General features: G+C 71.7%; 58 protein-coding genes and 1 pseudogene (1 of these 59 only partly in view). 34 read left to right on the forward strand and 25 right to left on the reverse strand.

Annotated features, from left to right (window positions below):
• Positions 1-435 precede the first annotated feature (435 nt).
• A complete protein-coding gene (locus ACZ61C_RS12220) occupies positions 436-603 on the forward strand; it encodes a hypothetical protein (RefSeq protein ID WP_465305812.1) in 168 nt (55 codons plus the stop codon).
• 103 nt (positions 604-706) lie between these two features.
• A complete protein-coding gene (locus ACZ61C_RS12225) occupies positions 707-1,498 on the forward strand; it encodes an IclR family transcriptional regulator (RefSeq protein WP_465305814.1) in 792 nt (263 codons plus the stop codon).
• Here the strand turns inward: ACZ61C_RS12225 and ACZ61C_RS12230 are convergent.
• Together ACZ61C_RS12230 and ACZ61C_RS12235 are read right to left on the reverse strand one after the other, a co-directional pair.
• Complete coding sequence (locus tag ACZ61C_RS12230; RefSeq protein WP_465305816.1) at positions 1,465-2,472, reverse strand: hypothetical protein; 1,008 nt, start codon at positions 2,470-2,472, stop codon at positions 1,465-1,467. The genes ACZ61C_RS12225 and ACZ61C_RS12230 overlap by 34 nt on opposite strands.
• Complete coding sequence (locus ACZ61C_RS12235; RefSeq protein WP_465305818.1) at positions 2,473-3,834, reverse strand: MFS transporter; 1,362 nt, start codon at positions 3,832-3,834, stop codon at positions 2,473-2,475.
• A 147-nt stretch (positions 3,835-3,981) separates the two neighbouring features.
• Between ACZ61C_RS12235 and ACZ61C_RS12240 the strand changes: the two genes are divergently transcribed.
• The 6 genes from ACZ61C_RS12240 to ACZ61C_RS12265 are packed head-to-tail and all read left to right on the forward strand — an operon-like array spanning position 3,982 to position 9,005.
• Positions 3,982-4,872 carry a DUF6282 family protein gene (locus ACZ61C_RS12240; protein ID WP_465305820.1) on the forward strand — a complete coding sequence of 297 codons (891 nt, stop codon included), beginning with the start codon at positions 3,982-3,984 and terminating at the stop codon, positions 4,870-4,872.
• Between the two features lie 12 nt (positions 4,873-4,884).
• Complete coding sequence (locus tag ACZ61C_RS12245; RefSeq protein ID WP_465305822.1) at positions 4,885-5,748, forward strand: cupin domain-containing protein; 864 nt, start codon at positions 4,885-4,887, stop codon at positions 5,746-5,748.
• The gene (locus tag ACZ61C_RS12250) at positions 5,745-6,515 is read left to right on the forward strand and encodes an HpcH/HpaI aldolase family protein (RefSeq protein WP_465305824.1); all 771 of its coding nucleotides are present in this window, start codon (positions 5,745-5,747) and stop codon (positions 6,513-6,515) included. The genes ACZ61C_RS12245 and ACZ61C_RS12250 overlap by 4 nt, the downstream gene beginning before the upstream one ends.
• Complete coding sequence (locus ACZ61C_RS12255) at positions 6,512-7,351, forward strand: LLM class flavin-dependent oxidoreductase (protein ID WP_465305826.1); 840 nt, start codon at positions 6,512-6,514, stop codon at positions 7,349-7,351. The genes ACZ61C_RS12250 and ACZ61C_RS12255 overlap by 4 nt, the downstream gene beginning before the upstream one ends.
• A complete protein-coding gene (gene kce, locus ACZ61C_RS12260) occupies positions 7,351-8,268 on the forward strand; it encodes a 3,5-dioxohexanoate:acetyl-CoA acetone transferase (protein ID WP_465305828.1) in 918 nt (305 codons plus the stop codon). Before ACZ61C_RS12255 ends, kce begins: the two co-directional genes overlap by 1 nt.
• Complete coding sequence (locus ACZ61C_RS12265) at positions 8,265-9,005, forward strand: SDR family NAD(P)-dependent oxidoreductase (protein ID WP_465305830.1); 741 nt, start codon at positions 8,265-8,267, stop codon at positions 9,003-9,005. The genes kce and ACZ61C_RS12265 overlap by 4 nt, the downstream gene beginning before the upstream one ends.
• Positions 9,006-9,357: 352 nt before the next feature.
• Here ACZ61C_RS12265 and ACZ61C_RS12270 read toward each other — a convergent pair whose 3' ends face one another.
• Both ACZ61C_RS12270 and ACZ61C_RS12275 read right to left on the reverse strand, forming a co-directional pair.
• On the reverse strand, positions 9,358-10,518 hold the full coding sequence (locus ACZ61C_RS12270) for an LLM class flavin-dependent oxidoreductase (RefSeq protein ID WP_465305832.1): 1,161 nt from the start codon (positions 10,516-10,518) through the stop codon (positions 9,358-9,360).
• Positions 10,519-10,621: 103 nt separating this feature from the next.
• On the reverse strand, positions 10,622-11,047 hold the full coding sequence (locus ACZ61C_RS12275) for a pyridoxamine 5'-phosphate oxidase family protein (RefSeq protein WP_465305834.1): 426 nt from the start codon (positions 11,045-11,047) through the stop codon (positions 10,622-10,624).
• Positions 11,048-11,179: 132 nt separating this feature from the next.
• Here ACZ61C_RS12275 and ACZ61C_RS12280 point away from each other — a divergent pair, with 132 nt between their 5' ends.
• Positions 11,180-11,449 (forward strand): GlsB/YeaQ/YmgE family stress response membrane protein, encoded by a 270-nt coding sequence (locus ACZ61C_RS12280; protein WP_465305836.1) that lies wholly within the window; start codon positions 11,180-11,182, stop codon positions 11,447-11,449.
• 39 nt (positions 11,450-11,488) lie between these two features.
• Here the strand turns inward: ACZ61C_RS12280 and ACZ61C_RS12285 are convergent, their stop codons facing one another.
• The gene (locus tag ACZ61C_RS12285) at positions 11,489-12,589 is read right to left on the reverse strand and encodes a S1 family peptidase (RefSeq protein WP_465305838.1); all 1,101 of its coding nucleotides are present in this window, start codon (positions 12,587-12,589) and stop codon (positions 11,489-11,491) included.
• A gap of 367 nt (positions 12,590-12,956) precedes the next feature.
• Between ACZ61C_RS12285 and ACZ61C_RS12290 the strand changes: the two genes are divergently transcribed.
• Complete coding sequence (locus ACZ61C_RS12290) at positions 12,957-13,196, forward strand: hypothetical protein (protein WP_465305840.1); 240 nt, start codon at positions 12,957-12,959, stop codon at positions 13,194-13,196.
• 135 nt (positions 13,197-13,331) lie between these two features.
• Entirely contained in the window at positions 13,332-13,739 is a 408-nt protein-coding gene (locus ACZ61C_RS12295) for an ATP-binding protein (protein WP_465305842.1), read from the forward strand.
• A 150-nt stretch (positions 13,740-13,889) separates the two neighbouring features.
• On the opposite strand, the gene ACZ61C_RS12300 is transcribed toward ACZ61C_RS12295, so the two are convergent.
• From ACZ61C_RS12300 to ACZ61C_RS12330, 7 genes are all read right to left on the reverse strand, one after another.
• A complete protein-coding gene (locus ACZ61C_RS12300) occupies positions 13,890-14,276 on the reverse strand; it encodes a hypothetical protein (RefSeq protein WP_465305844.1) in 387 nt (128 codons plus the stop codon).
• Between the two features lie 194 nt (positions 14,277-14,470).
• Positions 14,471-15,502: a potassium channel family protein gene (locus ACZ61C_RS12305; protein WP_465305846.1), complete on the reverse strand. Its 1,032-nt coding sequence runs from the start codon at positions 15,500-15,502 to the stop codon at positions 14,471-14,473.
• A gap of 187 nt (positions 15,503-15,689) precedes the next feature.
• The gene (locus ACZ61C_RS12310; RefSeq protein ID WP_465306992.1) at positions 15,690-16,256 is read right to left on the reverse strand and encodes a hypothetical protein; all 567 of its coding nucleotides are present in this window, start codon (positions 16,254-16,256) and stop codon (positions 15,690-15,692) included.
• 92 nt (positions 16,257-16,348) lie between these two features.
• Positions 16,349-17,476, reverse strand: coding sequence for a hypothetical protein (locus tag ACZ61C_RS12315; protein ID WP_465305848.1), 1,128 nt, complete (start codon positions 17,474-17,476; stop codon positions 16,349-16,351).
• Entirely contained in the window at positions 17,473-17,808 is a 336-nt protein-coding gene (locus tag ACZ61C_RS12320) for a hypothetical protein (RefSeq protein ID WP_465305850.1), read from the reverse strand. Before ACZ61C_RS12320 ends, ACZ61C_RS12315 begins: the two co-directional genes overlap by 4 nt.
• Positions 17,809-17,817: 9 nt before the next feature.
• Positions 17,818-18,315, reverse strand: a complete 498-nt coding sequence (locus tag ACZ61C_RS12325) for a YbaB/EbfC family nucleoid-associated protein (protein WP_465305852.1) — start codon at positions 18,313-18,315, stop codon at positions 17,818-17,820.
• 102 nt (positions 18,316-18,417) lie between these two features.
• Complete coding sequence (locus ACZ61C_RS12330; protein WP_465305854.1) at positions 18,418-18,720, reverse strand: DUF1905 domain-containing protein; 303 nt, start codon at positions 18,718-18,720, stop codon at positions 18,418-18,420.
• Positions 18,721-19,317: 597 nt separating this feature from the next.
• Between ACZ61C_RS12330 and ACZ61C_RS12335 the strand changes: the two genes are divergently transcribed.
• From ACZ61C_RS12335 to ACZ61C_RS12350, 4 genes are all read left to right on the forward strand, one after another.
• Positions 19,318-19,863, forward strand: a complete 546-nt coding sequence (locus ACZ61C_RS12335) for a hypothetical protein (protein WP_465305856.1) — start codon at positions 19,318-19,320, stop codon at positions 19,861-19,863.
• A 1-nt stretch (position 19,864) separates the two neighbouring features.
• Positions 19,865-20,236 (forward strand): hypothetical protein, encoded by a 372-nt coding sequence (locus ACZ61C_RS12340; RefSeq protein ID WP_465305858.1) that lies wholly within the window; start codon positions 19,865-19,867, stop codon positions 20,234-20,236.
• 140 nt (positions 20,237-20,376) lie between these two features.
• Positions 20,377-21,561: a sialidase family protein gene (locus ACZ61C_RS12345; RefSeq protein WP_465305860.1), complete on the forward strand. Its 1,185-nt coding sequence runs from the start codon at positions 20,377-20,379 to the stop codon at positions 21,559-21,561.
• Positions 21,562-21,657: 96 nt separating this feature from the next.
• The gene (locus ACZ61C_RS12350) at positions 21,658-23,625 is read left to right on the forward strand and encodes a TIM-barrel domain-containing protein (RefSeq protein WP_465305862.1); all 1,968 of its coding nucleotides are present in this window, start codon (positions 21,658-21,660) and stop codon (positions 23,623-23,625) included.
• A gap of 84 nt (positions 23,626-23,709) precedes the next feature.
• Here the strand turns inward: ACZ61C_RS12350 and ACZ61C_RS12355 are convergent, their stop codons facing one another.
• Positions 23,710-24,084 carry a type 2 periplasmic-binding domain-containing protein gene (locus tag ACZ61C_RS12355; protein ID WP_465307061.1) on the reverse strand — a complete coding sequence of 125 codons (375 nt, stop codon included), beginning with the start codon at positions 24,082-24,084 and terminating at the stop codon, positions 23,710-23,712.
• A gap of 732 nt (positions 24,085-24,816) precedes the next feature.
• Between ACZ61C_RS12355 and ACZ61C_RS12360 the strand changes: the two genes are divergently transcribed.
• Both ACZ61C_RS12360 and ACZ61C_RS12365 read left to right on the forward strand, forming a co-directional pair.
• Positions 24,817-25,428, forward strand: coding sequence for a hypothetical protein (locus tag ACZ61C_RS12360; protein WP_465305864.1), 612 nt, complete (start codon positions 24,817-24,819; stop codon positions 25,426-25,428).
• A 128-nt stretch (positions 25,429-25,556) separates the two neighbouring features.
• On the forward strand, positions 25,557-25,985 hold the full coding sequence (locus tag ACZ61C_RS12365) for a VOC family protein (protein WP_465305866.1): 429 nt from the start codon (positions 25,557-25,559) through the stop codon (positions 25,983-25,985).
• Here the strand turns inward: ACZ61C_RS12365 and ACZ61C_RS12370 are convergent.
• The 3 genes from ACZ61C_RS12370 to ACZ61C_RS12380 all read right to left on the reverse strand — a co-directional run bounded on the left by ACZ61C_RS12370 (position 25,928) and on the right by ACZ61C_RS12380 (position 28,851).
• Entirely contained in the window at positions 25,928-27,541 is a 1,614-nt protein-coding gene (locus ACZ61C_RS12370) for an alpha/beta fold hydrolase (RefSeq protein WP_465305868.1), read from the reverse strand. The two genes, ACZ61C_RS12365 and ACZ61C_RS12370, sit on opposite strands and share 58 nt — an antisense overlap.
• Positions 27,542-28,243: a TetR/AcrR family transcriptional regulator gene (locus tag ACZ61C_RS12375; RefSeq protein ID WP_465305870.1), complete on the reverse strand. Its 702-nt coding sequence runs from the start codon at positions 28,241-28,243 to the stop codon at positions 27,542-27,544.
• A gap of 95 nt (positions 28,244-28,338) precedes the next feature.
• The gene (locus ACZ61C_RS12380; RefSeq protein WP_465305872.1) at positions 28,339-28,851 is read right to left on the reverse strand and encodes a hypothetical protein; all 513 of its coding nucleotides are present in this window, start codon (positions 28,849-28,851) and stop codon (positions 28,339-28,341) included.
• 86 nt (positions 28,852-28,937) lie between these two features.
• Here ACZ61C_RS12380 and ACZ61C_RS12385 point away from each other — a divergent pair, with 86 nt between their 5' ends.
• The 5 genes from ACZ61C_RS12385 to ACZ61C_RS12405 are packed head-to-tail and all read left to right on the forward strand — an operon-like array spanning position 28,938 to position 34,471.
• Entirely contained in the window at positions 28,938-30,014 is a 1,077-nt protein-coding gene (locus ACZ61C_RS12385; RefSeq protein WP_465305874.1) for a heme/hemin ABC transporter substrate-binding protein, read from the forward strand.
• Entirely contained in the window at positions 30,011-31,045 is a 1,035-nt protein-coding gene (locus ACZ61C_RS12390) for a FecCD family ABC transporter permease (RefSeq protein ID WP_465305876.1), read from the forward strand. Before ACZ61C_RS12385 ends, ACZ61C_RS12390 begins: the two co-directional genes overlap by 4 nt.
• Positions 31,042-31,824 carry a heme ABC transporter ATP-binding protein gene (locus tag ACZ61C_RS12395; protein WP_465305878.1) on the forward strand — a complete coding sequence of 261 codons (783 nt, stop codon included), beginning with the start codon at positions 31,042-31,044 and terminating at the stop codon, positions 31,822-31,824. The genes ACZ61C_RS12390 and ACZ61C_RS12395 overlap by 4 nt, the downstream gene beginning before the upstream one ends.
• Positions 31,824-32,648, forward strand: a complete 825-nt coding sequence (locus ACZ61C_RS12400) for a hypothetical protein (protein ID WP_465305880.1) — start codon at positions 31,824-31,826, stop codon at positions 32,646-32,648. Before ACZ61C_RS12395 ends, ACZ61C_RS12400 begins: the two co-directional genes overlap by 1 nt.
• Positions 32,645-34,471 carry an HtaA domain-containing protein gene (locus tag ACZ61C_RS12405; RefSeq protein WP_465305882.1) on the forward strand — a complete coding sequence of 609 codons (1,827 nt, stop codon included), beginning with the start codon at positions 32,645-32,647 and terminating at the stop codon, positions 34,469-34,471. The genes ACZ61C_RS12400 and ACZ61C_RS12405 overlap by 4 nt, the downstream gene beginning before the upstream one ends.
• Before the next feature lie 43 nt (positions 34,472-34,514).
• Here ACZ61C_RS12405 and ACZ61C_RS12410 read toward each other — a convergent pair whose 3' ends face one another.
• On the reverse strand, positions 34,515-38,198 hold the full coding sequence (locus tag ACZ61C_RS12410; protein WP_465305884.1) for a CARDB domain-containing protein: 3,684 nt from the start codon (positions 38,196-38,198) through the stop codon (positions 34,515-34,517).
• A 203-nt stretch (positions 38,199-38,401) separates the two neighbouring features.
• On the opposite strand from ACZ61C_RS12410, the gene ACZ61C_RS12415 reads away from it, so the two are divergent.
• From ACZ61C_RS12415 to ligA, 3 genes are all read left to right on the forward strand, one after another.
• Positions 38,402-38,890: a beta-class carbonic anhydrase gene (locus tag ACZ61C_RS12415; RefSeq protein WP_465305886.1), complete on the forward strand. Its 489-nt coding sequence runs from the start codon at positions 38,402-38,404 to the stop codon at positions 38,888-38,890.
• Between the two features lie 79 nt (positions 38,891-38,969).
• On the forward strand, positions 38,970-39,362 hold the full coding sequence (locus ACZ61C_RS12420; protein ID WP_465305888.1) for a hypothetical protein: 393 nt from the start codon (positions 38,970-38,972) through the stop codon (positions 39,360-39,362).
• Between the two features lie 55 nt (positions 39,363-39,417).
• Positions 39,418-41,409 carry an NAD-dependent DNA ligase LigA gene (ligA, locus tag ACZ61C_RS12425; protein ID WP_465305890.1) on the forward strand — a complete coding sequence of 664 codons (1,992 nt, stop codon included), beginning with the start codon at positions 39,418-39,420 and terminating at the stop codon, positions 41,407-41,409.
• A gap of 451 nt (positions 41,410-41,860) precedes the next feature.
• Here the strand turns inward: ligA and ACZ61C_RS12430 are convergent, their stop codons facing one another.
• Positions 41,861-42,496, reverse strand: coding sequence for a TetR/AcrR family transcriptional regulator (locus ACZ61C_RS12430; protein ID WP_465305892.1), 636 nt, complete (start codon positions 42,494-42,496; stop codon positions 41,861-41,863).
• A 357-nt stretch (positions 42,497-42,853) separates the two neighbouring features.
• Between ACZ61C_RS12430 and ACZ61C_RS12435 the strand changes: the two genes are divergently transcribed.
• Genes ACZ61C_RS12435 through ACZ61C_RS12445 form a run of 3 tightly spaced genes read left to right on the forward strand, consistent with a single transcriptional unit; the run spans position 42,854 to position 44,846 of the window.
• A complete protein-coding gene (locus ACZ61C_RS12435; RefSeq protein WP_465306994.1) occupies positions 42,854-43,567 on the forward strand; it encodes an SRPBCC family protein in 714 nt (237 codons plus the stop codon).
• Between the two features lie 24 nt (positions 43,568-43,591).
• Complete coding sequence (locus ACZ61C_RS12440) at positions 43,592-43,921, forward strand: hypothetical protein (RefSeq protein ID WP_465305894.1); 330 nt, start codon at positions 43,592-43,594, stop codon at positions 43,919-43,921.
• Between the two features lie 34 nt (positions 43,922-43,955).
• A complete protein-coding gene (locus ACZ61C_RS12445) occupies positions 43,956-44,846 on the forward strand; it encodes a DUF2268 domain-containing putative Zn-dependent protease (protein WP_465305896.1) in 891 nt (296 codons plus the stop codon).
• 18 nt (positions 44,847-44,864) lie between these two features.
• On the opposite strand, the gene ACZ61C_RS12450 is transcribed toward ACZ61C_RS12445, so the two are convergent.
• Entirely contained in the window at positions 44,865-45,161 is a 297-nt protein-coding gene (locus ACZ61C_RS12450; protein WP_465305898.1) for a DUF1540 domain-containing protein, read from the reverse strand.
• Positions 45,162-45,331: 170 nt separating this feature from the next.
• Between ACZ61C_RS12450 and ACZ61C_RS12455 the strand changes: the two genes are divergently transcribed.
• The 3 genes from ACZ61C_RS12455 (at position 45,332) to ACZ61C_RS12465 (ending at position 47,177) form a co-directional block, all read left to right on the forward strand.
• A complete protein-coding gene (locus tag ACZ61C_RS12455) occupies positions 45,332-45,490 on the forward strand; it encodes a hypothetical protein (RefSeq protein ID WP_465305900.1) in 159 nt (52 codons plus the stop codon).
• A 347-nt stretch (positions 45,491-45,837) separates the two neighbouring features.
• On the forward strand, positions 45,838-46,608 hold the full coding sequence (locus ACZ61C_RS12460; protein WP_465305902.1) for a choice-of-anchor P family protein: 771 nt from the start codon (positions 45,838-45,840) through the stop codon (positions 46,606-46,608).
• Positions 46,609-46,619: 11 nt separating this feature from the next.
• Positions 46,620-47,177 carry a class F sortase gene (locus ACZ61C_RS12465; RefSeq protein ID WP_465305904.1) on the forward strand — a complete coding sequence of 186 codons (558 nt, stop codon included), beginning with the start codon at positions 46,620-46,622 and terminating at the stop codon, positions 47,175-47,177.
• Positions 47,178-47,180: 3 nt separating this feature from the next.
• On the opposite strand, the gene ACZ61C_RS12470 is transcribed toward ACZ61C_RS12465, so the two are convergent.
• From ACZ61C_RS12470 to ACZ61C_RS12480, 3 genes are read right to left on the reverse strand one after another with little or no spacing between them, the layout of a single operon-like run.
• Positions 47,181-47,927 carry a succinate dehydrogenase/fumarate reductase iron-sulfur subunit gene (locus ACZ61C_RS12470; protein ID WP_465305906.1) on the reverse strand — a complete coding sequence of 249 codons (747 nt, stop codon included), beginning with the start codon at positions 47,925-47,927 and terminating at the stop codon, positions 47,181-47,183.
• A complete protein-coding gene (locus ACZ61C_RS12475) occupies positions 47,924-49,852 on the reverse strand; it encodes a fumarate reductase/succinate dehydrogenase flavoprotein subunit (RefSeq protein ID WP_465305908.1) in 1,929 nt (642 codons plus the stop codon). Before ACZ61C_RS12475 ends, ACZ61C_RS12470 begins: the two co-directional genes overlap by 4 nt.
• Position 49,853: 1 nt before the next feature.
• Positions 49,854-50,573, reverse strand: coding sequence for a succinate dehydrogenase cytochrome b subunit (locus ACZ61C_RS12480; RefSeq protein WP_465305910.1), 720 nt, complete (start codon positions 50,571-50,573; stop codon positions 49,854-49,856).
• Positions 50,574-50,655: 82 nt separating this feature from the next.
• Between ACZ61C_RS12480 and ACZ61C_RS12485 the strand changes: the two genes are divergently transcribed.
• Complete coding sequence (locus ACZ61C_RS12485; protein ID WP_465305912.1) at positions 50,656-51,630, forward strand: LysR family transcriptional regulator; 975 nt, start codon at positions 50,656-50,658, stop codon at positions 51,628-51,630.
• On the opposite strand, the gene ACZ61C_RS12490 is transcribed toward ACZ61C_RS12485, so the two are convergent.
• Both ACZ61C_RS12490 and ACZ61C_RS12495 read right to left on the reverse strand, forming a co-directional pair.
• The gene (locus ACZ61C_RS12490; RefSeq protein WP_465305914.1) at positions 51,596-51,730 is read right to left on the reverse strand and encodes a hypothetical protein; all 135 of its coding nucleotides are present in this window, start codon (positions 51,728-51,730) and stop codon (positions 51,596-51,598) included. The genes ACZ61C_RS12485 and ACZ61C_RS12490 overlap by 35 nt on opposite strands.
• Before the next feature lie 37 nt (positions 51,731-51,767).
• Positions 51,768-52,433 (reverse strand): annotated as a pseudogene (locus tag ACZ61C_RS12495) (sulfite exporter TauE/SafE family protein); the annotation flags it as partial.
• Here ACZ61C_RS12495 and ACZ61C_RS12500 point away from each other — a divergent pair.
• On the forward strand, positions 52,432-52,626 hold the full coding sequence (locus ACZ61C_RS12500) for a hypothetical protein (RefSeq protein WP_465305916.1): 195 nt from the start codon (positions 52,432-52,434) through the stop codon (positions 52,624-52,626). The pseudogene ACZ61C_RS12495 and the gene ACZ61C_RS12500 sit on opposite strands and share 2 nt — an antisense overlap.
• A 3-nt stretch (positions 52,627-52,629) precedes the next feature.
• Here the strand turns inward: ACZ61C_RS12500 and ACZ61C_RS12505 are convergent, their stop codons facing one another.
• The gene (locus ACZ61C_RS12505; RefSeq protein WP_465305918.1) at positions 52,630-53,493 is read right to left on the reverse strand and encodes a LysR family transcriptional regulator; all 864 of its coding nucleotides are present in this window, start codon (positions 53,491-53,493) and stop codon (positions 52,630-52,632) included.
• 338 nt (positions 53,494-53,831) lie between these two features.
• Between ACZ61C_RS12505 and ACZ61C_RS12510 the strand changes: the two genes are divergently transcribed.
• A protein-coding gene (locus ACZ61C_RS12510) for a ThiF family adenylyltransferase (protein WP_465305920.1) crosses the window boundary here: on the forward strand, positions 53,832-54,729 show its 5' portion. The gene runs 962 nt beyond the window's last position; the window shows 898 of its 1,860 coding nt (coding positions 1-898); its start codon is at positions 53,832-53,834; the stop codon falls past the right edge of the window.

Here is a 54,729-nt window from a genome sequence, read left to right on the forward strand (position 1 = left end):
CGGTAGCCTGACCACATCGGACGAACCGGACAGCACCCAGCACCGAGGCGGGCACCGCGTGCCCGCCTCGGTCTGCTGCTCGCCGTCCTCCTGCTCTTCGGCGGCGCCGCACCCGCGCTCGACGCGGGCACTCCTACGACCGACAGCCGGGCGGCGATCACCGCCCCGCCCACGCACGACCTCATCTCCGGCCGGGGTGCGCCGTTGCGCGTCCCGGCCGTGCCCACGCCGGTCCCGTGGGCCGTCCTCCCGACCGCTCTGGGCTTCGGCCCGGCTTCCCCGGTCTTCCGCGTCGACACGGCCGATCGCCACCTCGCGGCCGACGCGGTCCCGACGTCGCACCCGGCCCGGGCACCGCCGTCCTCAGTGAGCTGATCCCTTACCCGGCGCCGCTTTCCGCGGTGTCGCGCTCACTACTGCCCGAAGGACGGGACCATGTCCGTTGTCGTGTCGACCCTGCTGACCGCCGTCGTCGTGGTGGCCGTCGGCCTGTTCGTGAAGATGCTCCGGGACGACGAGCCGCTGCTCGGCGGGCTCGGACTCTGCCTGCTGGTCGGCCCCGGCGCAATGCTGACGTTCGCGCACGTCGGCCTGGCCGGCTGAGCCACCCGAGGCCGGACAGCGACCGGATCTCCCTCCGGTCCGGTAGCCTGATGTCCGTGTTCACGAAGTGAACAGTGATTCCAGACTTCCGGCGGAGGCCCCCGTGACCAAACCGACGCGGTCCCCGGACACGCGCGGGGACCAGGCGGACATCCAGGCGGTCAGCCGGGTCAGCCAGATCCTGTCGCTGTTCGACCCGGCGACCCCCGAGGTCACCGCGACCCAGGTCGCCGAACGGCTCGGCCTCAACCGCACCACGGCGTACCGGTACTGCACTTCCCTCGTCGCGGCCGGGCTCCTCGAGCGCAGCGCCGAAGGCGGTTACGTGCCCGGCGGCCTGCTGCTGCAGCTCGGCGCGTTCGCCATCGGGCACCGCCGGGTGGTCAACCTCGCGCCGCGGCACATGCAGGCGCTTTCGCGCGCCACGCAGACCAGCGTGGTGCTCAGCCTCTGGGGCCTCACCGGCCCGGTGGTCTCGCGGGTGGAGGAGAACGCCTCGACCATCGTCATCGTGTCCGTGCGGGTCGGCAGCCACCTGCCGCTGGACACCGCGCAGAGCAAGGTCTTCCTCGCCTACCACGCCGACCAGCTGTCGATGGAACGGCTGATCGGCACTCTCTCCGGCACGGCACGCGACGAGCTGCGCGCGGACGTCGACCGGGTGCGCGCGGTCGGCCACTGCTCGGCGATGAGCACGCCCGGAATAGTGGCGGTGGCCGCGCCGGTCTTCGACGAGTACGGCATCTGCGCCACACTGGCCATCGTCGGCCCGGACAACACCCTGTCGATGGCCGACGAGACGCCCGAGCTGCGCGTGGTCGTCAACACCGCGCGCGAGCTCACCGAGGAGCTGGGCGGCCACTACCGCCCGGACGACGTCCAGCGCGCGGTGTAGGGCAGCCAGGCCGGGTTCGGCGGCGGCGGGACGTCCGCGTACTCGCGGGCTCCCGCCAGGGCGCTGCCGACGAAGTCGTCACCGACTCCGGTGACCCCGTCGACCAGCTCCCGGAGCACGGCGGGGCCGCCGATCCACAACGCCGTCACGACTTCGACGGCCCGGGCGCCCGACGCGAGGAACCGCAGCACGTCGGCCGCGGTGCGCGCGCCGTTGGTGCCGATCACGGGCACGTCGAGCTGCTGGAAAGCCTTGCTCACCCAGTAAAGGCTCATCGGCAGGCACCCGGGTGAGCTCCACGCGCCCCACGAGCCCAGCACCGCGCCGCCGTCGAGGTCGGGCAGGAAACCGGGGTACCGGCCGACCAGCCCGACCGCGTCCGCGCCCGCCGACCGGGCCGCGCGGGCCAGCGCGACGACGTCCGAGGCCTGGCCCGGCAGCTTCACGAACAACGGGACGTCGACCGCCCCACGCACGGTCCGCACCGCGTCGTGGACACCGTCCACTTCGGTCAGCTGCCGCACCGCGCGCGCCTCACGGCCGTGCGGCGCCCCGATGTTCAGCTCCACCGCCGGGACCACGGAAGCCAGCGCACGCCCGATCCGCGCGGCCGCGGCGGGGTCGCCGAGGGTGATGCTGCCGACCACCGGGCAGCCCCGCGCCGCGCCGTGGGCGATACCCGCGGCCAGGATCCCGAGCCAGTCGTCCAGGTCCACCTGCGCGAGCCCGGACCGGTTCAGCAGGCCGTCACCCGGGTACGCCCGGCCCAGTGGCCGCACCTGCCGGTCGCCGGAGACGAACGCGTAGTCCGCGATGTCGAGCTGACGGCGGGCCGCGGCGCTTTCGTTCACCGACTTCGCCACGACGGCGCCGGCGCCCGCGTCGACGCAGGCGGCCATGCCGTCGAGGGTCATGGTCAGCTCGGAGGAGCCGACCCACACCGGGTTGGCGGCAACCAGCCCACCCAGCTCCACTTAGGACAGTGCCGGGATCGTGCTGTCGTCGGCCATGTCGACGTCCTTGGTCTCCGGGCCGAGGAACCCGCCGAGGCTGATCAGCGCGCCGGCCAGGACGATCAGCACGGCCGGGGCGAGGTGCGCCGGCATGACCCCGTCGAACCGCTGCAGGTAGAACTGGTAGAACGCGGGGGCGATGAGCGCGAGGCTGTACCCGACGCCGTACCCGGTCGACCGGATGCCCGCCGGGAACCGTTCGGTCAGGTAGGCCGCGATCGGGCCGAACGTGCCGACGGTGAACACGCCGATCAGGACCCCGAAGCCCAGCGCCGCGCCGAAACCGCCGTTCGACGCCATCAGCAGCGTGTAGGAGCCGGCGCCGATCACCAGCACTGCCAGGCCGTAGCCGATGTAGAACCGCCTCCGCCCGATGCGCTGGGAGAGCAGGCCGAACAGCGGGTAGGACAGCGCCGCCGCGGCGTTGATCACGAGCATCGTCAGCGTGACCTCTTTGCTCGACAGCTGCAGGTGCGCCTTCAGCTGCGCGGGGGTCACGGCGGCCTCCATGTTGGTCGCCAGCCACGTGCCGGTCATCAGCACGAACACCTGCGCCAGCGCCCGCGGGTACTTCACCAGCAGCCGGACGAACGGCATCTTGTGCTTCTCGCCGGTCAGCTCGACCGGCGTCTCGTGCACGTTCTTGAGGTAGTAGCGGAACAGCACGGCCGCCAGCGCCGCGCCGACGAAGAACGGGATCCGCCAGCCCCACTGGACGTACGCGCTGTGCAGCCCGGCCGAGGGCAGCAGCTGCAGCATCAGCAGTGTGATCGCGGCGATCACCGCGTACGCGGCGGGCGAGGTCGAGGTGATGATCGACGCGTAGAGCCCGCGCTTGTGCTTCGGGCTCCACTCCATCGCCAGCGGCACCGCGGTCGTGTACTCGCCGCCGAGGAAGATCCCGTCGACGAACCGCAGGGCGATGAGCAGCCCGACCGACCACATGCCGATCGTCTCGTGCCCGGGCAGGCACGCGGTGAGCAGCGTGATCGTGCCGAACCCGCCGACCGCGACCAGCGTCGTGCGCTTGCGCCCGACGGTGTCGGCGAAGTGGCCGAAGATCACCGCGCCGAGCGGGCGGCCGATCAGCGTCGAGGCGAAGACGAGTGACGCCAGCAGGGCCGTCGTGCTCGCGCTGAGGTTCGCCGCCTGGAAGTACGCCGTCGCCGGCGCCAGCACCACGATCGGCAGGTAGATGTCGAACTGGTCGACGAAGTAGGCGAGGGTGCCGCCGCGGACCGCGGCCCGCACCTTCGTGATGTCCGGGCCGTGCGGGGTGCCGGGACGAGAGGCCGTCTCTGCGGCGCTGGGCGGTGTGGACATCAATGTCCTCCGTTTTCGAACCAGATGTTCACGAAGCGAACGTGAGTCACTCTAAATACCGCCAATCGTGAACACAAGAGCGGTCACAGGGTTGACAGCCGGTCTTATAGTGAACTTTGACTTCATAATGCGAACGAAAGGCGTCCCATGAGCCCGCGCCCCGCCATCGCGACCGTCCTGGACGGCCTGGCCGACATGCACGTCCACTCCGGCCCCAGCCCGTTCCCCCGCCGCTTCGACCACGTCGAGGCCGCGCAGGACGGCGCCCGGATCGGGATGCGCGCCATGGTCGCGAAGTCCCACCACCACAACACCCAGATGGACGTGCTCGCGATGAAGGGCCGCCTCGCCGACGTCGCGGCGTCGGTCTACGGCGGCATCGCGCTGAACAGCACGGTCGGCGGGCTCAACGTGCACGCCGTGCGCATGACCCTGCGCATGGGCGGCAAGGTGGTCTGGTTCCCGACCATCTCGTCGGGCCGGCACATCGACTGCCACCCCGAGGACGGCGCGTTCCCGACCACGACCGTGCCGCTGACGCTGGAGCGCATCGACATCGTCGACGGCGAAGGCGCTCTCAAGCCCCAGGCGATCGAGATCCTCGACGAGATCAAGGACCAGCAGGCCGTGCTCAACGGCGGGCACATGTACCCGGAGTACATCAGGACGCTGTTCCAGGAGGCGCACGAACGCGGCCTGAAGCGGATGGTCGTCAGCCACCCGGACTTCGTGATCGGCGCCGACCCGGCCGTGTGCCGCGAGCTGATCGAGCTCGGCGCGTTCATCGAGCACGAGGTCGGCATGTACGACCCCGAGGGCACCCAGAAGTGGGACCCGAAGCAGCTGCTGACCTGGATCGAGACGCTCGGCCCGGAGCACACCGTGCTGGCCTCGGACTTCGGCCAGAAGGCGAACCCGAAGCCGGTGGACGCCTGGCTGCGCGTCGGCGAGGCGCTGCTCGACCTCGGCCTGCCGGAGAAGGACCTGCGGCGGATGGTCCGCGACAACCCGGGTTACCTGCTGAACCTCGACGCCTGAAAGGACGCTCCCGTGTACGAAAAGGACGATCCCCGCGCCGGCCTGGCCACCGCGGCCCGGCCCGACAGCGGCGACTCGATCGCGGCCGCGCAGTACCTCGACCTGCACACCAGCCCGGTGGTGCGGGCGCAGAACGTCATCCTGATCCACACCGAGGCCCGCGCCGGCGCCGACCTGGACAACGGGACCCTGGAAGGCGAGCTGGCGATCGTCGTCACCGACGCCTCGCCCGCGTTCACCGTGCTCACCGACGACGGCGCGACCAAAGTGGACTCCCCCGGGCTGGTGGTCGTCCCGCCGGGCGCGTCGCGGATCAGCGTCCACGGCGACGGGCCGCTGGTCCGGCTCGTCGAGGCGACCGAACCAGCGTGGCGCGACCGCGCGGCGAACGCCGATTCCTACGTCGAGGACCACCCGCGTGTCGCGTTGCTGAAGCGCTGGCCCGCGCCCGCCGAGACGCGCGTCCGGTTCTATCCGCTTTCGGAGGTCCCGGACGACCCGAAGCGGTTCGGGCGCATCTTCCGGACGCGGTCGTTCATGGTGAACTTCCTGCCGCTCCAGCACGGCCCGCGTGACGCACGGAAGCTCTCCCCGCACGACCACGCCGACTTCGAACAGCTTTCCCTTGCCGTGCAAGGAGAATACGTCCACCACATCCGGACGCCGTGGCTGCCGGACAGCACCACCTGGCGCGAGGACGAGCACGTGCGGATCGGCAGCCCGTCGGTGACGGTCATCCCGCCGCCGACCGTGCACACGTCCGAAGCGAGCGACCCGGGCGTCAACCAGCTGATCGACATCTTCAGCCCGCCGCGCGTGGACTTCTCGGAAAAACCGGGCTGGGTCCTCAACGCCGACGACTACCCGATGCCGTGAGCGCGCGCACCGGTGGCGGGCTCTTCACCCGTCCCGCCACGCCCGTCGGGACGTGGCTGAAGATCGCCTCGACCGAGCCTGCCGAGATCATGGCGTTCGCCGGGTTCGACTTCGTCGTCGTCGACCTGGAACACGCGCCGCTGGACCTGGTGACGGCGTACCGGCTGATCAACACCGCGGCCGCGCTCGGCATGACGCCGATCGTGCGGGTGCCGGACAAGACGCCGTCGACGATCCAGAAGATCCTCGACGCGGGCGCCATGGGCATCCTCGTGCCGCACGTCGACACCGTCGAGGAGGCGGCCGCGGTCGGACGCGCGTGCCGGTTCCCGCCGCACGGCGTGCGCGGCGCCGGCGGCACCAGCCGCGCCGGGTCGTGGGGCCTGAAACCGAACGCCGGCTACCTGGCGACGGGCAACAACGACGTGCTCTGCATTCCCCAGCTGGAGAGCGTCGAGGCGATCAAGGCCGCCCCCGAGATGCTCGCACTGGACACAGTGGACGCGGTCTTCGTCGGCGCGGCGGACCTCTCGATGTCGATGGGGTCGACCCCCGCGTCGCCGGACGTGCTCGACCTGGTCGCGTCGGCGATCTCGGCGGCGCACGCGGCGGGCAAGCGGTGCGGGCTCGCATTCGGCGGGGTGCCGGAGAAGGCCGCGCAGGCCGTGCGGGACGGCTGCGACTTCGTCCTGCTCGGCAACGACACGACGATGCTGGCCGAAGCGTCCCGCGGGCTGGTGACGGCGTTCCGGGCAGCGACCGGATGACACTCACCCTGCCGCGCACGGCGTTGTCGATCGCCGAGCTGGACAACCTGGACCACAACGGCGTCGTGCGGTTCGTGCGGGCGCTCGAGGAGTACGGCCACCGGATGGTCTGGATTCCCGAGGTCGCCGGGCGCGAGGCGTTCACGACGGCGGCGCTGGTGCTGAGCTCGACATCGCGGCTGGTCGTCGGCAACGGCGTCGCGCGGGCCCTGGAGCGGGTGCCGAAGTCGGCGGCGTCGGCCGCGCGTGGGTTGGCCGAAGGATATCCCGGGCGGTACGTGCTGGGGCTCGGGGTCAGTGGCGCGGTCCGCGAACGCGGGGTCGGACCGCTGCCGTTCCTGCGGGACTACCTCGACGGCGTCGACAAGACGGCGCCCGGGGTGCCACGGGTGCTCGGCGCGTACTCGGCGGGGATCACGCGGCTGGCGGCCGAGCGCGCCGACGGGCTGATCACGTTCCTCGTCACGCCCGAGCACACCCGCTGGGCGCGCGAGACGATCGGGGACCTCTTCCTGTCCGTCGTCCAGTGGGCGGTGGTCGGGCGGTCGCGCGCCGCGGCCCGGGACGTCGCGCGGGAGCGGCTCGCCTACTACCTGACACTCCCCCACCAGATCGCGAAGCTGACCCGGCTGGGCTTCACCGAAGCCGACCTCGCGCCGCCGGGGTCCGACCGCCTGCTCGACGCGCTCGTCGCCTACGGCACCCCGGCCGAGGTGCGCGAAGCCGTGCGGGCCCAGTACGACGCGGGCGCCACGCAGGTGGCGTTGAGCCTGGTCGGCCCGCTGGACGAAGCGAAGCTGGACGCCTACCGGGCGCTCGCTGAAGAGGAGGACTGATGCGCACGGCCGAAAAGGTCATCATCACCACCGCGATCACGGGCTCGGTGAACATCCCGTCACAGAGCCCGTACCTGCCGTTGTCCGCCGACGAAGTCGCCGACGCGGCGCTGGAAGCCGTCGAGGCCGGGTCCGCCGTGATCCACCTGCACGCGCGGGAGCCGAACGGGCGGCCCACGCCCGACCCCGAGGTCTTCGAGAAGATCGTCGGGCGGATCACCGCGGAGACCGACGCGGTCGTCAACATCACCACCGGCGGCGCGTCGTCGATGACGATGGACGAACGGCTCGCCGCCGCGTACCGGTTGAAGCCCGAAGTGGCGTCGATGAACATGGGGTCGATGAACTTCGTCTACTCGGGCATCGCCGACAAGGTGACGGAGTGGAAGCACGACTGGGAGAAGCCGTACGTGCTGAACACCTACTCCCACCCGTTCGTGAACACCTTTGACAAGATCGAGCACACCCTGCGCGCGCTCGGCGAGTCCGGGACCCGGTTCGAGTACGAGTGTTACGACATCGGGCACCTGTACTCGCTGGCCCACTTCGCCGAGCGCGGCCTGGCCAAGCCGCCACTGCTGGTCCAGGGCGTGTTCGGTGTCCTGGGCGGCATCGGCGCCGACCACGCGAACCTGGAGCACATGGTGCGGATCGCCGACAAGCTGTTCGGGGACGACTACTACTTCTCGGCCTTCGCGGCCGGGCGCGACCAGCTGAGCTTCGGCACGCACAGCGCGTGGCTCGGCGGGCACGTGCGGGTCGGGCTGGAGGACAGCCTCTGGATCGGCAAGGGGCGGCTGGCCTCGAGCAATGCCCAGCAGGTCCGGAAGATCCGCGCGGTCGTCGAAGATCTCGGCAAGCCGGTCGCCACCCCGGCCGACGCGCGCGCGATGCTCGCCCTGCGAGGTGTGGCATGAGCCTGCTGACCGGAAAGGTGGTCCTGGTCGTCGGGGCCAGTTCGGGCATCGGCGCGGACGCGGCCCGGGTGTTCGCTTCGGACGGTGCGTCGGTGATGCTGGTGGCCCGGAACGAAGAGCCATTGGCCAAGCTCGCGGCGGAGCTGTCCGACTTCGACGTCGCCCACACGACCGGCGACATCACCTCGGCGTCCGATGTGGACGCGTTCGTGACGGCGACGGTGGCACGCTTCGGCCGCCTCGACGGCGCGTTCAACAACGCGGCGATGGGCGGCAGCGGCCGGCTCGACTCCGTTTCGGAGGCGGACTTCGACCGGATCATGGCGGTGAACGTCAAGGGCACGTGGCTGTGCCTGCGCGCGGAGGTCCGCGCGATGACGGGGGCCGGCTCGATCGTGAACGTGAGCAGCATCGGCGGCCTGCGCGGCAGCTCCGGAATGGGCGCGTACCAGGCGACGAAGCACGCGGTGATCGGCCTGACCCGCACCGCCGCCCACGACTTCGGGCCCCGGGGCATCCGGGTCAACGTGATCGCCCCCGGCCCGACGGAGACGCCGATGCTGGACGAGCTCCGCCGCACGATCCCGGGCGGGGTGGAGGCCCGGATCGCGGCAACACCGTTGCGAAAGGCGGGAACGGGCCAGGAGGTCGGCTCGACGGCGGCGTTCCTGTTGAGCGACCGGGCAAGCCACTTGAGCGGCGTGGTCCTCCCAGTGGACGGCGGCTTCACGGCGTAGCGCTGGTTCCTTCCGGGCGGCGGGATCTCTCAACCCGCCGCCCGGCTACTCTTCGCCGGGCACCGACGTGACCTGAGTCTGGAACCTCGGCCGCCTCCGAAACCCGCTGACTCGAAAGGATTCAGTCCCCACAGCGCGATCGCGTCCCGCATCGAGACATACCGCCGGCAGCACAAGAAACCGAGCATGTTCAACGAAGACAGCGCATGGTTGGCCGATCGGAAGTCTTCAGCGGACAACGCGTCAGGTGACCCACCGGTCTCGCGCATCTCGAAGACCACCCGCCGGCCGTGCTGGTTCTCCGGCACCAGCTGTCGCTCGTGTGCGTCGAGGAGGAGATCCCTGCGGGAGTTCACGCCAGGTCGGGGATCAGCTCGCCGACCAGGCGGATGCTCTTCATGACCTGCTCGTGCGGGATGCCGCCGATCTGCTGGAGGCACATCATCCGGTCGATGCCCAGGTCGGCGTACGCGCGCAGCTTCTTGCGGCACGTCTCCGGGCTGCCGACGATCAGGGAGTCCTGCGCGCTCAGCACCTCGAAGACCTCGTCGTCGGCCACCTGCTCGCCCTGGAGGATGCGGGCGATCAGCAGGTTCGCCTCCGACGGCGCGTTTTCCGCTTCACCGCGGAGGAAGTCGCCCGTCAGGCCCGGGGACTTCACCAGCTCCTCGTTGCGGGCGTTGGCGCGCACGAACTCCGTGGCCGCTTCGAAGAACGTCAGGGCCGTCACCGTGTACCAGGCCGCGGCCGCCGCCGCGCCGTTGCGCATCGCCTCCTCGTCGGTGTCCGCGCAGTGGACGAACGTGAAGAACCCGACCTGGTTGTTGACGAACGCCCCGACCGGCGACGTGCACTGCGAAGCCGCCGCGCGGTAGAGGCCGATCAGGCGGCCCGCACGTTCCAGCGATTCCCACATCGTCGTGCCCAGCACCCCGACCCCGCGCCGGCCGGCCTCCTCGAACGACGCCGGGCTCGCCGCCGCCTGCCAGAGCGGCGGGTGCGGGCGCTGCATCGGCTTCGGCCCGATCGAGACGCCGTCGACCGGGTACGCGCCGCCGGCGTGGGAGAACCGTTCGGACGTCCACATCTTCGGCACCATCTCGAACGCCTGCTGCGTCTCGGCGCGCGCGTCGTCCGGGGTGATGCCGAACAGGCGCCACTCCGGGATGGTCGACCGGGTCAGCCCGAGCTCCACCCGGCCGCCGCTGAGGTGGTCGAGCGTCGCCGCCCGCTCGGCGACGCGGATCGGGTGGTTGAACCGCCCCGGCGCGAGCACGGCGGAGTGCCCCAGCCGGATCCGGCTGGTGCGCTGGGAAAGCGCCGCCAGCATGAGCTCGGGCGCCGAGGAGAGGCTGAACTCCCCCGCGCCGTGGTGCTCGACCTGCCACCAGCAGCCGTAGCCCAGCTCGTCGGCGAGGACGGCCTGCTCGATCGCCTGGCGGAACCTCAGCTGCTCGTGCCCTTCGGTCCACGGGCGCGGGTTCTGGATCTCGTTGAACAGGTCGATCTTCATGCACGGCCTCCGCGTCGTCGGGGTCACCGAGAGGTCAGTCCCCGAGAGCGACTGCACCGTTACGGGTAGTCACTCGGAAGGAGCAGTTCCCCCCGACGAGCGGTCAGCCAGGCCCGAGGTCGGCGGACAGCCAGTGTTCCGGGCGCATGAAGACGGCCGCGTGCTCGCCGAGCTCCGTGCGCTCGAACTCGATGAAGCCGTCGACCTTCTCCGGGGGCAGGTAGCGCGCCGCCATCTCGCGGGCGCGGCCCGGGTCGTCCGGCTCGGTCGCCGTCACCGGTCCCTCCACCGAGACGTAGCGGACCGTCGGCTCGGTGCGCTGCACCAGCAGGCTGAACCGGCCGGCGGCCTCGATCGCCCGGGTCTTCCGCGCGTCCGGGGCCGTGCGGATCCACAGGTCGCCCCCCGGCGTGTACTGGTACCAGATCGGCACCGTGAGCGGCGCGCGATCGGGCCGCTCCACGACCGAGAGCGCGCCGACGTGGGGCAACGCCAGGAATTCTTCGCGTTCTTCCTTGGACAGCACCATGCGCCCGAAGCTACCCGGGGGGTCCGACAAAAACGCGCTGAGATCCAGGTCACGTCCGGCGCGCTCGGCGCGCCGCGGCGCCGGGTCACTGCCATCCTGTGCCGTCAGGAAGGCACCCGGAGGAGGACACCCGTGGGAATCATCGGCTGGATCGTGCTCGGCCTCATCGCCGGCATCATCGCGAAGGTCCTCATGCCCGGCAAGGACCCCGGCGGCTGCATCATCACGATGCTGCTCGGCGTCGCGGGCGCGTTCGTCGGCGGCTGGATCGGCAAGACGCTGTTCCACACCCAGCTCGGCACGTTCTTCGACCTGCGCACGTGGGGCCTGGCGGTCCTGGGCGCGCTGGTCATCCTGCTCGCCTACCGCCTGCTCTTCGGCGGCCGCAGCCGCCGCGACTGACGGCGGGCCGCCGGGGAGCTCCCCGGCGGCCGTCCGTGGTCAGTTGAGGCTGACGCCGTACGCGCTCAACGCCTCGCCCACCGGCTGGAAGTAGGACGAGCTGCCGCCCTTGCCCGAGGTGATGCCGAGCCCGACGCTGCCGGCGAACAGGCAGCCGCCCGAGTCGCCCGGGTTGACCAGCGCGTTGGTCTGGATCAGCTGGTACACCGAGCCTTCCGCGTAGTTGACCGTCACGTTCGTGCGCTGCACCGAGCCCGACGTCAGGTTCGTGGTGCTGCCGCTCTTGCTGATCCGCTGCCCGACGGTCGCCGTGCCGGCGGAGCTGATCCGCTGCGTGGAGCCGTTCCACAGGGTGACCGCGCCCGGCGCGCTGCCGGTGGTGTTGCGGATCAGGCCGTAGTCGTTGGTCGGGAAGCTCGCACCCTGCGACGGGCCGACGTTCCACTGCGCCACCGCGCGCGTGCAGTGGCCGGCGTCGATGAGGTAGTTCTGGCCGCCGCGGTTGGTGTTGAAGCCGGCCGAGCAGCGGGTGCCGCCGCCGGTGATGGCTTCGCCGTTGTAGATCGCGGTGTGCATCTCGCCGGCGACGCGCTCCACGCGGACGCGGTCGCCGAGCGTCTCGGCCACCCGCACCAGGGCTTCGGCGCCCTTGGCCGCGTCGGCCACGGTGAGCACGACCTGGTTGGTCTTCGGGTCGAGGCCGACCGAGGTGTGCGCCACCGCGGGCAGCGCCTGCAGCGCGTCCTGCGCGCTCGCCAGCGCGGCGCTGGAGTGCTTGACCAGCTTCGCCTGCGCGCCGGCCGCGGTGACCCGGTCGGCGGCCGCCTGGTCGAGGACGTTCACCACCGGTTGGGCGGCGGCGTCGAGGTAGCCGTCGGCGGCGCGGGCGCCGAGCGACGCCGTCGCCTTCTGCAGGGTCTCGACGCTCGCCGACTGCGTGCGCAGCAAGGCGACCGCGGCGGACTCGCTGATGCCGGCCTCGGCGGCCAGCGACGCGACCGCCTCGCTTTGCACGGTCGGCGAGTAGCCGTCGAGGGTGGTGGCGGTGGCCGGGGCGGCGAAGCCGATGACGGCGGCGGCGGCCACCAGGGTGGTGGCGGAGCGGGCGAACAGGTGGTGTCCCGGGGACGTTCTGCGCATGCCGGTAACTCACTTTCGCGGGAAGACCGGCGCGAGGGGTGGCCGCGCCGGCCACGGTGGGGGGAAGCCGGCCACGAAGGCCGGCGCCGGTGGTCCGGTGCGGTCGAGGGTGATCGGCGGCCGGGACCGGCGGTACCGACTTTCGTCGGACAGGACAAAAGATAGGTACCGGGCAAAACGGCCACAGCGGTTTCGCGCACAGTAACCGGACAGCGAGCAGGCGGGTCGCACGCCAGCGGAGATGTTGTTGTGCAGGGCCGTTTTAGCTGAGGTGAACAGGAATTCGGCTGTTCGCGTGAACGTGTTAATCGCTTCGCCCGGTTAAGCTGGACTCTGGTGTGACCGTCGGTTCGGAGAAGATTCGCGCATGGAAGACCAGCGGCAGGTGCTCGTCCGGGCGGAGTCCCGGCGCGTCGAGGTGTCCGATCTCGACGGCGCCCACGAGACGCTTTCCTACCCTGGTGTCACTCTGACCCGCGTCAGCGCCGGCTCCCCGCACGACGAGGTCTGGCTGCCGATGGGTGACCTGCCGTCCGAGGTCGACGACGAAGCCCTCATCGCTGCCCTGCGCGAAGCCTTTCTCTGGCGGACCGAACTCAACCGCTGACCGGCCCGGATCGCTGCACAACCGCTCACGCGCCCGACCAGGCTCGACCTCATCACGGAGTGCCTTCGCCTGGCAGCGCCCGCCGTGGATAAACCTCGCCGTCCTGGGTAGACCTCCCTCGAAGGAGGGTGCTGCGTGCGGGTCAGCTGGAGCATGACGGGACAGCCGGGGTGGCAGGTGCTGGACGTGGCCGGGAGCGGCTCCCCCGGCCTGGCGGCCGCCCGGCGGTGGGCCGAGAAGGTGCTGGCCACGCTCGCCGAACGACACCTGATCGACGCGCTCATCGTGGTCGGCGAGCTGCTCGAGAACGCCCACGTGCACGCCGGCGGACCCGGCCAGCTGCGGATCCACCGCACGGCGGACCCCTGCGAGGTGACCGTGGCCGTCACCGACACCGGGCGGGGCGAACCCCGGCTGCGGGTGCCCGACCGCGGTGGCGGCCGGGGCCTGCTGCTCGTCGACCAGCTGTGCCTGGCCTGGGGTGTCAGCCGTCACGACGACGGAAAACTCGTGTGGGCCCGGCTCGACTGTGACGAGACGTGACCACCAGAACGATGCATGACCGATGCGGTCCACTTCGGACCGGTTTTCGTCCCTTGTGGACGCCCGTCGGCCGGGTCCGGATAGGACGATCCGCTGTGGAACACCGGAAAAGCGTTACGGCACCACAGAAATATCCGGCGGGTCTGCCGCCTACCGGCGTGGCGCGCCGGGTGGCACCTGCCGGGGCCGGGCGACTGGCGGCCGGGCCTGCCGCCGCGGCGGGGGCTGCCGCCGCGGCGGGGGCTGTTGCTGCGGCGCCCGATCTCGCTCTCGCGCCGGGGGCCGCGGCGCGCGGTCCCGCACCGGCCGTCGCGGCGGTTCCGGAGCTGGGGGCGACGGCGGGGCCGCCGAGGGCCGGTTGGCCCAGGAGTCGAAGAGCACGATCAGCGCCGCGAACACGGCGCAGCCGAGCCCCAGCATCAGGTTGACGAGCGCGCCGAGGATCCCGGCGACGAGCAGCACCGGCAGCACCGCCATCAGGCAGAACGGGTCGATCCGGCCGAACTTCGGGCGCTTCCCGCCCGCGGCCGGGCTCACACCCGCCCCCACGCGCGACTGGCTGTTCTTCGGGCCATTGTCGCAGTATGCAAGACTCGGCCGGGCCCGGCCAGTGGCGTGGGCCACCTCCGCCGAACCGGACGGAAGTTCCCGAACCGGACAGCGCGGCTCGCGGCCGGACATCTCGGCGCGGCTCGATCACGGAGCCGGTCGAGCCGATCACGCTGACGGGATCACGACGCGCGCAGGGCCGTCTCGACCTCGGCGTCGCTCAACCGGCGCGGGCTCACGTAGTACAGCACCGCGCCGACCGGGAGGTCCCGGTCCCAGGCGGGGTTCACCACGAGGTCACCTGCCGAACGGGCGGCCAGGATGGTGGCGCCGAACGTCCGGCCCAGCGCGAGCCGGCAGCGCTCGGCGGGCAGCCGTCCCAGCGACTCCGGCAGGGTCACCGAGTACGTCCCCGCGCCGCCGGTGGTCATCAGCTCGGCGTAGACGTCGGTGATCCCGGGCGAGGTGAGCTCTTCGGTGACCATCCGGGGCGTGTGCCACTGGACGCACCTGATCCGCGGGTTCACGTACCGGACCAGCTCGGACTTCTCCATGTCCCGCAGCGCGACCACCACGTGCGCCGACGGGCTCGCGTGGTCGACCGTGACCGCGACGGCCAGCGCTTCGTTGTCGTCCGCCATGTCGACCAGGACGGCCGCGGCCCGGAGCACGGCCGCCCGGTCCAGCACACCGGCCGCCGTCGGCTCACCGCGGACGAAGTCCACCGGCTGCGCCGGCATCGGGTGGACCGCCACCTCCTCGCCCGCGCAGAGCACCAGCCAAGCCACGCCGTCGGCCAGCAGCTGGGCGACGATCCGCTCGGTCCGCCCGGCCGTGTAGCCGATCAGCACTGTGTGCCCGGTGGCGCGCACCGGCTCGGTCCCCTGCATCCGCCGTCCCTTCGCCTGCTCGAGCTTCGCGGCGAGCTTGGTGAACACCGTGGTGAGGGTGGCGATCCCGCCGATGATCACGTACGCGCCGACGAAGTGGCCGGCCGTGCTCTCGGGCGAGTAGTCGCCGTACCCGACGGTGGCCGCCGTGACCACGAAGTACCACCAGTAGTTGCCGGCCCGGACCAGGTCGCTGCCCGCCGGTTCGGCGAGCACCATCAGCGGCCAGCTGGTGGCGAACACGAACACGACGACGAGCACCGGCAGCGTCCAGCCGCGGTTCGCCAGCCAGCGCGAGAACAAGCGGGAGAGGAAGAACGGCACCGCTCCTCCTCACCGGACCGACCGCGAACTCCCGCCAGCCGATCACACCGGCAGGCGGGGAAACAACGGCGGTTACCGGAATGAGTCCTCTTGAGACGGTCCGGTACTGCGCCGATCGTTACCAATCCGACCACAGTCACGGCCGAATGGCCCTCGTGACAACGTTACGTGGCGCTCAAGGGTCGGCCTACTTCTGGCCGGATCGGTAACCGGGACGGCCGGTCCAGTGGACGACGTCCGGGTACTCGAGGAACTTCCGCAGGTGCTGGTCTTCCGTGCGGCCGTGCAGCGGGAACTGCAGGCTCGAGCCGTCCGGCCACGTCAGCGTCCGCTTGCGCAGGCTGAGCTGCGGCGCCGTCGCCCCGCGTGCCTCCCAGACGACCTTCGGCTCGGGCGCGTCGGCCAGGTCGGTGGACGTCGACCCGGTGTCCACCACCGCGAGGCTCGACGGCGAGCACACCAGCCACGGCCCGTCCACCCGCCGGAACCGGTCGGCCAGGTCGAGCACTTGCGCGTCCGCCGGGCCCGAAACCCGGACCTCCCGCTGGAACGGCCGCCCCGGGGCGCCGCCGTTCGCCAGGGCGAAGACGGCGAACACCGCCGTGCCGATGCCGCGCAGGACGTTCCAGAAGAACCGGCGGACGAGCCGCTTCCCCTGCACGGTGCCGTCCAGGCGACGGCCGGGGACGGCGAAGCCCAGGTCGGTGTCGCCGAGGCGCAGCACGATGACCGGCTCCTGCCACCGCGCGCGCATCAGCTCCTCGACGCGCTCCCGGAACCCGGGCCGGACCTGGGCCTCGGCCGACCAGCGTTCGGCCTGGTCCTGGAGCCGCGCCGCCCGGGCCGCTAGATGTCGAGGTCCTTCCGCGTCTCCTCCGGGCTCCGGTCCCCGCCGATCTCGCTCTTGTCGAACCACGGTTCGTCTCCTTCGGGCGTGACGGCGTCCTTGCCTTCGGCGAAGGCGCCCTTCGCGGCCCCGATGCCCGCTTTGACACCCGCTCCGGCGAGCAGCGGCCCGGCGCCCGCGCTGGTGCCGAGCATCGTGGTCAGCATCCGGTTGCTCGGCTGCCAGCCCTCGGCGACCTTGCCGAAGCCGAACTTGGTCTGGCCCGGCATCACGCCGACACGCAGCTTGGTGGTGAACTCGACGAGCTTCGTCGAGTACTTCTCCAGGAACTTGATGAAGGTCTCGAGCAGCTTGCCGAACTTGCCCAGGTAGCCGGTGACCTTCTTCAGGACGGTCGCGGCCTTGGCGATGGACGCGGTCATGGCGGCGGCGACCGAGCTGCCGAAGCTGATCACCGACGCGGCCAGCGCCGGCAGCCAGAGCGTGATCAGCCAGGACACGAGCTCGGTGATGATGCCCTTGATCACCTCTTCGATGACCACCATGACCATCGACCACATCTGGAGCACCTCGGCCACCGAACCGGCGGCCGAGCCGACCCCGCGGATGCCCGAGGAGAAGTCGCCGAGCGCTTCCTTCGCGGCGTTGCCGGCGTCGTCGACCCACTCGGCCAGCGCCGTGTCCCCGGTCTTCTCGAAGTCCTCGGCGAGGGCGACGAAACCCTGGGCGATCGTCACGAAGTTCTCCGACGCGTGCCCGATCGCCGGGCCGTCGCCGGTGACCTGGTGCAGCGCGTCCTGCAGCGGCTGGACCAGCTCGAGCAGCATGTTCAGCCCGTGGCTGACCAGCCAGCCGATCGGGTCCATGGCGAAGGTGACCATGTCGCCCGCGGCGGCCCCGACGAACTTCGCGCCGTCGCCGACCAGCGCGCCCCCCGCGGAGGCCAGCTCCCCGAAGTTGCCCGCCTGCGCGGCCTGCTGGGCGTGCTCGCCGATCGACTTGCCCGCCTTGTAGGCGGTGCCCGCCACCGGCACGTAGCCGGCCGCGCGGTCGAGGTTCGCGCCGGTGCTCTCGTCGTAGGCCTGGACGTCCAGCGCGTCGGCGATGCTCTTCTTCGGCTCGGTCATTCGCCCTTCCCCACCGCGTCGATCTCCGCCTCGTACCGGCCGAAGGTGACCTTGCCGGCGTCTTCGGTGCCCTGGTACATCTCCGCTGCCTTGGTCAGCTTCGCGGTGAACCCGTCCACGCCGTCCTTCAGGTCGGTGAGCAGCGAGCGCAGTTCGGTCAGCCGGTCGGTGTAGCCCTGCTTGGCGTAGAGGCCGATGAGGCCCCAGGCCTCGTTCGTCACGTCGGCGGCGTCGATCTTGGCCCCGAACTTGTCCGCTTCGCCCTCGTAGAAGGGGAGCTGGCGGGCGTAGGCGGAGATCGCGCCGATGTTCGTCTGAATTCCGTCTGGCATCGCGTTTTCCTAGGATCGGCGGAGGATGGGGCCCTGGTCGTCGAAGTAGTCGTCGTCGCCGGCCGGGCGACGGCGGGCGGGCCGCGCCGGGTGCTGCGGCTGCGGTTCCGACGCGGGTTCGGCCGCCGCGGTTCCGAACGCTTCGGTCTGGGCCTGGCGCACCTGCTCGGAGACGTTCACGCCGAGCGTGTCGCCGAAGGTGTCGTCCACGATCCCGGCCTGCTGCCGGACGGCGCCGGCCACCGCGGCGCGGATGGTGCTCATGATCGTGGCGGCCAGCTGACCGGCCTCGACGCGCATGGCGCCCGCGGTGAGCCGGACGTCGGTGATCGTGCCGCCGGCGCCCGCGGCCACCGTGACGGTGCCGTCCGGCGAGGTGACGGTGGTCTCGACCTGGGCGATCCGCTCCTGCATGTCGCCGACGTCGGCGAAGCGGGCCTCGGCCTGCTGCACCTTGGCCCGGAAGTGCTCGAACTGGGCGATCAGCTCGTCCATCTGGGCGGACATCGTGTCTCCTTGCGTGGGTGCGGGGGCGGACAGTGGCCGAATTCTGACAGATTCGTGCGCGCGGGGATCAGTTTTCCGCAGATCCCGCACCGACCGGGGGTCTCAGACGTTGATCAGCTCGACGCTCACGGTCAGCGTGCCTCCGATCTCGAGGCCCTCGGCCTGCCGGACGGCGCGCTTGACGGGCAGCACGTAACCGCCGCGGCCGCTGTCCGGGAAGATCGACGTCCGCCAGGTCGTCGCCCCGACCCGGACCCGGACGCGCACCGCCCCGAAGCCCCGCCGGGGACCGGCGGCGAACTCCCGGATCTCCTCCGACGCGGCCACGGGCAGGCTGACGAAGGTCCAGCTCTCGGTGCGCCGGGCGTCCCACTCCCAGAGCTCGGCGTCGAAGACGAAGTTCACCTCGCCAGTGTCACACGCACCACCGGCACTAAACCGGATCACCGCGGCGCGCGTGCACCGGTGCCAGGACTCTCGCGGATTCGAAAGGCACGACCATCAGCAGCACCTTCACCGCCGACCCGGACGCGATCGGGAAGCTCGGCGCGCTGGCCGGGCGGGCCGGCGCCGCGGCCGGGCTCTACCGCGCCGCGGCCACCGACGGCCCGAACGAAGGGGGTGAGGGGCTGCTGGGCAAGCTGGCCGCGCCGCTCGACCGGTGGCAGGAGCTCGCCGTCGCCAACGGCGGCAAGGCCGAGTCGCTCGCGCACGCCTACGACACCGCGCTCGTCGCCGTGGCCAAGCTGTACCGGGAGACCGACCACGAAGCCGCCGCGAAGGCCGACGCGTCCTATCCGGACGCGCTGTCCGAGCGGGTCGCGCCCGGCGACGTCGCCTCGCCGGAAACCGCGGCGGCCTTCACCGACTTCGAAAACGCGTCCCGCAACCCCCGGCACCCCGAGCTCGAGTACACCGGCCCGGACAACCCGGGCGAAGACGGCGCGGGGCCTGCTGACGAAGCTGGTCGGGATCGACCTGCTGACCGTCGTCGAGAAGCTGGTGGCCGGCGACTGGGACGCCCTGCTGCGGCAGGGCATGGTGTTCGAGGACACCGGGGTCGCGTTCGGCAAGATCAAGCAGAATGTCGACCGCGGCCGGTTCGGCATCCAGGAACGCTGGACCGGGCACGCCGGTGAGGCCGCGCGCGCCTGGCTGACCGACTATTCGTACGCCTGCGCGGAACACGCGAAGTTCTGCACCGAAGCCGGCTGGAAGATCAAGAACTTCGCCCGCGCCGCCTACGACGCCATGCAGGCGCTCGACATCGCGCTCGAAGGGCTCCTCGACGCCCTGCTCGGCAAGGTCCTCAAGCTCGGCAAGGCCCTGGAGCTGGTCCTGCTGGGCATCGCCGGTCTCGGCGACGGGGAGTCCGTCCGCCAGGCGATCGCGGGGGTGCTGACCGAGGTGACCCCGCTGCGCACGGCCATCGACACGCTGAACACGCTGGCGCACACGATCGCGTCGATCTCCGAGCTGGTGGCGGGGAACGGCGAAGTCGCCGCCAAGGCCTGGCCCGGCGAACCCTACAAGCACCCGGGGACCTGACGTGGAGAGCTCACCGTGGCGCACCGAGCAGGGCCGGCGCGCGAGGCACAACCAGATGGTGCTGCTGGCCCGCGGCGAAGGCGACCTGGCCGACTTCGCCCGCGACGTCCTGGCCGGCCGGGCGAAGCCGGAAGACCTGCTGTACCGCTCGTACCTGAGTGACGAGACGCTCGAAGCGGCGCACGCGGGCATCGCCGAGTGGCACGCCCTGCCCGAGGCGGACCGGCAGGCGGCCCTCGACGGCGCGGCGGCCCGGACCCGGGAGGAAATCGCGGCGCTCGCGGCCCTTCCGGATGCGGAGCCGGGACCGGAGTCCGGCCCGGACGACGACGATCACGACTACGGTGCGGAGTTCCTGAACTCGTTGCGGTGAAACCGTTCCTTCTCGCCGGGTAGCCGATCCGGCGCTCAGCGTGGTCCTTGACGCGCGCGCACGCGCCTCCTAGGTTGTCGGGACATAGGACGTCGGACATCCCATGTCCTACCCCCTCCCTCAGCGAGGAGGCGGCGCCGGTGGCACCGACACGCAGGTTCGGCACGGTTCTGCTGGCAGCGGCCACGCTCTGGCTGCCCCTCACCCCGGCGGCCACGGCCGCGCCGGCCCACGGCTGCACGTCTTCGGTGCCGTTCACCTCCCGCACCGAGGGGTACGACACCTTCCGCATCCCGGCCGTGGTGCGCGCGGCGAACGGCGCGCTGGTGGCGTTCGCGGAGGGCCGGCGCGACTCGGCGGGCGACTCGGGCGCCATCCAGACGGTCTCGCGCAGCTCCCGCGACGGCGGCTGCACCTGGGGCGCCCTGTCCGTGGTGGCCGGCAACGGCGACGCGACCGCGGGCAACCCGACCCCGGTGCTCGCGCGCAACGGCGACCTGGTGCTGCTGACCGTCCACAACGGACTCGTCTCGGAGAAGCAGATCATGTCCGGCGAGGCGGCCGAGCAGGACACCCGCCGCGTGTTCGTCCAGCGCAGCGGGGACAACGGCCGCACCTGGACCGCCGCGCGCGACATCACCGCCGACACGAAGCTGCCGGGCTGGCGGTGGTACGCCACCGGTCCCGGGCACGCGACACTGCTGCGCCACGGCCCGCACGCGGGCCGGATCGTGGTGCCCGCCAACCACTCCAGCTCCCCGCCGGCCGGCTCGGCCGACGTCGGCACCGAGGCGAAGTACTACGGCGGCCACGACCTCTACAGCGACGACAACGGCCGCACCTGGCACATCGGCTTCACCGACGACCGCACCGACGGCGTCGTCGCGGCGAACGAGACGACGGCGACCGAGCTGCCCGACGGCACGCTCTACTTCTCCAGCCGCAACCAGGGTTCCGCGCCCGAGCACCGCGTCGACGGCTACAGCGTCGACGGCGGCAAGACCCTCGTGCGGCCGTACCGGGCGCAGCCATCGGTGTCCGGGACGAAGGTCGAGGGCAGCGTGCTGCAGACGACCCTGCCGTGGCTGGTGCTGTACTCCGGCCCGGCCGACCCCGCGACGCGCTCGGTGATGCGGCTGCGGCTGAGCACCGACCGCGGGCACACCTGGCACGCGGGCCGCACGCTGACCGCCGGCCCGGCGGCGTACTCCGACCTCGTCCAGGCCGACCCGCTCACGGTCGGGCTGCTGTACGAGACGGGCACGGCGGGGCCGTACGAAACCATCGTGTTCCAGCGGCTCCCGCTGACCCGGCTCGGCGGGTAGCGCACCCCTTGACAAGCAGCCGCGTCACCCTGTCTGCTTACTCCTGCGCAATCCAGCGCAGTAACGAGCAACTTCTCGCACTTACTGGAGGCTCGGGTGCAGCGACGCACACTGGTGTTCGGGACCATCGGCCTGCTGCTCGCCGGCGCGACACCGGCCGCCGCGGCCCAGCAGGCGTCGCTGACCGTGCCTCGCAGCGGCGACGCCCCCGGCTACCAGCTGCGCGTCGACACGCAGCGCCTCGGGATCAGCGTGTCCCGGGGCGGTGAGCAGCTGCTGCGCACGGCTCCCGACGCCTTCACGTTCTCCGGCGGGGTCGCCACGCGGGTGCGGTCGGTCGAGAAGCACGGGGACACGCTCGTCGCGGTGGCCGACAGCACCGCCGGCAAGCCCGTGACCTTGCGGTTGACGCCGAAAGCGGACCGTTTCGAGCTCAGCTGGTCGGTCGGCGGCGAGGTGGCCGGTGACCGGGTGGCCCACTTCGACCTGGCGACGTCCGGGCACTGGTACGGCGGCGGTGAGACCAGCGAAGGCAAACCCCAGCCGTACCCGCTCTCCGCCGGCGTCGTCGACGAACCCGAGTTCTCCCCCGCCAGCTACATGATGCAGGAGCCGTACTTCTCGACGTCGAAGTCGGTCGGTCTCTTCGTGCGCACCGCGCAGCCGATGAAGGTCGCGCTCGCGAACGGGCGCGCCGACCTCACCGTCACCGGCTCGGCCGAGTACTCGAGCACGATCTTCGTCGAATCGAGCCGGCGCGCGGTCTACGACGACTACCTCGGCGAGGTCGGCAAGCCCGCCAAGAGCGACGCCTCCGACGCCGAATACACCAGTCCACTGTGGAACTCGTGGGCGCAGTACTACCGGAACATCGACCAGGACAAGGTCCTCGCCTGGGCGCGCGACCTGAAGGCCGCGGGGGTCGCCGGGCACACCGTGCAGCTCGACGACAAGTGGGAGTCGAACTACGGCAACCTGACCTTCGACCCGAAGACGTTCCCCGAGCCCAAGAAGCTCGTCGACGACGTCCACGCGCTGGGCCAGAAGTTCGGGCTGTGGACGACGTTCTGGATCAACCTCGACTCGGCCAACTACGCCTATGCCCGCGACCACGGCTACCTGCTGCGCGCCAAGGGAAACAGCGAACCGTGCACGGTCAAGTGGTGGAACGGCACCGCGGGCATCATCGACCTCGGCAACGCGCAGGCGCGGGACTGGTACACCGGCAACCTGCGCACGCTCATGGCCGGCTACGGCGTCGACGGCTTCAAGTTCGACACCCGCTTCTTCGACGACAGCTGCGCCACCTCGGGCGGGCTGACCCCGCAGGACTACCAGCGGCTCGGCGCGGACATGACCGACAGTTTCGACCAGCAGGGCGCCGGCATCCGCACCCACTGGGGCACCCAGCGCTACGGCTTCGTGATCCGGGCGGTCGACGCCGACACGACGTGGGACGGCCTGCGCACGTCCGTCCGCCGGGCCTCGGTCATCTCCACCGACGGGTACCCGTTCGTCGAGACGGACATGATCGGCGGGTCGAACAGCGAACCGCCACCCTCGCCGGAGGTGCTCGTGCGCTGGGCGCAGGCGGCGTCGCTGATGCCGCTCATGTACGCCTCGACGTCGCCGGTGACGACCGTCGACACCACCACCGGTCAGACGGTGACCTACCCGGCCGGCACCGCCGAGCGGTACGCCGGCGCCGTGCGGACCCACGCGAAGCTGGCCGAGTACCTGAAGACCCAGGTGAAGCAGGCGGTCGCGGACGGGACGCCGATCATGCGGCCGGTGTTCTTCGACTTCCCGCGGGACCACCGCTTCGACACGATCGACGACGAGTGGCTGCTCGGCCCGGCGCTGCTGGCCGCCCCGGTGCTCGCCGCGGGCACCACCCGTGACGTGGTGTTGCCCGCCGGCCTGTGGTTCGACCCGCACACCAAGCGGGTCGAGCTCGGCGGACGCACCCTGCGCGACTACCCCGCGCCGCTCGACGTCACGCCGATGTTCGTCCGCCTCGGCGCGCCGGGGTCCGCCGGGCTGGTCGCGGCCCTCTCGCGGTGACCGGCCCGCTCACGGCGGGGCGAACGCCGCCCCGCCGTCGTGCCACCACCGCCGGTAGCCCGGCGTGCTCTCGACGAGGGCCGGCTACCAATCCGACCAGAAGCAGGCCGACCCCTTCGGACGGCACGCGACTGTTGCTGCGAAAGCCATTCGGCCGTGGCTGTAGTCGGATTGGCAGCGAACAGCACAGTAACCCAGCCGGATCTCCTCGCACACCTCGTCCACCAGCGCGGCGAGCGCGGACTCCGTGCGCCAGGCGAGCACCAGCCCGCGGTGCAGCGGGGTCCCGGTGAGCGAGAGGGTCGCCAGGCCGTCGCGGGCCGTGCCGATCGGGTAGAGCGGGCAGATCGCGCGGTTCTCCCGCGTCAGCGCGAAAGCGACGTGCGCTTCGTTCGTGAAGTGCGTGATGCGGTGCTCGAAGCCGGCCGACGCGCAGACGCGGGTGAAGTACTCGTTCATGCCGCTGTCGGTGTCCTTCCGCGACACCGACGAAGAACGGCTCTCGCAGCAGCAGCCGGTGTTCCACGCCTTCGGGCAGCTGCAGGGGGAAGCCGGAGAACTCGCGCAGCACCGCGACGTCCAGCTCGCCCGAGCGCAGCAACGCGGTGAGGGCGCCCGTCTCGCGGATCGTGCGGCTGGTGACCTCCCGCCGCGGCACCATCGCGGTGAGCGTGTTGACGAGCAGGCTGAACTGCTGCGCCGGGATCCCGCCGACCTTGACCGGCGCGCCCGCCTCGCCGCGGGTGTTCACGCGCGCGGTGCGTTGCAGGACTTCGAACTGGCGCAGCAGGGTGCGCGCGTCGCGCACGAACTCGGAGCCGGCGTGGGTGGGCAGCACGCCCTCGGCCGAGCGGACGAACAGCGAGCCGCCGACGAGCTGCTCGATCCGCTTGAGCTGCGTGGTCACGGCGGGCTGGCTCAGGTGCAGCCTGCGGCCGCCCGCCGCAGGCTGCCGGCCGCGGCGACTTCGACCACGAGCTCCAGGTGCCGGATCTCCAGACGCATGATCGGAACGTTACTGGTTCGGCCAAAGGCAGGCCGACCGCCACGCGGCACGCAACCGTCGACGCGAAGCCATTCGGCCGTGACCGTGGCCGGACCAGGAACAGTCGACACAGTATCGCCCGATGCACTAGGGCCGACTCCGTGACGATCATCGCCACCGGGCCGGGAGCGCGTTTACGTTTCCGGGTGACTGTTCTGGCTTCGGTTCCGGTGAGCGGGAAGCCGGCTCTTCCCGTGTTGTTGTCCGACGACGTGCTGCGCCGCTTCCTCGACGCCGCGGCCGCCGAACACGCGTTCATCACCCCGGAAGAACCGAGACCCTGTTTCGCGGTGCTGCTCGGCGTGTTCGCCGACGACGCCGTCGTCGTGTCCGACCTCGCCTTCGGCCGCAACGCCCGCACGACGGATCCCAGTGCCCGGGCGGAGTTCGCGGCCGCGATCGTCCCGCGGTTCGGCTCCGCGTACGAAAACCCGGTGCGCGCCTGGTGGTTCGACCCCGCCGACCTGCTCCGCATCACCCGCGACGCCGGCGCACGTGACCTCGACGTGCTCGGTTCGATCCACCTGCACCCGGACTGGCACCGGCTCGGCCCGGAATGCGAACGCGACCGTCCGCTGAGCGACCGGCCGACCCCGATGGACGAATACGTGTTCCGCGGCGCGGGCTGGCCGCTGAACGTCGTCTGTCACCTCGAACGGCGGCACGGCGGGTTCTACTACTCGCTCGGCGCGTGGGACGGCGACTGCGCGCCGTTGTCCCTGCGCGTCCACGCCTCGGCGGCCGTGGTGAGCGCGTGACCGACCACCGCATCCCGGCCCTGTGGGACACACCCCGCCGGGGTGGTGACGCACGCCGCGGCCGTCGTCCGCCACGGCGACGTCGCCGAGATCGCCGCCTTCCACACCATGATCCCGAAGGGACCCGCATGACCCGCCCCCGCCTGCGCCACCTCGCCTTCGTCGTCCGGGACGCCCAGCGCATGGCCGAGCTCTACTGCGCGCAGTTCGAGATGGAGCTGTTCCACACCGACCCCGACGGCAGCCACTTCGTCACCGACGGGTACCTCAACCTGGCGCTCATCCAGCAGCAGCTGACCGGCGACGTCGCGACGGGGTTCAACCACTTCGGCTTCGAGGTGCCGGCGGTGGCCCCGCTGGCGGAGACGCTCACCGCGGCCGGTGTCCCCCGCCCCGCCCTCCGCGGCGGCGACCGTCCGTTCGCCGAGTACCGCGCGATCGACCCGGAGGGCGACTGGTTCGACCTGTCGGAGCACGGGTTCCTGCCGCCGTCGGTCGATCAGAGCAGCCGGACGACCTCGGCGGCGACCACCTCGGGTTCGGTCAGCGGGACGTAGTGCCCGGAGCGCGCGGCGACCACGTGCCTGCCACCCGCCGCCCGGCGGGCGTGGGACGCGTTCGCCGCCGCGCGCATCGCCGAGCTCATGCCGTCCCCGGGACGGCCGCCCGAGATGACGGTCACCGGGATACCGCCCAGCTCGGGCGGCGCGGACCGCCACGTCGCCAGCTCGTCGAGGTACGTCTTCGCCTGCTGCCGCTGGGTCCGGACCACCCCCGGCCCGAACGCCTCCCGGCGCAGGTCGCGGCCGACGTCGTCCGGGACACCTTTCAGCAGCCCGCGGAAGACGACCCGGAGCAGCCCCAGCCGGGCCAGCACGGCGCCCGCGCCGAGCGCGAGCCGTTCGGCGCGGCGGAAGCTCCGTCCGAAAAGGACGTCCGCGGCTTCGTCAGTGGGGTCGACCAGCACCAGGCCGGCGATCCGCTCCGGGCGCGCAGCGGCCGCGAGCCGGGTGATCGGGCCGCCGGCGCTGTGCCCGACGAGAACGAACGGGCCCGGGCCGAAGTGGTCGAGGACCGTGGTCAGGTCGCCGGCCAGCCGCGTCAAGGTGCGGCCGACGGGGTCGGGCTCGCTGCGCCCGAGGCCCGCGCGGTCGTAGACGACCGCCCGGGTGTGCCGGGCGACCGCCGGCTGCACGGCGGCCCACGACGAGCGGCTCGCCGCGGCGCCGGCCTCGAAGACGACCGTCGGCCCGGCGCCGGAGCCCAGCACCATCGTGTGCAGCCGCCGGCCGTCCGGGGTGGGAACCCATTCCGAGGTCCCCTGGGTGTGCGTCGCGGCCGCCCCCTCGACGACCGCGACGGCACCGTCCTTTCCGGACCGGAACGAGCCCATCGCGCGCCCGTGGTACCAGTAGGCCCGCCCGTGCACGTCGGTCTTCGGCAGTCCGAAGCTCCCCCGCAGCCGGGTCCGCACCTGTTTGAACGACCCCGATTCGGTGGCCACCCACGCCCGCCAGCCCGACCAGTCCCGCTGCTCGATCGCCGCGGCCAGCGACCCCGCGTCCCGCCGCGGCACCCAGTGCACGCGTGCGCGGGGATGTGCCCGCAGCGGGATCAGGCGGTCGTCGGGGACGTGTTCCTCCAGGTAGACCGTCACCGGCACGTCGGCAGGGACCACGCCCAGGATCGCGTCGATCGCCGGCATCGACGCGGCGTCGCCGACGAGGAGCCACCCCGCCGGGGCGCCGGGCTCGAACGTGGTGGATCCCAGCGAGGTCACCGGAACCGTCGTCCCGGGCCGCGCGGACCGGGCCCAGTGTGACGCGGGCCCGGCCGGGGTGTGCAGCACGACGTCGACCGCGAACGTGCCGGCCGCCGGGTCCGCTTCGGAGATCGTGTACGCCCGCTGGTGCTCGGCCGGACCGCCCTCGGGGTCGGGGAACCAGAAGCGCAGCCACGCCGCCGGCCCGGGCACGACGTCGTCGAACAACGTCGGCGCGGTGAACCGGATCCGGACGAAGTGCGGTGCGAGCTGTTCGGTGCCGGTGACCGTCGCTTCGTGGTCCCGCGCCCCGAGCCCGCGCAGGATCGCGCCCTGGACACCCCGTGCCATCTAAAGCTCCCCTCCGGTGGCCGCCAGCTCCGCCACCATCTCGGCCACCGGGCGGCCGGGCGGGCAGACCGCCACCAGGCCCCGGATCGCCGCGGTCAGCAGCAACCGCACGTACAGCGGCCGCTCGAGCTGCGGCAACGTCGTGTGCGCGGGCCCGAGCCGCTCGTCGGAGACCAGCCGGTCGACCACCGCCCGCCGCTCGCGGTCCAGGCCCTCGCCGTCCAGGTTTTCGGCCGCGGCACTGGCTTCTTCCGACACGGTCATCGCGACGGTCAGCGACGCGACCGCGCCGCTGAGCACGATCGCCGCGTCCACCGCGTACCCGCGCCGGCCGAGCGCCGCGACCTCGGCGGCCAGCGCGCGCTGCCCGCCCTCTCCTCGCGGGAACAGCAGCTGCAGGTACCCGGCGAGCCCTGGGTGAGCCAGCGCGAACTCGCGCAGCTGCAGCGCGAACGCCACGAGGTGCCGGGTCGTGTCGTGCGCCGGGTCGTCCCGCAGCCGAAGCTCGGCCAGGAGGCTTTCGCCGACCAGCCGCTCCAGCCCCCACCGGCCCTCGACGTGCCGGTACAGGGCCGTCGACGTGACCCCCAGCCGCGTCGCGACCGCCTTGACACTCAGCTGCCGCAGCCCCAGCTCACGACCGGCCCGGACGATGTCGGCCACCGCGATCTTCGCGGGACGGCCGCCTCCGGTGCTCGCCACTGGGTTCCCCTCGCCAGTTAGTTACTCCCTAAAACTAAAGGTACCCTAACCGGCCTGTCAAGCGGGGTGCGGGCGGGCCGCACCCCGCTCGCAGATCAGGAGAACGTGACCGGGATGAACACGTCGGCGGTGCGGTCGGCCGCGGACAGGTGGTCCCGGCGCGACACGATCGCGCAGGTGACGGCCGGGTCGCCGCAGTCGAGACCGCTGTTCGCCCGGGCGATCCGGATCCGCGTGGTGAACGTGCCGTTCGCGGCGATCGTGGAGGTGCCGCCCGGCAGGTTCGTCACCCAGGCCGACGGGCCGACCCCGGTGCCGCCCTGGCCGTCGCCGCCCGCGCACGGGCTCGGCTTGACGCCGTAGGAGTAGTCCTCGGGCACCGCGCACAGCGCGACGTAGTAGCCGTTCGCCGGGTTGTACCCGCTGCCGGTGACGGTGATCGTCTCGCCGGCGGCGGCGAGCCCGGTGGCGTTGGACGCACTGAGGGTGAAGCCGTTGTGCGTGGCCGAGCCGGCGGCCGCGAAGGCGGGCGCGACCGCGACGCTCCCGAGGGCAGCGGCGACGCCGGCGACCACGGCGACGCGGGTCAGGACTGATCTCTTCGACATGACAGGGGGTTCCCTTCGATCACAACGAGGTAACGGAGATTAGGTAAGCCTTACCTACTCGCGATCAATATGGTTAGCCTTACCTAATGTTGTCAAGGGGGTTGCTGCCCGTTGCCGTCCTGCTGCTGGCCACCACCGTGGCCGGCTGCGCGGCGGCCCCGGCGGAGCAGGTCACCGCGGCGCCGGCCGCACCGCTGTCCGCGCTGAAACCGTTGGCGGACCCCAGGTCCCGCACCGGGCCGAGCACCGCGACACTCGCCCAGCCCGACATCGCCGCCCCGCCGCCGGCTCAGCACCTGCCGGTCACCGTGACCGACCACCAGGGCACCCGCGTCACCGTCACGGACACGAGCCGGGTGCTCGCGTTCGACATGGCGGGCACCCTCGCCGCGACGGTGTTCGGACTCGGCCTCGGCGACCGGGTCGTCGGCCGCGACGTCTCCACCGGTTTCCCGGCGGCCCGACGGCTTCCGCTCGTCACGCGCAACGGGCACCAGCTCAACGCCGAAGCGATCCTCGCGCTCCGGCCGAGCGTGGTCCTGACCGACACGACCCTCGGGCCGTGGGACGCGGTGCTGCAGCTGCGCGGCTCGGGCATCCCCGTGGTCGTGCTCGACCCGGAGCGGACGATGGACAACGTCGGCGCGTTGGTGCACGACGTCGCCGCCGCGCTCGGCGTTCCCGAAGCGGGGCAACGGCTTTCGACACGCCTCGACCACGACATCGCCGAGAAGAAGGCCGAGATCACCCGCCTGGCGCCCGCCGAGCCGGAGCGGAAGCTGCGCGCGGTGTTCCTCTACCTGCGCGGGCAGGCGGGCGTGTACTACCTGTTCGGCCGCGGCTCGGGCGCCGGCTCGCTGATCACCGCGCTCGGCGCGGTCGACGTCGCGAGCGAGGCCGGGGTCGAGGGGATGCGGCCGATGACGCCGGAAGCGCTGGTGCGGGCCCGCCCGGACGTGATCCTGCTGATGACCAAGGGACTCGAGTCGGTCGGCGGCCCCGACGGGCTGCTCGCCGTCCCGGGCGTCGCGCAGACCCCGGCCGGCCTGCACCGCCGGTTCGTCGACATGGCCGACAGCCAGATCCTGAGCTTCGGGCCGCGCACCCCCGACGTCCTCGACGCGCTCGCCCGCGCGCTCTACGCCCCGGGGTCCGGCGGATGACCCGTCCGGTCAAGGTGACGGCCCTGTTCACCGGGCTCGCCGCCGCGCTGGTCGTCGTGGCCTGCGTTTCCGCGGGCACCGGCCAGTTCGCCATCCCGGTGTCCGACGTCGTCGCGTCGCTGCTGCACCACATCGGCATCGGGCCGGGCCTGGCCGACCCGTTCGCCGAAGGCACGCTCTGGCAGGTCCGCTTCCCGCGGGTCGTGCTCGGCCTGCTGGTCGGCGGGGTGCTCGGTGTGGCCGGGGCGCTGATGCAGGGCCTGTTCGGCAACCCGCTCGCCGAGCCCGCGGTGGTCGGCGTCTCCGCCGGCGCGGCGGTCGGCGCGAGCCTGTCCATCGTGGCGGGCTGGACGTTCCTCGGCGCGTTCACCACCCCGGCCTTCGGCTTCGCGGGCGGCCTGCTGACGACGTTGACGGTGTACTTCCTGTCCCGCTCCGGCGGCCGCAGCGAGGTGGTGACGCTCATCCTCACCGGGGTCGCGGTCAACGCCGTGGCGAGCGCGGTGATCGCGTTCCTGCTGTTCTCCGGTGACCAGGCCGCGCGGGAGCAGATCGTGTTCTGGCAGCTGGGTTCCCTCGCCTCGGCGCGCTGGCCGTACGTCGGGTCGATCCTGCCGCTGGTCGTGCTCGGCGTGGCCGTCTCGCTGCTGATGGCGCGCAAGCTGGACCTGCTGGCGCTCGGCGAACGCCCGGCGCGGCACCTCGGCGTGCACGTGGAGCGCCTGCGCGCCACCGGGATCGTCGTGGTGGCGCTGATGGTGTCGGCGGCCGTGTCGTACTCGGGGGTCATCGGGTTCGTCGGGCTGATCGTGCCGCACGCGGTGCGGATGCTCACCGGGCCGGGCCACCGGGTGCTCGTGCCGGCGTCGCTGCTGGCCGGCGCGGTCCTGCTCGCCGCGGCCGACCTGGCCGCCCGCACCGCCTTCGACTACGCCGACCTGCCGATCGGCATCCTCACCGCGCTCGTGGGCGGGCCGGTCTTCTTCTGGCTGCTCCTGCGGACGCGCCGGCGCGCGGGAGGCTGGGCGTGACCGCGGCGGAGCTGGTGGACGTCACCTACACCGTCGACGGGCGGCGGCTGCTCGACGGCGTTTCGCTGGCCGTGCACGCCGGGGAGGTACTGGTGCTGGCCGGCCCGAACGGCGCCGGGAAGTCGACGGCGCTGGGCCTGCTCGCCGGAGATCTCGCGCCTGCGCACGGCCGCGTCCGGCTCGACGGCGGTGACCTCGGCGGCTGGTCGCTGACCGAGCAGGCACGGCGGCGGGCGGTGCTTCCCCAGCTGAACACCGTGAGCTTTCCCTTCACCGTGGCCGAAGTCGTCACGATGGGCCGCGCGCCGTGGCGGGGCACGCCTGCCGAAGCCGGGGACGACGCGGCGGTCGCGCGGGCGCTGGAGGTCACCGGCATGACGGCGTTCGCGAGCCGCCGGTTCCCCACCCTGTCCGGCGGTGAGCAGGCCCGCGCCGCGCTTTCCCGGGTGCTGGCGCAGGAAGCCGGGGTGCTGCTGCTCGACGAGCCGACCGCGGCCCTGGACCTCGGGCACACCGAGCGCGTCATGACACTGGCCGCCGCGCGCGCCGCCGCCGGGGACGCCGTGCTCGTCGTGCTGCACGACCTCGGCCTCGCCGCCGCGTACGCCGACCGGGTCGTCCTGCTCGCGAGCGGCACCGTCGCCGCGACCGGCCCACCCGCCGAGGTCCTCACCGAAGCCCTGCTCAGCGAGGTCTACCGGCACCCGGTCGAGGTGTTCCCGCACCCCCGGACCGGCCGGCCCGTCGTCCTGCCCCACCGTCACGCCGAGGAGAACTGATGCGCCGAACCGGCCTCGTCCTGGCCGCGGCCGCGTTGCCGCTCGTGCTCGTCCCGCCCGCCGAAGCCGCGGCCCGGGTCACCGTGTCCCCCGCGGCCGCCGACCCCGGCTACGCCACCGTGCTCACCGTGCGCGGCAGCGGGTTCCAGTCCGTGCCGAAGGGCTACGGCGGGATCTACCTGCTGTTCGGGTGGGTCGCCGACGGCGCGTGGCAGCCCAGCAAGGGCGGCGCGTCCGGGGCCACGTACCGGTACGTCCCGGACAAGGAGGCCAAGGACAACCGCGGCTTCCAGCGGTTCGTCGCCTTCCCGGGCAGCGACACCGCGGCCTCGGCCAACGGCGGGGTGATCGCCGCCGACGGCAGCTGGAGCACGCAGCTCGTGGTGCCCGGCTCGAAGTTCCGCGCGACCGACCGCGACGGCACGGTGGTCGACGTCGACTGCCTGAAGGTCCGATGTGGACTGATCACCGTCGGCGCGCACGGTGTCGTGAACGCGAACAACGAGACGTTCACCCCGGTGACGTTCGCCGTGCCGAAGCAGGCGGCCGCTCCTCCCCCGGCGACCACCGCGCCGCCGCCGAGCCCGCCCGCGAGCACCACGGCGCCGTCGACGACGTCCTCGAGTGCCGTCGCCGCAAGCACTTCCGCGAAACCCACGCCGACACCCACTCCCGCGGGCTCGGCGGCCGCCGAGCCCGCCCGTGGCGCCGGGTGGTGGCTCGTCGCCGCCGGCGCGCTGGTCGTCACGGCCGCCGCCCTGATCGTCCCGCCCCTCCTGCGACGCCGTCGCACCCCTCGCAACCAGGAAGGAAACCCCTCGTGAGACTGCGAAGACTCCTCGCCGCGGCCGGAGCCGCGACCCTGCTCGGCTGCCTCGTCGCCCCACCGGCGCTGGCCGCCGCGCCCGCGGTGACCGTCACCCCGGCGACCGGGCTCGACCCGGCGGGTACCTCGATCACCGTCAAGGGCACCGGGTTCGACCCGGCGGCCAACGACGGCAAGGGCTTCGGTGTCCGCGTCGGCCCGGCCAAGGACGACGTCCGGGCTCGCACGGCGACCGGGTTCCAGGTCAGCAAGCTGGTCAAGAAGGACCCGGTCGGCACGCAGATCCCGCTGAACGCCGACGGCAGCTGGGAGCTCACGGTCACCGTCAAGGCCGAGTACACCTCCGCGGGCACGACCTACGACGCGAAGACCCAGCCGTTCAGCGTCTACGTGTTCGGCTGGGACACCCCGGACCTGACGTGGGACCGCACCACCCCGCTGAAGTTCACCGGCATCGGTGTCCCGGACCCCGGGGACCCGGCAACCGGGCTCGCGTGGGGTCTCAAGCAGAGCTGGCGCGGGTACATCAGCCGGTTCGGCGGCACGATCGCCGCGGACCAGGGCGCCACGCTCGACGAAGCCGCTCCGAACACCGCGCCGTTCCCCTACCGTTGGCCCGCCGGGCAGGCGAGCTGGGACGGCGCGAAGGGCAGCGTCGCGTTCGGCGGCCGGGTCACCTTCACCCTCGAACCGCACCTGATCTGGCAGTTCAGCCTGGCCGACCCGAAGCTCACCCTGGCCGGCGACGGCACGGGCAAGCTGAGCGCCAGCGTCGGGTACCGGTTCTACGGCACAAAAACCGCCCCCGAACAGGTCCGCGAACCGGCCCCGGTCGACTTCGCCGACCTGACCGTCAAGGAAGTCCGCAAGGACGGCGCGAACGTCGTCGTCGACCTCGCTTCGGCCAAGCTGACCGAAGCCGGCGCGGGCGCGTTCGCCGGGTTCTACCCGGCCGGGACCGATCTCGACGCGGGCCGGCTCGTCTTCCCGGGTGAGCCGGCCCCGCCGACGTCCACCCCGCCGGTCACGACTCCGCCGTCGACGACCACCCCGCCGCCGGCCTGCACCCTCTCCCCCGGCTCGATCGCACAGGGAAACCTGTTGTGGGGCTTCAAGAAGAGCTTCCGCTCCTACGTCGGCGGCGGCGCCGGGAACACGATCACGGCGGACGGCGGCGCGGAGATCACGAACGTCGACGAAGTGACGGGCAAAGCGATCCCGACCGGCGCCTACCGGTTCCCGCTCGGCACCGGCGCCCTCACCTCCGACAGCGAGTACACGGCATCCTTCGGCGGCAAGATCACGTTCGGTTATCCGGCGCACTTCTTCACCCTGACGCTGGCGAACCCGAAGCTCACGGTGGCCGGGGGCAAGGGGACGCTCTACGCCGACGTCGACCTGAAGACGACCGCCGGTGCCCCGTCGCCGCCGGTCGGCAAGCCCGGTGTCGCGCTGGCGAACCTGGACCTGGCGTCGGCGGTGAAGACCCCGGGCACCGGCACGCTGACGGTCTCGGCGATCAAGGCCACCCTGACCAGTGCCGAGGCGTTCGCGAACTTCTACCAGGCCGGGGACGTCCTCGACGAGCCCACGCTCACCCTCGCCGCGCAGTGCGCGACCCTTCCCCCGGCCGGTGGCCCGAACCCCGGCGGCGCGGCGGGCGGGTCCGGTGACGACCTGGTCCCGGACGTCGCGTTCCGCCCGTCCGGGCTGGCCGACACCGGGGTTTCGCTGATCGGCGTCTACTGGGGAGCCGCCCTGCTCCTCGCGGGCGGCGGCCTCGTGCTGCTGACCCGCAGGCAGGCCCTGCGGCGCCGGTGACCCACGTCGGGACGGCCGGGGAACCGGCCGTCCCGACCCGGTGCTACCGCGTTCCGCGCCGGACCACGGCCGGCACCGGAGCCCCGTTGATGACGAACTGCGTGCCCGGCTCGCGCACGACGTCACCCTTCGCCGAACCCGTGATCGTCACGTTCGTCAAGGTCGCGCTGCCGCGGGCGCCGCTCATCGCGAGGATGCCGGCCCCGTTGTTCGACTTGTCGATCTTGACGTTCGTGATCGCCGCGGTCACGACCCCGCCGCCGGTCTTGAACTGGACGCCGTCGTAGGTCGAGTCGTGGATCTCGGTGTCCCGGAGCGTCACCCCCGGGATGTCCTTGCCCTGCGCGAAGAACGTGATCGCGCCGAACTGCTGCTGCTCGCCCCAGAAGACACCGCCGCAGCGGAACAGGGCGTTGTTGGCGATCGTCGTCTGCCCGGAGAAGGGCAGCGGGTTGTGGTCGGTCGCCAGCATGATGCCCGGGTAGTTCATCGTGTCGTACACCAGGTTGTTCTCGATCCGGTTGCCATACCCGCCGTAGACCGCGATCCCGTTGGCACGCCACGGCAGCTGGACCGTGTTGTTGGTGAACACGTTGTCGTGCCCGATGTCCACCGACGGGTCCTTCACGTACTGGTTGGCCCACACGGCCAACGAGTCGTCCCCGGTGGTGCGGAACGAGGAGTTGAACACCCGCGAGTTGCGCGTGCCGTTCGTGAAGTTGATGCCGTCGGCGTAGGTGTCGCGGATCCGCATGCCGCTGAACTCCAGGCCGTCGGCCGGGCCCCACAGCGCCGGGATGTTGTCGTAGTCGCGGCCGACCCAGACCCCGACGTTGGCGTGCTCGATCCAGACGTTCTCGATCTTGGTGCCGGTGCCGAACCGGCCGTTGAGGCCCTCGCCGCCTTCCGCGTTGCCGTCCCCGCCGCGGATCCGGCCGGAGCCGAAGATCGCGATGTCGGAGATCTGGACGTTCTTGTCGATGTCGAACCCGAAGTTGCCCTCGTGCGGGTGGTTGATGGTGCCCGCGTCCTGCGGCTGGATCAGCGAGTACAGCTGTGAGCGCCACATGCCGGCGCCGCGGATCGTCACGTTCGAGATGCCGATCTGGTTGTACTGGCCGCCGCCGTTGGGCACGGTCGGGTCGTCGGTCAGGATCTTCTTCTCCTGCCGCCACTGGCCTTCCGGGATCCAGACGCAGGAGATGACGCCGTTCTGGTCGTCGGTCACCGCGCGCTGGATCGCCGTGGAGTCGTCGACGCCGTCGTTGGGCACGGCGCCGTACTCGGTGATCGACGTGCAGTTCGCCGGCTTGGCCGCGGCCGGCGCGACCTGCTCCAGGTCGACCAGGTCGACGACGTAGTAAGCCGCGTTGTCACCGCTGTCGCGCTGCAGCTTGAACTTCGTGCCCGGCGGGTACGACTGCGCCAGCAGGGCGTGCGACTCGTCGAACAGCCGCCGCGCGTCACCGCCGGGCCGGTTGGTCAGGCCTTCGGGGTCGTCGGTGGTGCCGTAGAGCCAGCTGTGCGTCGAAGAGAGCGTCAGCTTCTGCGCGAAGGTCCCGTTGACGTACAGGCTGAGCGTGTAGTCCTGCCCGCCGCCGGCGGCCGCGTCGGGCACCGAGTTGCGGACCACGATCGAGTTCGACTGGTTCGTCGACGTGACCTCGACGTACTGGCCCTGGCTCGCCAGCCGCACGGACTGGCGGCCCGAGGACTCGGTCGCGAAGTTCGTGTGCCCGAACGTGCGCAGCGGGTCGGCCGTCAGCAGCTCGCCCTGGTACTGCGCGGCTTCCGCCTCGTACTCGGTGTACGGCACCGCCGCGCCACGCCCGACCACGATCGGCCGGGAGAGGCCGTTGTTGGACTCGTTGGTTTCCGCGACGGTGTTCGTGGCGTCGGCCGTCGCGGTGAGGGTGGCCCCGCCGGTGGTGGCGGTCCACGTGCCCGAGATCGCGACGTTCGCCGTCGCGCCGGCCGCGATCGTGCCCGTGGAGCCGGTGAGCGTCGAGCTGCCGACGGTCAGCCGGGTCACCGAAGCGCCCGCGTCACTCGTGCCGCGGTTGTGCACGGCGACGGTGAACGACACGGCCGCGCCGACCGCCGGGTTGGGCGGGTTCGACGTGATGCCGGTGACCTCGAGGTCCGGCCCCGGCGACTGCGCGATGACCAGCGGCGTCGGGGACGTGAAGGTGTTGTTGGTGTCGTCCTGCTCGACGACGGTGTTCGCGGGGTCGACCGTGGCGGACACGCTGTAGGAGCCCTGCGGCCGGGTGCCCGCGCTCACGGTCACCGTGGTGGACGCGCCCGCGGCGAGGGCGCCGACGGCCGCGCTGCCGACGACCGTGCCGCCGAGGCTGACGTTCACGGTCGTCGCGGCCGCGTTCGCGGTGCCCGCGTTCCGCACGGTCGCCGACACCGAGACCGGGCTGGACTCGGTCGGGTTCGCCGGGGTCCACGTCGTGCCGGTGACGACCAGGTCGGGGTTGGGCGCCGGGGTGCCGAACACCTGCAGCTCCGCGACCTGCCCGCCGGGCGCGCCGGAGTTGGCGAAGAACTGCAGCCGCACGTCCGCGGTCCGCCCGGTGACCGGGACGGTCACGGTGTTCTGGTTGCCGGCCGGGTCGAAGCGGTAGTCGGCGCGGGCCTTCAGCGAGGTGAACGCCGTCGCGCCCTGGTCACGGCCGAGGACCTCGAAGTTCTGCGTCCGCGCGCCCCAGGCCGGGTCCGGGTTGAGCTTCACGACGACCGAGTCGACGTCGGCGTTCGAGCCGAGCTTGACGGTGAGCGTGTTCGGGTAGCCGGCGGCCGACTCCCAGTACGTGCCGGTGTTGTTGTCGTTGGCGTTGGCGGCGACGAAGGTGTTCACCGTCGACGATGCCTCGATCGGCTTGCCCGCGGCCAGGTTGGCGCCGGCCTGGGTGCCCTGCCGCACGACGTGGTTGCTGTCGGCCGACTCGTGCCCGGCGGCGTCCTTCGCCCGCACGAAGTACTCGATCCGCGTGCCCGCGGGCCGGGTCTCGGTGAAGGTCGTGCCGGTGACCGTGGTGACGGGCGTGCCGTCCCGGTAGACGGTGTAGCCGGTAACTCCGACGTTGTCCGTCGAAGCCGACCACGCGAGCCGGACCTGGCCGGAGCCGGGCTCGGTCAGCGTGAGGTTCGCGGGCGTGCTCGGCGGCTGCGTGTCACCGGTGTCGGGGCCGTAGAGCTCGAACTCCGAGAGCTGCGCGGCGGGCCACTGCGTGTTCGCCGTGATGTTCAGGCGGACGTACCGGGTCGAGGCCGTCACCGGGATCGTCACCGTGTTGGCGGCCGGGGCGAAGGCGTACCCGCTCGCGGCGGCGAGGTCGGTGAACGTGGTGCCGTCGGTGCTGCCGCGCACGGTCAGCGTCTGGGTGCGGGCCTCCCAGGGCGCGGGCAGCTTCAGCACGATCCGCGAGAGGGACTTGGCCGACCCGAGGTCGGCCTGGATCCACTGCGGGAACGCGTTGTTCGCCGACTCCCAGTAGGTGTCCTGGTTCCCGTCGACGGTGTTGGCCACCGGGTAGCCGGGCAGCGCGCTGCTCGCCGACACGGTGCGGGTCAGCGGCACGTCGGCGAGCGCGGCCGGGGCGGCGGCGACGGTGTCCGGGGGTGGACCGGCGGCCGCGGAGGCGAGGGAGAGCCCGGCGGCGGAGAACCCCACGGCGGCGAATCCGGCGAGCAGCCGGGTCAGGCGCATGCGTGTCATGGCGTCTTCTCTTCTTTGAGAGGGCGGGGGGAGGGAGCCAGCGCCGTACCACCATGCAACAACCGAGAGACAAAGTGCAAGAACTTGACATCATTCGGAAAAATTGCGACTCATGACGGCCTCCCAGGGGCTGGGCACAGTTGCGGGAAGACGCATGCGACGGGTCCACTCAGCGCAACCACTTCTCCTGCGGAAGGACCACCATGTCCGTCACGGACGAACTGCTGGCCAACAACGCCGCCTACGCCGAAGGTTTCTCCGGGCCGCTGCCCCTGCCGCCCGCCAAGCACGTCGCCGTGCTCGCCTGCATGGACGCGCGCATCAACGTCTACGGCGTGCTCGGCCTCAACGAGGGCGAGGCCCACGTCATCCGCAACGCCGGCGGAGTCGTCACCGAGGACGAGATCCGCTCGCTCGCGATCAGCCAGCGGCTGCTGGGCACCGAGGAGATCATCCTCATCCACCACACCGACTGCGGGATGCTCACCTTCACCGACGACGACTTCAAAAAGTCCATCCAGGACGACGTCGGCGTGAAGCCCGCCTGGGCCGCCGAAGCGTTCGCCGATCTCGACGAGGACGTCCGGCAGTCGGTCGCGCGGATCAAGAACAGCCCGTTCGTCCCGAAGAAGGACTCCGTCCGCGGCTTCGTCTTCGACGTCGCCACCGGGAAGCTGAACGAAGTGAACTGACCCTTCACCCGGGTGCCGGACCCCGGGCCGCCGTGAGATGCTCATCGCGCAGGCAGGCCGTAGGGGAAAGGCGGATCGGGTGACCACCTGGACCGATGTGATCAACTTCGTCCGGACGCGCTACGAAGTGCTGGAGGAATCGGACGGCTGGTTGCGGTTCCGGCTCGACGGCCCGCGGGACCGCACCCAGCAGGTCACGGTGCACCACCTCCCCGAGCTCGACGGCGGCGCGTGGATCGAGCTGTCCTCCCCCGTCGGCTGGGCCGACGCGATCGACCTGCGGAAGTTCCTCGAGCTCGCGGGCGGCTCTGCGGTCGGCGGCGCCGCGGTCGTCGACGGCGTGGCGCTGCTCAAGCACACGTTCCCGCTGGAGGACCTCAGCATCGAGCACGAGTTCGAGCGGCCGCTGAAGTCGATCGTCGCCCGGGCGGACGCCTTCGAACACGAGCTGACGCAAGCGGACGAGTTCTGACCGTCCCGGCGCGAGATGCGCCGGACTGTCGGTGGTGCCCGGTAACGTCCTGTCCGTGAACGCTCGGGACCGCATCCAGGAACTCGCCGACCAGATCGTCGTGCTGCGCGACGCCTACTACCGGGGCTCGCCCGAGGTGGCGGACGCCGAGTACGACGCCATCGAGGACGAGCTGCGGGGGCTCGTCGAGGCGAACCCGGAGCTGGCGCCCGACCCGAACCCGCTGGAGCAGGTGGGCGGGCCCGCGGTGCTGCACGCGCCGATCCGGCACTCGCGCCCGATGCTCTCGCTGGAGAAGGCCACCAAGCCCGAGCAGGTCGTGGCGTTCTTCGACCGCTTCCCCGGCCAGCCGGTGGTGGTCATGCCGAAGCTGGACGGCCTCTCGCTCGCCGTCGTCTACGAAAACGGCCGCCTGGCGCGGGCGGTCACCCGCGGCGACGGGACGACGGGCGACGACGTCACCATGCTCGTGCGAGCGCTGACCGACGGGATCCCGGACCGGGTCGACGCGCCGGGCCGGGTCGAGGTCCGCGGTGAGGCCGTCATGCTGCGCACCACCTTCACCGCCTACAACACCGCGCACCCGGACAAGCCGCTGATCAACCCGCGCAACGCCGCGGCCGGCACGCTGCGCGCGAAGGACCCGCGCACCGTCGCCGGGCGGCGGCTGCAGTTCTTCGCGTTCGACCTCTACACCGAACCCGACAGCGCGGAGACCGATCTGGACGGTGCTCTTCGGACACTCGGGTTCACCGCCGCCGACATGCGCCACTGCGCCGACGCCGAGGCGGCGCAGGAGGTGATCACGGCGATCGAGCAGCAGCGCAACAAACTGGACTACGACCTCGACGGCGCGGTGCTGCGCCTGGCCGACCGTGACGCCTACGCCGCCGCCGGCACCCGCTCGAGCTCCCCGCGGGGCGCGCTGGCGTTCAAGTTCGCGGCCGAGGAGAAGACCACCGTGCTGGCCGACGTGGTCTGGGACGTCGGCAAGACAGGCAAGATCGCCCCGGTCGCCTGGCTGGAGCCGGTGTTCGTGGGCGGCACGACGGTCACCCGCGCGACCCTGGCCAACCAGGAGGTGATCCGCGCCCGCGGCATCCGCATCGGCGACACGGTGCTGGTCCGCCGCGCGGGCGACGTGATCCCGTTCGTCGCGGGTGTGCTGGACGAGTCGAAGCGCACCGGGGAGGAGCGCGAGATCGTCCCGCCGTCCGAATGCCCGTCGTGCGGACAGCCGCTGACCGAGCAGGGCAACAGCCGGGAACTGTTCTGCACCAACGTTTCCTGCCCCGCCCAGACGGTCCGCCGGCTGATCCACTGGGCATCTCGGGCTGCGGCGGACATCGACGCGGTCGGCGGGGTGTGGATCGAGCGGCTGGCCGAGGCGGGGTTGCTGGAGCAGCCGTCGGACTTCTACGCGCTGACGAAGGAGCGCCTGCTGGAGTTCGAGCGCATCGGCGAGGTCTCGGCCACGCGCATGATCGAGTCGATCGACGCGAGCCGCGCGGTGGGTCTCCGCAGAGCGTTGATCGGCTTGGCGATCCCGATGGCCTCGGAAGGCACGGCGGCCCGGCTTTGCCGAGCGGGCTTCGGGTCCTTGGAGGACGTCGCCGACGCGGGCGAGGAGGGGCTGGTCGCGGTCGAGGACATCGGCCCGAAGGTGGCGGCCTCGTTGATCGAGCACCTGACCCGCCTGCGCCCGGAACTCACGCGGCTGCGGGAGGCGGGGGTTTCCTTGGACGTCCGAGACGAGGATCTACCGCCGGTGGTGGCGGCGGGTGCGCCATTGGCCGGGAAGACGGTGGTGGTGACGGGGTCGATCAGTGACCCGCGGTCGGGCGAGAAGGTGCCTCGGCCTACTTTCCAGCGGCTTTGCGAGCGGGCCGGGGCGAGTATTGCTTCGTCGGTTTCGGCTAGTACGGATTTGCTGATCACGGGGGCTGAGGTTGGGGCTGCGAAGCTGACCAAGGCTGAGAAGCACGGGGTGGAAGTGGTGGATCAAGGGGAGATCTGGCAGGAGTTGATCAGCGCGGGGATCGTTTAGGCTCGCCCGGCTTTCCGCATTGGTCAGGCATTGCCAGACGGGTTGCCCTTGACCGATCTCGGCGACCGCCTGCTCTGCGGCGTGAGGCCGCTGCCAGGATCTGCCGGACAGGTCGCGTGGTGCGCTCCCCGCGATCCTCGGAGCAGCGCTCCCGCGATCGCCCGGGTGTCCGCCTGCTGCCGGGGTTGGCTTGGGGTGCCTGCGTTCCAGCTTGCTGCGATCGTCGCTGCATCCAACCGCCGCTGGAATCTGGCGGGCGAGGCTCGGTGGCGGCATTTCCCCGCAATCGCCGAGGCACTCGGTTGCCGCCAAGATTTGCAGGCCGCGCCGTATGGCGGCGCTCCCCCACGATCTTCGCGATGCCCGATCGCCACTCGGATCTTCCGGGTGAAGCTCGGGGCGGCGCTTCCCACGGTCGCCGAGGCTCCTGCCTGCCGCCCGGGTCGCCGGGTCAGGTGGCCAGGGCTTCCAGCTCTGCGTCGATCAGGAGGTCGGGGTTGAAGCCCATACCCGTGAAGTGACCGGCCAGTTCCAGCGACAGCACCCCGTGCAGCCGGGTCCAGAACGACAGTGCGCGGTGCAAGGTCGAGGCCAGCACCGACTGGTCCCCCGCCCACTCGCGGTGCCCTTCGAGGTGCTCCGCGAACGGTGAGCCGCCCTTCGACGGGAGGCCGGCGCACGCTTCGATCAGCACCGTCATGACCTCGTTCGAGATCGCCGTGGTGTCGTCCGGCGCGTGGTAGCCCGGCACGGGCGTGCCGTAGATGAGGAAGTAGCGCTGCGGGTCGCTTCGTGCCCAGTCGCGGATGGCGTGGGCCAGGCCGGCAAGATCGGCGCCCGCGGCGCGATGCGCCCGGACGGTGTCCGCCAGGCTGCGGTACGCGTCGCGGATGAGCGCGGTGATCAACTCGTCCCGGCTCGCGAAGTACCGGTACAGCGCCGGCCCGCTCATCCCCACCTGCTTGGCGATCGCGTTCAACGACAGCGCGGGCACCCCCGCGGCCGCGATCTGCTCCCACGCGTGCCGCTTGATCTCCGCGCGCACCTGCGCCCGGTAGCGCTCGCGCGGGGTGTCCACGTCCGTCATGTGACCCCTTCCGTCTAGTTAGAGCCTATCACTTTTCTTATTGACACTAAGCACACGTTGGTTATAGCTTCTAACCAACGCGATGAGGACTAACCGAGTCGCCCGCCGCCGAGGAGAACCACCGTGCCCAGCACTCGCGCCTTGCTCGCCGTCCCGCTCGCCGCAGCCGCGCTCTTCGCCGCAACACCGGCGCAGGCCACCACCCGGCCGACCCCGCAAAACCAGCCCATCCAGCTCATCCAGCCCACCCAGGCTGCCCTGCTTGGCCAAGCTGCCCAGGGCGGACAGGGCGCTCGGACCAGCCCGGCGGCCCAGCTCGCCGCGCTCTTCGCCGCCACCCCGGGGCACGCCATCGCCGTGCCAGTCCAGCCAAACCAGACCGGGCAGGCGACTCAGCCCACCCTGCCTGGCCAGGCCACCCAGGCGACCCAGCCTGGCCAGGCGACTCAGCCCACCCCGCCCGGCCAGCCCACCCCGCCCGGCCGGGCCACCCCGCCCGGCCAGGCCACCCAGGCGACCCAGGCGACCCAGCCCGGCCGTCCCACCCAGCCCACCCCGCTGACCTGCCGAAACCAAGGCATCGACCCCACCGCCCAGATCCACTACCAGACAGAAACTTTCATCAAAGCCCCCCTCACCACGATCTGGAACCTCCACACCAACGTCGACTCCTGGCCCACCTGGCAGACCGCCGTCAAAACGATGAAGCGCCTCGACCCCGGCCCCCTCCGTCCCGGATCACGTTTCCGCTGGACCACCCCCGCACCCCCGACGCCGACCACCCCCGCGACCACCCTCGTGATCACCTCCACCGTCCACCAGGTCAAGCCGGGTCAGTGCATCCGCTGGTCCGGCCCCGCGATCGGCGAAGGACTCAAGATCGACCGGGGCGTCCACGTCTGGACGTTCACCCCCGTCCGCGGCGGCGTGCTCGTCCGCACCGAAGAGAGCTGGACCGGCGGGCAGATCGACGCCGACCCGGCCACCGCCCTCCAGTACCTCGCCCCGGGCCTCGACGCCTGGCTCGCCGCCCTCAAGACCACTGTCGAAGCTCGCGCCGACCACTGCTGAACCACCACACAACGGAGAATCACCATGACCACCACCACTTCACGCACGTCCCGGGGTGTCCTCGTCGCGGCCTGGGCGTTCCCGCTCATGGTCGCCGGGCAGTTCGCCCTGCTCGCCGGCATCCCCGTCATCGTGGTTCTCGTCGCCACGCTGCGCGACACCCGGCTGCGCGCCGCCCGCTGGTGGACCGCCCTGCTCACCGCCGCCTACCTTGTGCCGCTCGGGGTCTGGCTGCTCGGGCCGAGTAACGCGCCGAGCCTGTCGAAGTCCATGAGCCCGGTGGCCACCGCCGTAGTCGCGGCGGCCGGCGTTGCTGCCGCGATCGGGCATCACCTGGCCCGCAGACGTTCTTGACTCTCCAGCCGCTGGAGACCCTAGCCTGCGCAGCATGACGATCACGGTCCTCGACACCCTCCCGGCCATGCGCGAGATCCTGCGGGCGCCGGAAGCCGGCCGGCCGGAACTGCTGCGCGCCATGCTGCGGCCCGCCGCCGGGATGTACCGGTACTTCCCCGGCGACGTCGACCTGGTGGCGATGCACCGGATGGGGTCGGGGTTCCCGCTCGACCGCGACGGCGAACGCTGCCTCGAAGCACTGCAAACCCTCGAGAAAGCCCAGGCGTGGCAACGAATCGGGGACGCACTCGACAACGCCGTCGCCGTGCAGGTCGCCGCGACGCCGGGCATCACGGTCCCCGACCTCACCGTCCTGTTCGTCCTCGGCGACCCGAGCGACACCCACTTCATGGGCCCCTCGCTCGGCATGACGGCCAACGGCAGCGTGCCGGGGTACCTGTTCCTCAATGTCTGGCCGTACCCGGAGAACCTGGCCCGGCTCGAGGCGACCGCCGTCCACGAGCTGCACCACAACCTGCGCTACGCCAGTGGCGCCGTGGTGTGGGACCCGGCGACGGTCACCGTCGGGGAGCAGGTCGTCTCCGAAGGCCTCGCCGACGCCTTCGCGCGGCAGCTCTACGGGGACGAACTGGGGTACGCCCGGATCGGCGTCCCGCACCTGGGCGACGACGCCGTGCTCGCCAAGGTCGTCTCCGGGCTCGGGATCACCGGCATGCGCAACTTCACCGCCTGGGTGCACGGCGACGCCACCGCCGTCCGGTTCGGCGCGGCGCCGGTCGGGCTCCCGACCGGCGCCGGGTACGCGGCCGGCAACCGGCTCGTCGACGCCTACCTGGCCGCCACCGGGCGCACCGCGGCGGACGCGCTGCTGGTGGACAGCCAGGACGTCATCAAGACCGCCCGGGACCGGCTCCAGGTCTGAAGCCGGTCCCGGGAGGGACTACTTCGCGAAGGTCAGGCAGTTGGCCGCGTGCCCGCCGTCGCCCGGTCCGATGCGGACGCTCGACGCCGTGCACTCCAGCGACGAGTTGTGCCGGCAGTCGGTGCGGGAGCAGGCGCCGACCTGGGCCACGACGCGGTCCAGGCCGCCCTTCGTGCTCAGCGGGACGAACGTGCCGCAGTCGGCGGTGCCGTTGTCGCCGTTGACGGTGATGGCGAACGCGTGGCAGCCGTCGTGGTTGTAGGAACAGCCGCTGACCGTGCACTCGTGCACGGCCGGCATCTCGGTGGTGGTCATGCCTCTACTCCTGGTTCCGTGGTGGGAAAGCAGTCGGTGCCCCGACGCTCCCACCAGGACTCGGACCTCGCAATTCGCGGAACTTCGGCCGGGTGATTTCCCGCCCCGGCCGGGTGGTTTCGCCCTGACTCACCACGCTTGGTCCCCCGGCCACCGGGTACCCGGGGACCATGACCGACAGCGAAACCGGACCCCTCACCCCCGACGTCCCGCGCCCGCCCGGCACGCCGGACGTCGACCTCGACGTCGAAGTTCCCGAAGCCGATCGCGAGCAGCCCGAGACGCAGGACGTCGACGAGGACGCGGGCGAAGTCGAACCGCCGAGCTGACTAAACCACCGTGGTGGTCACATCACGCTGAGTGTTCGCGAGCCCTCTTCCAGGTAATCACCCGACCGTGTCTGCTCTGCCCGTGGACCGCCTCGAATGCCGCAACGCGCACTACTGCGCGTCGGCAAACCGCCGGCGGCTCCGCGCTTGAGTGGCCACTTCGAGTTGTCCTTTTCGCCGAAGATCACTTTTTGCGCACCGCCGCGACCGCCGCGGCGGTGCGGAATCCTTGCCCGAAGTAGCGATTTTGATAGCGTGGCCGAGCTTTCCCACGCCGCCGGGTCACGTCCCGATGCGGCGTCTCCCCATGTTTTCGTCTCCGTTTTCTTCCGGTGAAAGGATTCTTCATGCGCACAACCCTGCTCCGAGCCGGGAGCCTGGCCGGGGTGACCGTCGCCGTTCTCGCCGGCTCGGCCGGTGTTTCGGCCGCGGACGACGCCGTCACCGGATCCGCTTTCGGCGCGTCCGCAACCGTTTCGCTGCTCCCCGGGGTGCTCACCGACAGCAAGGGCATCACCGTCGAAACGGGTGAGCTCGCGAAGTCGAGCAGCACCGGTCCGGCCTCCGCGAGCGTCGCCGACGTCCCGCTGAAGGGTCTCGTCACGGCGAAGGCGATTTCCAGTTCCGTAGTGGGCGGTGCGGGTTCCGTGGCCGCCAAGGCGAGCGTCGCCGAGGTGACACTGCCGCTGCTGGCCGCGGCCGCCGGCCGGGTCCCGTCGATCCGGCTGGTCAGCGCGCGCTGCGGGTCGGCGGACGGGCACGTCACCGGCAGCAGCGACCTCGCCGGGGTCAACCTGGGCCGCCTCGGCACCCTGCCCGCGGCCACCTCGCCCAACCAGAAGCTGGGGATCCCCGGTGTCGCCGAGGTGATCGTCAACGAGCAGGTCCAGCGTTACGACGGCGTGCTCGAAGTGACGGCGCTGCACATCAAGCTCCTCGGCGGCAAAACCACCGAAGCGCTCGGCCGTGGTGACGTCAAGCTCGCGTCGGTGGCCTGCGGCCCGTCCAAGGAACGCGCACCCGAAGCGCCGCCGAAGCCGACCGGCCCCGGCCAGGTGGTCGTGGTCCCCGCCGGCGCCCCGCAGACCGGTGACGGCAGCCTGGCGGCCGGGCGGTGAGAGGACTGCCGATGCGCGCACTGCTTGTCGCCGTCGTCGCGCTGGTGCTCGCCGGGTGCGGCGCGACGGCGGCCCCGTCCGCCGCGCCACCACCGGCACAGGCCGCCGTCAGCCTGGCGCGGTCCCTGCCGACCGCGCTCGACGTCCCCGCGATCGAAGCGAAGTCGACGCTCGTGTCGCTCGGCCTCAACCCCGACCGCACGGTCGAGGTGCCGCCGGTCGACCAGCCGCTGCAGGCCGGCTGGTACGAGTACGGCCCGACCCCGGGCGAGGTCGGGCCGGCCGTGATCCTCGGCCACATCGACGGTGACCACCGCAAGGGCATCTTCTGGCGGCTGCACGAGCTGAAGCCGGGCGATCCGGTGCACGTCGACCGGGCCGACGGCGGCAAGCTGACGTTCGAGGTGACGAAGGTCGACCAGATCGCGAAGAAGTCGTTCCCCACGGAAGCCGTCTACGGCAACACGACCGACCCCGAGCTGCGCCTGATCACCTGCGGCGGCCAGTACGACGCGGCGAACCGGAACTACCTCGACAACGTGATCGTGTACGCGAAGCTCAAGCGGTGAGGGTCAGTCCCGCCCGGATCGGGACGCCTTCAGGAACTCCCGGTTGAGCGAAGCGATGCTGGCGAAGGGAATCCCCTTCGGGCACGCCGCGACGCACTCTCCCGTGTTGGTGCAGCCGCCGAACCCTTCGGCGTCCATCGTGTCGACCATGTCCAGCACCCGCCGGGCCCGCTCCGGCCGGCCCTGCGGCAGCAGGCTCAGGTGGGTCACCTTCGCCGCGGTGAAGAGCATCGCCGAGCCGTTCGGGCAGGCGGCGACGCAGGCGCCGCAGCCGATGCAGGTGGCGTTGTCGAAGGCCAGGTCCGCGTCCGGCTTGGGCACGGGGGTCGCGTGGGCGTCCGGGGCGCTGCCGGTGGGTGCGCTGACGTACCCACCGGCCTGGACGATCCGGTCGAGCGCCGAGCGGTCGACGACCAGGTCCTTGATCACCGGGAAACCCCGGGCTCGCCAGGGTTCCACGTCGACGACGTCGCCGTCGGCGAACGAGCGCAGGTGCAGCTGGCAGGACGTCGTGCGCTCCGGCCCGTGCGCCTGCCCGTTGATCACGACGCCGCAGGAGCCGCAGATGCCCTCGCGGCAGTCGTGGTCGAAGGCGACCGGCTCTTCGCCGTTCTCGATCAGCTCCTGGTTGAGCACGTCCAGCAGCTCGAGGAAGGACATGTCCGGGCTGACGTCGTCGACGGGGTAGGAGACCAGCCGGCCTTCCGTGGCCGGGCCGGCCTGCCGCCAAATGCGGACGGTGAGGTTCATGTGTAGCTCCGCTGGGTCGGGTGGACGTGCTCGAAGACGAGCTCTTCCTTGTGGAGCACGGGTTTCTCGCCGTACTCCCAGACCGCGACGTGCGAGAAGCGCTCGTCGTCGCGGCGGGCTTCGCCGTCGGCGGTCTGGTGCTCCTCGCGGAAGTGGCCGCCGCACGACTCCTCGCGCACGAGGGCGTCGAGCAGCAGGAGCTCGGCGAGCTCGAGGAAGTCGGCGACCCGGCCGGCCTTCTCGAGCTCCTGGTTCAGCTCGACACCGGTGCCGGGGACGCGGACGTCGCGCCAGAACTCGGCGCGCAGCTCGGGCACCCGCTCGAGGGCCTTGCGCAGCCCGGCCTCGGTGCGGGCCATGCCGCACAGGTCCCACATCATCAGGCCCAGCTCGCGGTGGAAGGAGTCGACGCTGCGGGTGCCGTTCACCGCCAGCAGCCGCTCGACGCGCTCGCGCACCGCACGCTGTGCCTCCACTACCGCGGGGTCGTCGGCCGCGACTTCGTCGAGCCGGCCCTGGCCGAGGTAGTCGTTCACCGTCGCGGGCAGCACGAAGTAGCCGTCGGCGAGCCCCTGCATCAGCGCGGACGCGCCGAGCCGGTTGGCGCCGTGGTCGGAGAAGTTCGCCTCCCCGATCACGAACAGGCCCGGAACCGTGCTCTGCAGGTCGTAGTCGACCCAGAGCCCGCCCATCGTGTAGTGGATGGCCGGGTAGATCCGCATCGGCACCGCGTACGGGTCGTCCGCGGTGATGCGCTGGTACATGTCGAAGAGGTTGCCGTACCGCGCTTCGATGGCCGGCCGGCCCATGCGCGTGATCGCGTCGGCGAAGTCGAGGTAGACGCCGAGACCGCCGGGCCCGACGCCGAACCCGCCGTCGCAGACGTTCTTCGCCGCGCGGGACGCGATGTCCCGCGGCACCAGGTTCCCGAAGCTCGGGTACAGCCGCTCGAGGTAGTAGTCGCGCTCGTCCTCGGGGATCTCCGACGGCGGCCGCGGGTCACCCTGCTGCTTCGGCACCCAGATGCGCCCGTCGTTGCGCAGCGACTCGCTCATCAGCGTCAGCTTCGACTGGTGCTCCCCCGAGCGCGGGATGCAGGTCGGGTGGATCTGGGTGAAACACGGGTTCGCGAAGTACGCGCCGCGCTTGTGGGCGCGCCAGATCGCGGTCGCGTTCGAGCCCTTCGCGTTGGTGGACAGGTAGAAGACGTTGCCGTACCCGCCGGTCGCGAGGACGACGGCGTCGGCCAGGTGCGTGCGGATCTCCCCGGTGACGAGGTCGCGCGCGACGATGCCGCGGGCCCGGCCGTCGACCACGACCAGGTCGAGCATCTCGGTCCGCGCGTGCAGCTCGACGTGGCCGGCGTCGATCTGGCGCGACAACGCCTGGTACGCGCCGATCAGCAGCTGCTGGCCGGTCTGGCCGCGGGCGTAGAAGGTGCGCTGCACCTGCACCCCACCGAAGGAGCGGGTGTCGAGCAGGCCGCCGTACTCGCGGGCGAACGGCACGCCTTGGGCCACCGCCTGGTCGATGATCTGGGCCGACACCTGGGCGAGCCGGTACACATTGGACTCCCGGGAGCGGAAGTCGCCGCCCTTCACCGTGTCGTAGAACAGGCGGTACACCGAGTCGCCGTCGTTGCGGTAGTTCTTGGCCGCGTTGATGCCGCCCTGCGCGGCGACCGAGTGGGCGCGTCGCGGGGAGTCCTGGAAGCAGAACTGCACCACGTGGTACCCCTGCTCGGCCAGGGTCGCCCCGGCCGACCCGCCGGCCAGCCCGGTGCCGACGACGATCACGCGGTGCTTGCGCCGGTTCGCCGGGTTGACGAGCTTGGCGGCGAACTTCCGTTCGTCCCACCGGTTCTCCAGCGCGACGGCGGGCGCCTTCGGATCGGCGATCGGGTCGCCGACGACGTAGGGTTCCATGTCAGTCCACCAGTCCCGTCATGATCGCGACCGGGACGAGCGCGTACCCCGCCGCGATCACGATCGCCGTTGTGCTGCCGAGGATCTTGATCGCCCGCTCGCGGCGCGCGCTGGTGACGCCGAGGGTGCGGGCGGCGCTCGCGAAGCCGTGGTGGATGTGCAGGCCCAGCATCGCGAGGGCGACGAGGTATATCACGTTGACCCACCAGACCCGGAAGTCCGCGACGAGGTTGTGGTACGGGTCGCCGGGCACGAAGTCCTGGTTCACCCGGCCGACGGTGAAGTCGAGGATGTGCCAGACGACGAACACCGCCAGGGTCGCGCCGCCCCAGCGCATCGTGCGCACCGCGAACGTCGCGCGCACCGGCCGCCGGTGGACGTAGCGCACCGGCCGCGCGCGAAGGTCGCGCCGGACCAGCTGCACCGCCGCGGTGACGTGCAGGACCAGCGCGACGAGCAGGACCACCCGCTGGATCCACAGGAACCAGCCGTGGGGCAGCACCGGCTCGCCGATCGTGCGCAGCCAGTGCGCGTAGTGGTTGAGGTCGTCGGCGCCGAGGAAGGTCTTGAGGTTGCCCACCATGTGCGCGGCCACGAACGCGAGCAGGAGCGCGCCGCTCACCGCCATGACGATCTTCTTGCCGATCGTCGAAGCCCAGAACTGCCGGAGGGCCGGGCGGCGCCGCCGCGTCGCGGGCCGGTCTGCGAGGTCGTTCACCACCCGACCGACGGTAAGAGCCACGCGACCAGAGGTCAAAGACATCATCACTCTGCACTCGATAGCCATCGCCTATCATGGACGGATGCAGCTGCACCAGCTCGCCTACTTCGTCGCCGTCGCCGAACACCGGCACTTCACCCGCGCCGCCGAGGAGGTGCGGGTCGCGCAGCCCTCGCTGTCCCAGCAGATCCGCACGCTCGAACACGACCTGGGCGCGGCGCTGTTCCACCGGATCCGCGGCAACGTGACCCTGACCGAGGCCGGCGAAACGCTGCTGCCGATCGCGCGGCGGATCCTCGCGGAGGCCGAGACCGCGCGGCGCGCGATCCGGGAGCTGGACGAGCTCGACCGCGGCCGCGTCCGGCTGGGTGCGCCGCCCAGCCTGTGCACGGGTCTGCTTCCGCCGATGCTGTCCGCGTTCCGCCGCCGGTACCCGGGCATCCAGCTGGAGCTGCACGAAAGCGGTTCGGGTGACCTGCGGCAGCGGCTGTCCGAAGGCGCGCTGGACCTCGCCCTGCTGGCCGGCGCGCGGTCGCCGGGTGACGCCCGGCTGGCGGCGACGCCCCTGCTGCTGGAGGAGCTCGTGGTGATCTCCCCGAAGGACACGCCGGTGGAGCGTGCCGGCGCCCGGCTCGCCGTCCGCGAGCTCGTGGACGTCCCGCTGGTGATGTTCCGGCGGGGGTACGACGTCCGGGAGGCGACGGTCAACGCCTGCCGTGCCGCCGGCTTCGAACCGTCGTTCGCGATCGAAGGCGGTGAGATGGACGCGGTCCTCGAACTGGTGCGCGCCGGGGTGGGCGCGGCGGTGGTGCCGAGCACGGTCGCCGGTGACCGGTTCCTGATGACGCGGTTCGTGCCGGAGGCCGGCATGACCCGGATCGTCCAGCTGGCCGGCCGCCGTGACGTCGACCCGACCCGGGCGGTCCGCGCCCTGCGCGACGCGATCGTCGGGTTCGTCGCGGATCCCGCGCACCGCGAGGACCTCCCGCCCGGCATCGAGTCCCTTGTGGATGGACCGAAGGTCAGCCGCGGGCGAAGTACAGCACGGTCATCGTGACCGCCGTGGTCAGCACGACCCCGCGCAGCACCCGCCCGGAGAGCCGGCGGACGGCCCACGCGCCGGCAGCCGGCGGCGGGGTCCAGCCCGAGCCCGACACTCCAGAACGCCGGCATCATGATCCCGACGGCGCCGCCGAAGTAGCCGCCGTACGCGCCCAGCAACGCCTGTCCGATGAGGACACCGCGCGCCCCGAGGTCGATCGGGTGGCCGATGGCGCGCGCCGGCAGCCGCGAGATCCCCCGGCCGAAGGCCGGCACGACGGTCGCGAACGCCAGCAGCCACGGAACGGCCGCGCTGAACGACGTCGCCGGGAGGACCAGCAGCAGAGCGGCGCCGAAAACGCTGCCCAGCACACTCGCGGTCGCCAGCGAGGCGGCGGACGTCGGGCCGACGCTGACCACCTGACCCCGGTAGGTCCACGCGCCGGCCACCGCGCCCGGCAGGAGGGCGACCGTGCTGGAGGCGTTGGCGACCACGGGTGGCAGGCCCGCGGCCACCAGCGCGGGCAACGCGGCGAACGTGCCGCCGCCGCCCGCGGCGTTCAACGCCCCCGCCAGGAAACCGACCAGTGGCAGCACAATCGTCTCGAGCATCGGGCCAGGATGGCGACCGGACGCCGGGGCCACAACGCGCCCGTCGCGTGGACTGCCCCGGCCGCCGAGTCGGCCTTGCTCGGCAAAATCCGTCCTGACAAGGCGTTCTCCGGGGTCTGGTCCCCCGCACCGATCACTCTCGCGGCTGAATCCCAGCGATTCTTTGCGCTGGACCGATCGCCGCGGCGGGCGAACACTGAAGACCATGCCCCCTGGTGTTCCCGAAGCGGCCGGCGAGCCGGACCGCGAGACGACGGACCTGGTCCGGCTGCTGCGGCGGTTCGCCGTCCGCGCGTTCGTGCTGGCCGCGATCGTGGCGCCGGCCGGGCTGACCACGGTCGCGATGGCGCTGACCCTGATCGGGTTCGGCCTGCTCTTCGCGCCGGTCCGCGACCGGTAGGGCTCAGCCGAGCAGGTGCGTCAGCAGCGCCCGGGCGGCCGGGTTCGCCGGCTTCGGCCCCCGGCCCGCGAGGTGGATCGCCCGGCTGAACCCGGGCCGGCCGATCCTCGCGAACGGCAGCCCGGACTTTTCGGCGACCGGCTGCGGGACAACGGAAACGCCGAGCCCGGCCGTCACGAGCTCGACCAGCAGCGGCATGTGCGTGGCTTCGCAGACGCGGTTCTGCCGGACACCCGCTTCGGCGAAGCGGCGGGCGACCATCGCCTGGATCCCGCTCCCGCTGAAGTCGACGAACGGCTCGTCGTCGAGCTCGGCGAGCCGCACCCGGCGCCGGGCCTCCAGCCGGTGCCCCGGGTGGCACAGCAGCACGAGGTGCTGGCTCCACTGCGCGAAGCTCGCCAGCTCGGCCGCGAGCGGGTCTTCGCCGGCCAGGAACGCCAGGTCGAGCTCGCCGTTGCCGACGCCGGCCGAGAGGTCGGGCACCGTGCTTTCGCGCACGTGGATGCGGACGCCCGGGTAGCGCACCCGGAACTCGCCGAGCTTGGCCGGCAGGTCGACGACGGTGAGCGTCTGGATGGTCCCGATCGACACCTGCCCGCGGGTCAGGCCCGCGACGGCCGCCACCTCACCCCGCGCCGCGACGACGTCGGCGGTGATCCGGTGCGCCAGCGGCAGCAGCGCCCGCCCGGCCTCGGTCAGCGCGACCCGCCGCGTGGTCCGGTCGAACAGCGGCGCGCCCAGCTCGCGTTCGAGCTTCCGGATGGACGCGCTCAGCGCGGACTGCACCACGTGCACGTCCTGCGCGGCCCCGGTGAAACTGCCGCTGCGCACCACCGCGAGGAAGTGCTCGACCTGCCTCAGCTCCATCGGCCGACCCTAACGCCCGGCGCCCTCCCCCGCCGGGGTGACGCACTCGCACAATGAACCGCTCCGCCACCGGAACCGTGGTCACGCTGGGAAACAAATATCCACTCCGCCGGGTGGAGCCACATGATCAACATCCCGGACGCGGCCATCGCTCACTGACACACGGTGTTTTCCCGCCCGGGTAAAGGTTTTCCGACCCCGACCGGGCGTACGGAACCCGAAGCGCGGCGCCAAGGTCAACTCGCTGGTAGCGTGCGCCCGGCCCGGCCGTGATCGCGATTTTCCGCGCCCGGCCCAGCGATTCCCCTCTCCGAAGCACAATTCAGACAAGGCGTCCCTTGACCTCCCTGACCCACCCCGCCCCGCGGGAGCCGGCCCCGCTCGGCACGCCCGACTGGCACGTGACCGCGTTCCTCGGACCGCAGCCGGGCGACGGCGACCCCTCGCCGCTCCACGCGGTGCGCGACCTCCGCGCGCGCATCCTGTTCGACCACGGGCGGCGGCCGGCGTTCCTGCGCGCCGACGGCACCCCGGTCGACGACCAGGACCTCGACTTCGGCGCGTGGCACTTCATCGCCCGCAGCAGCCCCGCCGGACCGCCGCTCGGCTACATCCGGCTGTCCACACCGGACAGTGGCGCGCCCTTCCAGTCCCGGGTCTACCTCGGTGACGCGCGGTACGAAGAACTCCTGGCCGCCGAAGGGTTCGCGGAACACGAGGTGTTCGAGCACAGCCGGCTCGTCGTCGAGCACCGAGCGCGGAAGCTGGGCCTCGGGCAGTACCTGAACGCGCTGGCCATCGCCGCGGCGCACCACCTCGGGGCACGCGCGATGATCGGCACGTCCGGCACGAAGGACGGCCAGGACCGGTTCCACGAACGGTTCGGCTTCCGGCCCGTGCCCGGCACCCGCCGGTACGTCCAGCGCTACACCGAAGACGTCGTGATCATGCTCCACCGCGTCGCCGACGGCGCCGGCCGGCACCACGACCTCGTCACCCGGCTGCGGGCGGAGTTCCCGGTGATCGCGGCGGCCGGGGCGAGCTCGGTCACCGCCGCGCCGGTGGCGTCCCGCACCGCCCCGGTCAGCCTGACCACCGCGGCCGCGCCGGATCGTGAGGTGTGGCAGCCGGTGCTGTTCACCCCGGCCGAAGCGGCCGGGCTCGACGGGCTGAACCGGCTGCTGGCCTCGGGCGAAGTCCGCGAGGTCCACGACACCCTCGACGAGCAGCTCGCCG

The organism is Amycolatopsis sp. NPDC104587 (genome assembly GCF_055583645.1).

Excerpts from the sequence above, each read along its gene's own strand:
- ACZ61C_RS12220 (WP_465305812.1), top strand. The coding sequence starts at position 436 with ATGTCCGTTGTCGTGTCGACCCTGCTGACCGCCGTCGTCGTGGTGGCC.
- ACZ61C_RS12235 (WP_465305818.1), bottom strand. The coding sequence starts at position 3,834 with ATGTCCACACCGCCCAGCGCCGCAGAGACGGCCTCTCGTCCCGGCACC.
- ACZ61C_RS12240 (WP_465305820.1), top strand. The coding sequence starts at position 3,982 with ATGAGCCCGCGCCCCGCCATCGCGACCGTCCTGGACGGCCTGGCCGAC.
- ACZ61C_RS12255 (WP_465305826.1), top strand. The coding sequence starts at position 6,512 with ATGACACTCACCCTGCCGCGCACGGCGTTGTCGATCGCCGAGCTGGAC.
- kce (WP_465305828.1), top strand. The coding sequence starts at position 7,351 with ATGCGCACGGCCGAAAAGGTCATCATCACCACCGCGATCACGGGCTCG.
- ACZ61C_RS12265 (WP_465305830.1), top strand. The coding sequence starts at position 8,265 with ATGAGCCTGCTGACCGGAAAGGTGGTCCTGGTCGTCGGGGCCAGTTCG.
- ACZ61C_RS12270 (WP_465305832.1), bottom strand. The coding sequence starts at position 10,518 with ATGAAGATCGACCTGTTCAACGAGATCCAGAACCCGCGCCCGTGGACC.
- ACZ61C_RS12275 (WP_465305834.1), bottom strand. The coding sequence starts at position 11,047 with ATGGTGCTGTCCAAGGAAGAACGCGAAGAATTCCTGGCGTTGCCCCAC.
- ACZ61C_RS12285 (WP_465305838.1), bottom strand. The coding sequence starts at position 12,589 with ATGCGCAGAACGTCCCCGGGACACCACCTGTTCGCCCGCTCCGCCACC.
- ACZ61C_RS12290 (WP_465305840.1), top strand. The coding sequence starts at position 12,957 with ATGGAAGACCAGCGGCAGGTGCTCGTCCGGGCGGAGTCCCGGCGCGTC.
- ACZ61C_RS12310 (WP_465306992.1), bottom strand. The coding sequence starts at position 16,256 with ATGCGCGCGCGGTGGCAGGAGCCGGTCATCGTGCTGCGCCTCGGCGAC.
- ACZ61C_RS12315 (WP_465305848.1), bottom strand. The coding sequence starts at position 17,476 with ATGACCGAGCCGAAGAAGAGCATCGCCGACGCGCTGGACGTCCAGGCC.
- ACZ61C_RS12320 (WP_465305850.1), bottom strand. The coding sequence starts at position 17,808 with ATGCCAGACGGAATTCAGACGAACATCGGCGCGATCTCCGCCTACGCC.
- ACZ61C_RS12325 (WP_465305852.1), bottom strand. The coding sequence starts at position 18,315 with ATGTCCGCCCAGATGGACGAGCTGATCGCCCAGTTCGAGCACTTCCGG.
- ACZ61C_RS12355 (WP_465307061.1), bottom strand. The coding sequence starts at position 24,084 with ATGAACGAGTACTTCACCCGCGTCTGCGCGTCGGCCGGCTTCGAGCAC.
- ACZ61C_RS12365 (WP_465305866.1), top strand. The coding sequence starts at position 25,557 with ATGACCCGCCCCCGCCTGCGCCACCTCGCCTTCGTCGTCCGGGACGCC.
- ACZ61C_RS12370 (WP_465305868.1), bottom strand. The coding sequence starts at position 27,541 with ATGGCACGGGGTGTCCAGGGCGCGATCCTGCGCGGGCTCGGGGCGCGG.
- ACZ61C_RS12380 (WP_465305872.1), bottom strand. The coding sequence starts at position 28,851 with ATGTCGAAGAGATCAGTCCTGACCCGCGTCGCCGTGGTCGCCGGCGTC.
- ACZ61C_RS12385 (WP_465305874.1), top strand. The coding sequence starts at position 28,938 with ATGTTGTCAAGGGGGTTGCTGCCCGTTGCCGTCCTGCTGCTGGCCACC.
- ACZ61C_RS12390 (WP_465305876.1), top strand. The coding sequence starts at position 30,011 with ATGACCCGTCCGGTCAAGGTGACGGCCCTGTTCACCGGGCTCGCCGCC.
- ACZ61C_RS12400 (WP_465305880.1), top strand. The coding sequence starts at position 31,824 with ATGCGCCGAACCGGCCTCGTCCTGGCCGCGGCCGCGTTGCCGCTCGTG.
- ACZ61C_RS12410 (WP_465305884.1), bottom strand. The coding sequence starts at position 38,198 with ATGACACGCATGCGCCTGACCCGGCTGCTCGCCGGATTCGCCGCCGTG.
- ACZ61C_RS12415 (WP_465305886.1), top strand. The coding sequence starts at position 38,402 with ATGTCCGTCACGGACGAACTGCTGGCCAACAACGCCGCCTACGCCGAA.
- ACZ61C_RS12430 (WP_465305892.1), bottom strand. The coding sequence starts at position 42,496 with ATGACGGACGTGGACACCCCGCGCGAGCGCTACCGGGCGCAGGTGCGC.
- ACZ61C_RS12440 (WP_465305894.1), top strand. The coding sequence starts at position 43,592 with ATGACCACCACCACTTCACGCACGTCCCGGGGTGTCCTCGTCGCGGCC.
- ACZ61C_RS12445 (WP_465305896.1), top strand. The coding sequence starts at position 43,956 with ATGACGATCACGGTCCTCGACACCCTCCCGGCCATGCGCGAGATCCTG.
- ACZ61C_RS12450 (WP_465305898.1), bottom strand. The coding sequence starts at position 45,161 with ATGACCACCACCGAGATGCCGGCCGTGCACGAGTGCACGGTCAGCGGC.
- ACZ61C_RS12455 (WP_465305900.1), top strand. The coding sequence starts at position 45,332 with ATGACCGACAGCGAAACCGGACCCCTCACCCCCGACGTCCCGCGCCCG.
- ACZ61C_RS12460 (WP_465305902.1), top strand. The coding sequence starts at position 45,838 with ATGCGCACAACCCTGCTCCGAGCCGGGAGCCTGGCCGGGGTGACCGTC.
- ACZ61C_RS12465 (WP_465305904.1), top strand. The coding sequence starts at position 46,620 with ATGCGCGCACTGCTTGTCGCCGTCGTCGCGCTGGTGCTCGCCGGGTGC.
- ACZ61C_RS12470 (WP_465305906.1), bottom strand. The coding sequence starts at position 47,927 with ATGAACCTCACCGTCCGCATTTGGCGGCAGGCCGGCCCGGCCACGGAA.
- ACZ61C_RS12475 (WP_465305908.1), bottom strand. The coding sequence starts at position 49,852 with ATGGAACCCTACGTCGTCGGCGACCCGATCGCCGATCCGAAGGCGCCC.
- ACZ61C_RS12485 (WP_465305912.1), top strand. The coding sequence starts at position 50,656 with ATGCAGCTGCACCAGCTCGCCTACTTCGTCGCCGTCGCCGAACACCGG.
- ACZ61C_RS12500 (WP_465305916.1), top strand. The coding sequence starts at position 52,432 with ATGCCCCCTGGTGTTCCCGAAGCGGCCGGCGAGCCGGACCGCGAGACG.
- ACZ61C_RS12505 (WP_465305918.1), bottom strand. The coding sequence starts at position 53,493 with ATGGAGCTGAGGCAGGTCGAGCACTTCCTCGCGGTGGTGCGCAGCGGC.